The following is a 43,008-nucleotide window of genomic DNA, read 5'->3' as shown; positions in this document are numbered from 1 at the left end:
GACGATATTTCATGGTATTGCCGCCGAGGCCGAAGCAGCCTTGCGAACCGCCGTCGCCCGAGGTATTGCTGCCGGCGCCAGCGCGCAGGTAGCCGTGGAAGCCTTCGGAGTCGGATGGGTACATGGGGTCGGCCATGGCGGAAGCGCTGGCGATGGCCAGGAGCAGGGCAGGTAAAGTTTTCAATGCAGTGCGATTCATGCGGTCTCCAGAAGAATGTTGGTGGTAGCGGTGACGCCCCGTAAGGTGGTCACCGCACACGGTCTAATGCCGAAAACCAAGTCTAGCAGCGCTTTTTTAACCACCCTGATACAAAACGTGCAAGTACTGATACTTTCTTTCAGAGTGTTGTTTTTGCTACATACCGATACTCTTGCGCATGGCAGGCTTGCAAAAGAGTATCGAATTGCGGTTTTGGAGTATCAGAAAGTATCAAAGTCCGGTGCTACATTGTGGTCGTGGTGCCAAGTACCTGAGCATTGCCAACGACAAAAAACACTGGAGACACACAATGAAACGTTCCGCCATTGCCGCGCTGTGCGCCGGCGCTTTCTGCTTCGCTTCGTCCGCTTTTGCCGCCACCGACCTGGTCATCGCGACCGTCAACAACGGCCATATGATCGAAATGCAAAAGCTCAGCAAGTTCTTCGAGCAAGCCAATCCCGACATCAAGCTCAAATGGGTGACCCTGGAAGAGGGCGTCTTGCGTCAGCGCATGACCACCGATATTGCCACCAAGGGCGGCCAGTTCGACGTGATGACCATCGGCCTGTATGAAACGCCCATCTGGGGCAAGAAAAACTGGCTGATCCCCATCAAGCCGGACGCCAAATACGATATCGACGACTTGCTGCCGGCCATCCGCGAAGGCTTGTCCGGCGACGGCAAGCTGTACGCGTCGCCGTTCTATGGCGAAAGCTCGATGATCATGTACCGCAGCGACCTCGTCAAAAAAGCGGGCGTGACGATCGAGGACCGCCCGTCCTGGAACCAGCTGCGCGACGTGGCGGCCAAGCTGCACGATCCGGCCAACGGCGTGTACGGCATCTGCCTGCGCGGCAAGCCGGGCTGGGGCGACAACATGGCCCTGATCACCACCATGGCCAATTCCTACGGCGGCCAGCTGTTCGACATGAAATGGAAGCCGCAATTTACCAGCAAGCCGTGGAAGGACGCCGTCAACATGTATGTCGACCTGATGAAGAAATACGGCCCGCCGGGCGCGGCCGCCAACAGCTTCAATGAAAACCTGGCCCTGTTCAACCAGGGCAAGTGCGGCATCTGGATCGACGCGACGATTGCCGCCTCCTTCATCACGGACCCCAAGCAAAGCAAGGTGGCCGACAAGGTGGCGTTTGCCCAGTCGCCCGTCGGCGTGACGGAGCGGGGCGCCAACTGGCTGTGGATCTGGTCGCTGGCGATTCCAGCCAGCTCCAAGCACCCGAACGAAGCGCAACGCTTCATCAACTGGGCCACGTCGCCCGACTATGTAAAACTGGTGGCCAAGGAAACGAGCTGGGCCAACGTGCCGACGGGCACGCGCAAGTCGACGTATGCGAGCCCCGAGTTCCAGAAAGTGGCGAAATTTGCCGCCGCCGAAGGCAAGGCCCTGGCCACCACGCGCGCCGTGCAAAGCACCTTGCCGCCATCGCCGTACGTGGGCGTGCAATTCGCATCGATTCCCGAATTCCAGGTCATCGGCGTGGCAGCGGGCCAGCAGATGGCGGCAGCATTGCTGGGCAAGGTGACGGTGGACCAGGCGCTGGAGTTGTCGCAGCAGACGGCGGAGCGTGAAATGCGCAAAGGCGGCTATTACAAGTAGGAAGATAGCCTGACCAAACCTGCTGCGCGTCGCGCTTTGCGGCCGGCGATGCTCACCGGCTCGGCGCCCCCGTACTAAAGTACGGTTGCGCTTCTCGGCCACAAATCACTGCCGCTCGCTACGGTTTTGTCAGGCATCTTTGCTGTGCCGTTTGGTTTGTAAAACAGGTCACGTGACTGGCCTTGCTATTGCGCGAGATCAATCACTCACCTCACGCCCCAAGAGAACATTATGAAACGCATTATCCCCCGGACTTTGCTGACGCCGGCCGTGGTCGCCGTCTCCGTCATTTCCGTGATCCCGCTGCTGATCACCTTGTACTACTCGTTCGTGCGCTATTCCATGCTCGATCCGAGCGGCCATCCTTTCCATGGCCTGGCCAATTTCCACTTTTTCTTTACGGATGCCTCTTTCCTGCCGGCCTTGCAGAACACGTTTACCCTGCTGTTTTCCGTGATGCTGGTCACGGTAGTGCTGGGCACGGCGCTGGGCTTGCTGATCAACGAAGCGTTCCCGGGACGCGCCATCGTGCGCGTGCTCCTGATTTCGCCTTTCCTCATCATGCCGGCCGTCAATGCCCTGATGTGGAAGAACATGCTGCTCAACCCGATCTATGGCCTGTTCGCGCAAATCAGTCTATTCTTTGGCGCCGCGCCCGTCGACTGGCTGTCGGCCCACCCCCTGTTTTCCATCATCATGATGGTCTCGTGGCAATGGCTGCCGTTTGCCTGCCTGATCTTCATGACGGCCCTGCAGTCGATGGACCGCGAGCAACTGGAAGCGGCGCGCATGGATGGCGCCACCTATCTGCAGCAGTTGCGCTACCTCTACATTCCCCACCTGGGCCGCGCCGTCTCGGTGGTACTGATGATCGAGATGATCTTTTTGCTGTCGATCTTTGCGGAAATTTTTACCACCACGGGCGGCGGTCCTGGCTTCGACACGACCACCATCACCTTCATGATCTATCAGCAGGCACTGCTGTCGTATGACGTGGGAGCGGCCTCGGCTGGTGCCCTGTTCGCCGTGCTCATTGCCAACATCGCCGCCTTCTTCCTGATGCGCGTCATCGGCAAGAATCTGTCGAAATAAGGAGACATTGATGCATAGCAAACTCAATTTGTATAGCCGCACGGCTGCCGCCTGGCTGTTCGCGCTGCTGCTGTTCTTTCCCATCTTCTGGCTGGGCCTGATGGCCTTCAAGACGGAAGGGCAGGCCATTTCCACGCCGCCGCTGCTGTTCTTCACGCCCACGCTCGACAGTTTCCGCGAAGTGCTGGCGCGCGACAACTACTTCGGCTACGCGTGGAACTCGCTGTTTACCAGCGTGCTCTCGACGGCCATCGGCCTGTTGATCGCCATCCCGGCCGCTTATTCGATGGCTTTCTTTCCCACGGGCGGCACCATCGGCTTGCTGAAATTCATGCTCAGCTCGCGCTACATGCCCGGCGTGGGCGCCCTGATGCCGATCTATATCTGCTACCAGTACTTCGGCCTGCTCGACACCCGCATCGGCCTGACCATCATGTTCATGCTGATGAATTTGCCCATCATGATTTGGCTGCTGTACACGAGCATGAAGGAGCTGCCGCGCGAAATCCTCGAAGCGTCGCGCATGGATGGCGCCACCGTGTGGGATGAATTCCGCCACGTCGTGCTGCCCCTGTCCGTGGGCGGCATCGCGTCCACGGCGCTGGTCTGCATGGTGTGGTCGTGGAATGAATCGTTCTGGTCGCTGAACCTGGGCGCGTCCAACGCGGGCACCCTGGCCTGGCTCATCGCCTCGTATTCCAGTCCGGAAGGCCTGTTCTGGGCAAAATTGTCGGCCGCTTCGCTGATGGCGATTGCGCCCATCATGGCGCTGGGCTGGTTCTGCCAGAAGCAGTTAGTACAAGGCATGACTTTCGGCGCTGTCAAATAACTATACAAAATAGAGACTCACATCATGGCTTACCTTCAACTGAGCAATATCGAAAAATTCTTTGGCGAGCACCGCGCCATCAAGGGCATCGACCTGGAAATCCAACAGGGCGAGTTCGTCGTCTTCGTCGGGCCTTCGGGCTGCGGCAAGTCCACCCTGCTGCGCCTGATCGCGGGCCTGGAGCCGATCGACGGCGGCAAGCTGTCGCTCGATGGGCGCGACATCACGGCCCTGCCGTCGTCCAAGCGCGACCTGGCGATGGTGTTCCAGTCGTATGCGCTGTATCCGCACATGACGGTGTTCCAGAACATGTCCTTCGCGCTGAAACTGGCCGGCGTCGATCCCGCCATCATCCGCGAGAAAGTCGACAAGGCGGCCGCCATCCTCGACCTGGGAAAATACCTGGAGCGCACGCCGAAGGAACTGTCGGGCGGCCAGCGCCAACGTGTGGCCATCGGCCGCGCCATCGTGCGCGATCCGAAAGTGTTTTTGTTCGATGAACCGCTGTCGAACCTCGATGCGGCACTGCGCGTGCAGACGCGCATCGAGATCGCCAAGCTGCACCGCGAACTGGGCGCCACCACCATCTATGTAACCCACGACCAGGTCGAAGCGATGACCCTGGCCGACAGGGTCGTGGTGCTGCGCGACGGGCAGATCGAGCAGCATGGCTCGCCCCTGGAATTGTATGACCGCCCCGCCAACCGCTTTGTCGCGCAATTCATCGGTACGCCCAGCATGAACGTGGTGCCGGCCGACGCGGCGCCGCAGTTGCTGGCGCAGGCGGGCAGCGCGGCGCAGGCCGATGGCTTTGTCGGCATCCGTCCCGAACACGTGCACCTGGGCGCGGCGCAGCCGGGCAGCGTGCCCGTCACGGTCGATCTGGTGGAGTCCTTGGGTGTGGAAACCCTGACCTATGTGCGCTTGCCGAACAATGTGCAGGTGGTGTCGCGCGGCGCCGAGCGCAGCAGCCTGCAGCCGGGCCAGCAGACGCATTTGACGTTCGAGCCGGGCTTCGTCCATTATTTTGACCGCGCCGGCAAGACCTATGCCGCCGCCAAGGGAGTTTGAAATGAGCGCCATTGAACTGAAACAGGCGAACCTGGCCAAGCTGCAGGCCACCGTCACCGTGCCCGCGTACGTGCGCGAGACGCTCGTGCCCAGCATCGTGCATATCGGCGTGGGCGGTTTTTTCCGCGCCCACCAGGCCGTCTACCTCGACGATTTGCTGGCCTTGCCCGGCAATGTGGAATGGGGATACTGCGGCGTGGGCTTGCTGGCGCATGACGCGGCCATGCGCGACGCCATGCAGTCGCAGGACGGCTTGTATACGGTGGTCGAGCGCAGCGCGGCCGGCGACTCTGCCCGCATCATCGGCTGCGTGGGCGACTACCTGTATGCGCCCGATGACCCGCAAGCCGTGCTGGAAAAACTGGCCGACCCCGGCACGCGCATCGTCGCGCTGACCATCACCGAGGGCGGCTATTACGTGAACCAGGGCACGGGCGAATTCGATGCGGCTCACCCCGACATCGTGCATGAGCTGGCGCATCCGGAATCGCCGCGCTGTTCGTTCGGTTACCTGGCCGCCGCGCTGGCCTGGCGCCACCAACGTGGCCTGGCGCCGTTTACCATCATGTCTTGCGATAACCTGCAAAACAATGGCGACGTTACGCGCAAGATGCTGCTGGCCTTTGTCGCCCTGCGCGACCTCGAGCTGGCGCGCTGGCTGGCCACCGATGGCAGCTTCCCCAACAGCATGGTCGACCGCATCACGCCGGCCACCACGGATGAACACCGGGCGCTCGTGCGCGACAGCTTCGGCATCATCGACGCCTGGCCCGTCGTGTGCGAGCCGTTCCGCCAGTGGGTCATCGAAGACGAATTCCCGCAGGGCCGGCCGGCCTGGGAAAAGGTGGGCGCGCAGATGACGCACGACGTGCTGCCGTATGAAAAGATGAAGCTGCGCCTCTTGAATGCCAGCCACCAGGCCCTGTGCTACATCGGCATGCAGCTCGGTTACACGTTTGCGCACGAAGCGATGAACGATCCTGGCATCCGCGCGCTCGTGCGGCGCATGATGGATGACGAGGTCACGCCGCTGCTGGATGAAGTGGAAGGCATCGACCTGGCGCGCTATAAAAATACGCTGATCGAACGTTTCTCGAATCCGGCCGTGCGCGACCAGCTGGCGCGCATCGGCACGGAGGGATCCGCGCGCATCCCGAAATTCGTGCTGCCATCCGTGCGCGAAGCGCTGGCCCAGGGGGGAGCCATCAAGCTGCTGGCATTCACCGTGGCGTGCTGGTTCCGCTACCTGGAGGGCCACGACGAGCAGGGGCGCGAGATGCCCCTGAACGACCCGCATGCGGCGCGCCTGCGCGCGCTGGCGCTGCAGGGCGGGGCGGACGCTGCGGCGCTGCTGTCCCTGCGCGAGCTGTTCGGCGACTTGAGCGACACGCCAGCGTTTGCGCAGGCCGTGGCGCAAGCGCTGGCCAGCCTGTATGGGCTGGGCGCGCGCGGGGCGCTGGAACAGATCGTGGCCTGACGGGAAGGGCGCGCCATGCCACGCAAAGCCGATGCCTCACTGCCGCAGATGGAGCTGGAACAGCAGCGCGACGCCACGCCCGGCTTCGAGCCAAAAGGCAGTTTCGGCTTCATCCGCTACCTCGAGCACGGCTTTCCGAATGCGCTGGTGCGCTGGCATTATCACGACGAGTACGAGCTGCACCTGATCGTCGAGAGCAGCGGCAAGGTCTTCGTCGGCGACTACATCGGCCAGTTCACGCCCGGCCACCTGGTGCTGACGGGGCCGCGCGTGCCGCACAACTGGGTATCGCTCGACACGCCGCCCGAAGGCGTGGTCTTGCGCGACATGGTGGTCCAGTTTTCGCATGCGCCGCTGGCCTCGATGGCCGCCGCCATTCCTGAATTGAAGGATGTTTTTCCGCTGCTGCAGCGCGCCCTGCACGGCGTGGAATTCTTTGGCGTCAGCGAACAGTCGTTACGGCGCTTCCGGCGCATCCGCGACAGCAGCGGCCTGCCGCGCTTCATCGAATTTTTGACCTTGCTGGGCGAGTTGGCGCAGACCAGCGACTATCAGCTGCTGTCGACGGTGCCGATGCAGTCGAGCGACGACGACGTGGCGCTGGCGCGCATCAGTTCCGCCATCAACTACATCGTGCACAATTACAGCAGCCAGTTCTCGCTGAAAAAGCTGGCCGAACAGGTAGACATGCCCGAGCGGACGTTTTCGCGCTTTTTTCGCCACGCCACGGGCAACAGCTTCACGGACTTCGTCAACCGCTTGCGCATCAACAAGGCGTGCCAGCTGCTGATGGAGACGGAGCGCTACGTCAGCAACATCTGCTACGAGGCGGGATTCAATAACGTGGCCAATTTCAACCGGCGCTTCTTGGAATTGAAGGGTATGACGCCAAAGGAATTTCGCCAGCAGGCGCTGGGCCGCTTTGGCGAGTGACGCTTTTTGAGGTACATTGGATGGCACAGGCGAAGACAGCCTGGGAGAGACAAGCATGGAATACCGATGGCAGAAGGACAGCGAGCGCAAGGCGCCCGAACTGGAGCGCGAAAGCTACGACGGCATCATCAATTACCTGGAACATGGCTATCCCAGCTCGCGCGTACGCTGGCACTGCCATGAAGAGTATGAGCTGCACCTGATCGTCGCCACCAGCGGGCGATTGTTCGTGGGCGACTATATTGGCGAGTTTTCACCGGGCCACCTGGTGCTGACGGGGCCGCGATTGCCTCATAACTGGATATCCAACGTGATGCCGGAAGGGGGCGTGACGCTGCGCGACATGATCGTGCAATTCGCCCACGCGCCGCTGGCCGGCGCCGCGCGCGTGATCCCCGAACTGCGCGAACTGCTGCCGCTGCTCGAGCGCTCCAGCTACGGCGTGGAGTTTTTCGACATGGGACACGAGGCCGAGCAGCATCTGGCGCGCATCCGCGCCACGCATGGCGCCGAACGCTTCGCCGAATTCGTCCAGCTGATGAGCAAATTGGCGCGCACGGCCAATTACCGCTTGCTGTCGAGCGCCTCCCTGCGCTCGTATGACGATGACGCCACCCTGGCCAAGGTCAATGCCGTCCTCAATTACATCACGGACAATTACCGCGAGCCGATTTCGGCGGAAATGCTGGCCGAGCAGGTGGGCATGTCGCTGAGTAAATTCTCGCGCTTCTTCCGCAAGGCGACGGGCAACAGCTTCACGGATTTCATGAACCGCCTGCGCATCAACAAGGCTTGCCAGCTGCTGATGGATACGGATCAATACGTATCGAATGTCTGCTACGACGTGGGTTTCCAGAACGTGGCCAACTTCAACCGCCGCTTCCTGCAGGTGAAGGGCGTCACGCCCAAGGAATTCCGGCGCCAGGCCGATGGACGCTTTGGCGGCATCGGCGGACCTGTTGCGGATACGCCACCGCCGTGATGCCTGTCATGGGCTTGTCACTTTGAGCAGTTATCCTCCACGGCTTCAACCCCACCCTAGCCGAGGAATGCATGAAGACTGCCGTAACGTCCACCCCGAAACTGACCCTGCTGGCCATCGCCGCTGGCCTGGCCCTGGCCGCCTGTGGCGGCAGCGACAGCCACAATGAGCCGGCCAAGCCCGTGGCGCAGACAGGCGTGTTCCTCGACGGCGCGGTGGAAGGCCTCGATTACGTGGCGGGCAGCGCGGCCAAGGCCAGCACCAATGCCAAGGGCGAGTTCATTTGCAACCCGGGCGATACGGTAGCCTTCAGCGTGGGCGGCCTCGCCCTGGGCTCGGCGCCATGCAGCGCCGTCGTCACGCCGCTGGCGCTGGCCGCCAGCACCAACGTGGCGGACGACAAGGTCGTCAACCGCCTGCTGGCGCTGCAATTGCTGGACGAGGACAGCGATCCGTCGAACGGCATCAAGCTGACGGCGGAAGTAAAGGCTGCACTGGCCGGCAAGACCTTGGACTTTGCCGCCGTCCCGGCCGTCTTCAATGCTGCCCTGGCTGCGCATTTGACAGCCGTGGGCGCTAAATTCGCCGGCCGCACGGTCGATGCGGAACGCCGCGCCCTCGTGCGCGAGCATTTTGAAGATACCCTGGCCTCGAAAGCGGGCGCGCCCGTCAACGAGGCGCTGACGCAAGCCAATCCGGTCGGCGAAGTAAAAGTGACGGTGACGCGCTACCAGATCCAGGCGGACAGCAAGTTCTACGTGCCGTACGAAGGCGCCAACGCCAAGATCAAGGGCGAATTCCCGAACGGCTTTTTGCCATCGTACGGCTCGGGCCTGGCCTACAAGGGCAAGAATGCGGCCGGCGACCTGGAATTCTATGGCTTGACGGACCGCGGCCCGAACGGCGATGGCCCGCTCGTGCCCGATCCATCGGGCAAGGGCACCATCGGCAGCAAGATCTTCCCGTCGCCGAGCTTTACGCCTTCGTTCGGCGTGCTCACGGTGGGCAAGAACGGCGCCGTCCTGAGTTCGTCGACGCCGATCAAGGTATCGGCCACCGTCAACAGCTCGGGCTTGCCCGTGCCAGTGGGCGCCGTCGGCAATTCGGCCGAGATTCCCGTCATGGATGCGATGAAGTTCGATGTGGCAGGCAAGGCTGTCTTCAATGCGGGCGGCCTCGATTCGGAGGCCATCGTCGTCGATACAAAGCGCAACGCGCTGTGGGTGTCCGACGAATACGGTCCGTTCATCGTCAAGATCGACGCGGCCACGGGCATCATTCAGGCCAAGTACGAGCCGGGCAAGGGCTTGCCGGCGCTGTTCGCCAAGCGCCGCGCCAACCGCGGCATGGAAGGCATGACGCTCGATACGAGCAACGACAAGCTCTACGCCTTCCTGCAAAGCCCCCTGTCCGACGGCAGCGCGCCGTACTCGGTGACGAAGAAGAATGAACAGGTCGAGCGCTTCGCCCGCTTCACGCGCTGGATCGAATTCGATCCGGTGACAGGCAGCAGCGGCAAGATGTATGCGTATCCGCTCAATGCGGCCGACTACCAGGATGGCCGCACGGGCAACGCCAAGCTGGGCGACATGGTGGCACTGGGCGGCGGCAAATTCCTCGTCATCGAGCAGGGCGCCGCGCCGTCGGGCAAGGTGTTCAATAAACTGATGCTGGTCGAACTGAAGGGCGCCACCGATATTGCGGCCGCCGCCTTCAACGTGACGACGTCGGACCTGGAAAAAAGCAGCATGGGCGGCGTGGCCGTCAATGGCGCCGACTGGGCCACCGTCACACCGCTGAAGAAAACCCTGCTGCTGGACTTGAACGCCATCGGCTGGGCTGCGGAAAAGGCCGAGGGCCTGACCCTGATCGACGACTCCACCATCGCGCTGGCCAACGACAATGACTTCGGCCTGAAAACCAAGGTCTTTGACGCGAATGGCGTGGAAGTCGATGGCGCCGACGTGACCAAGTGCACGGTCGATGCTAACGGCACCATCGTCACCAGCAGCACCGCCGGTTGCAACGCCGCCAACACCATCCGCGTGGCGCGCGGCGACGACCGCGAGCGTCCGAGCCGCTTGTGGATCGTGAAGTTTGCCAAGGCGCTCAATACGTATTGATATAGTTTGACGGACGTAAAAAAGCCGCACAGTGCGAACTGTGCGGCTTTTTACTTTGGTACAGGCTTACTTTTTAGTGTAGGTATTGAGCCAATCGAGCACCGTGTGATGCCACAACAGCGAGTTCGCTGGCTTCAGCACCCAGTGGTTTTCGTCCGGGAAGACCAGCAGCTTGCTCGGGATGCCCTGGCGCTGCAGCGCCGTGAAGGTGCCCAGGCCTTGTGCTGTGGGGATGCGGAAATCGAGGTCGCCCTGGACCACCAGCATCGGCGTCTTCCAGTTTTTCACGAAGTTGACGGGGTTGAACTGCTCGTACTTGGCCGGCGCGTCGTAGTAGGTGCCGCCGTTTTCCCATTCCGTGAACCACAGTTCTTCCGTCGCGTAAGCCATGCCGCGGTTGTCGAACACGCCGTCGTGGTTGACCAGGCATTTGAAGCCGTCCGGCCAGTTACCGGCGATCCAGTTCATCATGTAGCCGCCGTACGACGCGCCCAGCGCGCAGCTGCGCTCGCGGTCCAGCCATGGGAATTTCTTGGTGGCCGCTTCCAGGCCCTTCTGCAAGTCGACCAGCGGCTTGCCGCCCCAGTCGCCGCTGATGGAGTCCGTGAACTTCTGGCCATAGCCGGTCGAACCGTGGAAGTCGATGAAGACGGTTGCATAGCCGGCGCCCGCATACACTTGCGGATTCCAGCGGTAGCTCCAGCTATTGCCGAAGCTGCCCTGCGGGCCGCCGTGCACGAGGAAAGCGATAGGATATTTTTCACCGGCCTTGGCATTCCACGGTTTCATGACGTGGCCGTAGACGGTCTCGCCATTCGCGCCGGCGAACGAAAACTGTTCATATTCGCCGAAGCGCACGTCGGCCAGGGCTGCCGCGTTCTGTTTCGTCAGCTGCACCATCGGCGCGTTTTCCGACTTCGCGTCAAGCTTGCGCGTGTACAGCTGCGCGCCCGAGGCCAGGTTGGCTTGCGCCAGCACGATGGTGTTGCCGCGCACGTCGAAGTCGCCCACGGCGCCCTTGCCCGTCAGCGCAGTGACTTTGCCGCTGGCCGCGTCGATGTGGAACAGACGGTGCTGGCCCACGTCATCGGCGGAAACGAGGAAGGCCTTGCCGTCCGGCGTCCAGCGGAAGTCGGCCACGGAACGGTCCCAGTCGTCGGCCACGGTGCGCTTCTTGCCGGTGGCGACATCCATCAGCACCAAATGAAAACGGTCCGCTTCGAAGCCCGGCTTGGTCATGGCGACATAGGCCAGGGTGCGGCCATCGGGTGAGTAGGTGGCTTTCGCGTCCCAGGCCGGATTGTCGGCCGTGAGGTTGCGCGGCGCCTGGCCACCGGCGGCGGGAATCGTGTAGACGTCGAAGTTGGTCGACCACGATTCCGTACGACCGGCCACGCGCACGGAGAATGCCACCGACTTGCCGTCGGGGCTGAAATGGTATTCGCCGTTGTCGCCGAACGGTTTTGAAGGCGCGTCGCCGTCGAGGGTGCCGCTCAGGCTCACGGGCGCGGCGCTGACCTTGCCGGTCGAATCGATCGGCGCCGAGTACAGCGCGTTGCGGCGGCCGTCGGCCCAGGTATCCCAGTGGCGCACGAACATCTGGTCGTAGACCATGCCGCTCGCCTTGTTCTTGGCTTTGTCATCGAGGCGCTTCTTCGTGCAGGCGATGTCAGCGCAATCGAGGAAGACGCCCATGCTGAAGGCCAGGCGGTCGCCCTGCGGCGACAAGCGGTAGGTATCCACGTCCAGCGCCAGGTCGGTGACCTTGGCCGCTTCGCCGCCGTTCAGGGGCAGTTGCCATACTTGCGAGGAGCCGGAACGGCCGGACAGGAAGTAGATGGCGTCGCCGTTCGGCGACCATTGCGGGTCGCTGGCGCTGGCGTCGCCGCGCGTGAGCTGGCGTGGTGCCGCGTTCGGCGCGCGCAGGTCGATCATCCACAGCTGCGTGTTGCCACGGTTTTTGTCCAGGTTGGTGGTGCGCACCGTATAGACGACGCGCGTGGCGTCCGGCGACAGCACGGGGCTGCCCACGCGTTCCATGGCCACCATGTCTTCCACGGTGAAACCGCGCGGTGCGGCCAATGCCGGCACGGCGGCGGTGGTGGCCATGGCGGCACTGAATGCTCCCAAGAGCAGCAGACGTAAACTCATTCAAACTCCCGATTCTTATGACGACGTTATCGATATGGTATTGACGTGGCCGGCTGTACCGCCGGCAGCCCGACATCATAGCAATAAAGACGCGCCAGCTGCGGGAGTTGACCGGCGGTTAGCCGGCCTGCAGTGCCAGTTGGTCGAGCGTCACGTGGTCCAGGAAGCCGCCCCGACTGACGGCCGGCACGCCGTCCTCGATGGCGTGGGCAAAGCGGATGCCGGGGTCTAGTTCCAGCGCGGCCAGCACGCGCGCCGTGTTCGGATAATCGGCCATGCTGGCCAGCTGCAGCGGTTCGGCCCAGCGCGCCGTGGCGGCCAGGTAGGCGTCGGCGATGGTCGGTGCGGCATCGGAGGCGAGCCACGCGCGGCCAGCGAGCAGGCGCTCCAGGTGGGCCAGGCTCTTGTTCACCTTCTCGACGGCCATTTCGCGCCAGACGCCCGCGCGCGCATCGCCATCAGCCGCGCGCGACGCCTGAAAGGCGGGCATGAAAGCGGCGTGAAACGTCGTGTGCAAAAAGGACCGTACGCTGTTCAGGCGGTCGTAGTCTGGCGTGCCTTGCGCAAAGCCCAGGCTGCTGCCTGGCGCGCGGGCGGCCAGGTGCAGCAGGATCGCCATGCTTTCCAGCAGCGGCGCGCCCGTGTGCGTGAGCAGGGCCGGCGTCTGGCCCAGCGGGTTGATGGAGAGAAAGGCCGGATGCTGCTTGCTGGCCGGATCGCGCGCTTCCACGCGGGCCAAACGATACGGCAGGCCGCTCCATTCGAGGGCGGCGATGGCGGCAAACGAGCAGCCGAACGGCACGCTGTAGATCAGGGTGGTTTCCAAGTCAAAACTCCAATGAGGTGAGGGAAGGGCAGTCTAAACGCGATGGTTACTATTTGGAAGAAGCCAGAATAATGTGGTATAGGTACATTTTTTATACCATGCGAGAAGCGAATCATGAAAGACAATGTCTCCGGCTGCGCCGTGGAAGAGGCTATGCGATTGCTGGGCGGGCGCTGGCGGGTGGTGCTGCTCAGCTATCTGATGGCGGGGCCGAAGCGCTTCAGCGAAATCCGCCGCGCCGTGCCGAATATCTCGCAGCGCATGCTGACCCTGGACTTGCGCGCGCTGGAAGAGGCGGGCTTGCTGACGCGCACGGTCTACGCGGAAGTGCCCGTCAAGGTGGAATACCGGCTGACGGACGAAGGCCTGCGCTTGCGCGAGCTGGTCGAGATGCTGCGCGCCATCGGCTTGCGCCTGCGCGGACAGGTTGACGGGGGCGGCGCCTTTCTTGTAGCCGATGTCGTGGATAATTCTCTATAGAAACAGCTGTTTTTATGCAAAGTGCTAGACTGCCGGCCTTTGATCACTACTCCCGATACCCATGCGCCTGACTTCCATCGCCCTGACCGCCGCCGCCCTGTTCGCCACCTTGCCGGCCCAGGCGGCCACCATGCCGACACTCGAGCAAATCCATGCCGCCGTGCAGGCGGGCGTAGCCAAGACACAAGCGAAGACGCAGTCGAGCATGCCGTTCGTCATCAAGGTGACCAGCCTTGCCGGTTGCCAGGAGTCGCAGGAAGTGCCGGGCGAAGTGGTATGCCTGGTGGGCATGAGCGCCGGCATGCGCGATGCCTTTAATGTACTGCCCCTGCGTAAAGAGGGCGATACCTGGGTCGGCGTCGAGCGCAAGAACGCCAAGTTCGCGGGACCCTCGCCGGCTGAGGCGCAAGCGATGATACGCGCGTGGGCCAAGGAAGAAGCGGCGCGCAATCCGGAAGCGGCCAAGGACGTGCAGATGCAGGAAGCGCAGAGCACCATGCAGGTCAAGGTCGTCAACGAGTGCGACGTCCAGCGCAAGACGGGCTACCTCGTATGCGATACGGAATTGAGCGTGCCGAGCCGCCCGGAAGCCATCAAGACGGAACTGACGTTCATGCTCGAGAGCGGCAACTGGCGCTACGTGCCCCGCTAAACGTTTTTCCGCCGGGACAGCCACGCTGTTCCGGCGCTGCTTGCGCCATCACATCAGCGGCCATGCCGCGTCCGCAATCTTTGCAGTTTCGCAAGGCAATCTCATCCGTGAAAATTGCCGATTTAAATTAATAGTTAAATATTAAAATTAATGTGTCGATGCGGACTGCCGCCGGCTTACTTCCGTGCCGCATTTGACCACTTCCCCGTGCCCGCAAGGGCTACAGCCAAGGATCCGACCATGCGACTCAATCTTCCCGTCAGCGATACCGAGATCAACTTGAGCGATAGCGAGACCATCGTCTCGACTACCGACTTGCAAGGCAATATCACCTATGCCAACCCGTATTTCATCGCCGTCAGCGGTTACAGCGCGGAAGAATTGATCGGTGCCCCGCAAAACATCCTGCGCCATCCGGATATGCCGGTCGAAGCGTTTGCCGATTTCTGGGCCACCATCCGCTCGGGTCGTTCGTGGAGCGGCATGGTGAAAAACCGCTGCAAGAATGGCGATTATTACTGGGTGCTGGCGAACGTGACGCCGGTGGTCGAGGATGGCGTGGCCGTCGGCTACATGTCCGTGCGCACCAAGCCCACGCGCCAGCAGGTGGCGCAGGCGTCCGCCCTGTACGCGCGCATCAGGGCGGGGCAGGCCGATGGCATCGTCATCAGTCAGGGCGCGGCCGTGCGCACGGGCTGGCTGGCCAGGCTGGCGAGCTTGCGCGACCTGCCGCTGGGCAAGCGCATCGGCTGGAATCTGGGCTTGCTGAGCCTGGTATTGCTGCTGCAACTGGCGTGGCATGCGGGCGTGCTGCCGGCCCGCGCGGGCGGCTGGCTGACGGGCCTGTCCGTGCTGGCCTTGGGCGCGACCCTGTATTTCTGGCACAGCTTGCACCGCGCCGTGCTGCAACCGTTGCAGCAGGCGCGCCAGGCCTGCGACGTGATGGCGGGCGGCGACCTGACGGGAGAACTCGACACGACGCGGCGCGACGAGATGGGACAGCTGCTGCGTTCCTTGCGCCAGCTGCGCGTGAACTTGCACTCCATCGTTGGCGACGTGCGCGGCAATTTCCTGCGCATCAGCATGGCCAGCCAGGAAATCGCCGCCGGCAATATGGACTTGTCGGGCCGCACGGAAGCGCAGGCGTCGGCCCTGCAGCAGACGGCGTCGAGCATGGAACAGCTGGCGGCCACGGTGCAGCAAAACAGCGGCAACGCCGTGCAGGCCAGCGACATGGCGGGCAAGGTACACGGCCTGGCCGGGCGCGGCGGCGAACTCGTCGGCCAGATGGTCAACATGATGGCGGACATTAACGCTTCATCGAAGAAGATCGGCGACATTACGGGCATCATCGAAGGCATTGCCTTCCAGACGAATATCCTCGCCTTGAACGCGGCCGTGGAAGCGGCGCGCGCGGGCGACCAGGGGCGCGGTTTTGCCGTCGTGGCGGGCGAAGTGCGCAGCCTGGCCCATCGCAGCGCGGCGGCCGCCACGGAAATCAAGCAATTGATCACGGCGTCTTTGGCGCAGGTGGAGGCGGGCGCGAAGCTGGCGCAGCAGGCGGGCGCCAGCAGCGCCGAGATGCTGGGCGCCGTGCAGGGCGTGCACGGCATCATGGAAGAGATCGCTTCCGCTTCGCGCGAACAAAGCCACGGCATCGGCCAGGTCAATATGGCCGTCACGCAAATGGATGAAGTGACGCAGCAGAACGCGGCGCTGGTGGAGGAATCGGCGGCGGCATCCGCTTCGCTGCAAGACCAGACTCTGCAGCTGGAGCAGGCGATGGCCCTGTTCAAGCTGGAACGGCGCAGGGGCGGCCAAGCTGCTCCCCTGCGCGCGCCCGAGCGCCGCCGCGCTACAGCAGGCGCTCTGACAGCGCCTTGAAGGCAACCTTGGGCACGAGAAAGGCAAACGGGGTTGACAGGGGCGGCAGCTGGACCAGCATGCCGCAGTCGGCGCGCAAGGCCGTCAGCGCCTGCACTTGATCCACCTCGACGGGCAAGTCGATTTCGCCAAAGACCAGCTTGCCGTTGCGCGGCACGTGCGCGATGGCCGCATCCTGGCAGGCGAGGAAGGCGACGGCGTCGCGCCAGTTGCCGAATAGTTGCTGCCAGTCGGCATCGAGACCATGCTCCGCCGTGATGTCCGCCTGCACGTCGAGCAGCGGGGCGCTGCCGGCACCGGGCGTGATCGTGCAACGCGCCTGCGTGGCCGTCACGTCATGCGTCATGCCGGCGGCCAGGTGGGTCGGCAGGATGTCGCTGAACAGCCGCGTGCCCAGCGCGTGCGGCAGGCTGTCCATGATGTTTTTCAGAAAATACACGCAGGGCACGGCCGGCGCGCCCGCTGGCGTCTGGTCCAGGTACAAGCGCCAGTTGCTTTGCAGGGGAGATGGCAGCAGCTTGCGTAAGGGACCGAGCAGGGACGGGCCGAAATGCCCGTGGCGGTAGGTCAGCACGGTAAATGGCGTCTTGCCGCCGTGCTGCCACAGGGTCACGCCCGCGGGCATTAGTTGCTGCGCGGCAGCGGCGTCGACCAGCCAGCTCACGTAGACGACGTCGCGCACGTCGCTGTGCAGTGTCAGGAAGGGCAGGCGCGACATGACGGCCTGGCGCACCTTGGCAAAGCGCGTGCAATTGGCGAGCGCGGCAAAGAGCCGCCCCGGCCAGCCCGCGCGCGGGTGGCGGTAAGTGTTGTCTTGCAATTGGGAACTTTCAGATGCGGTGATGCAGGCGGACGGCGCCGCCTGCCAGATGCGTTACCTGTTTACTGCATGTGCCAGCCGTGACTGACGACAATCGACTGGCCGCTCAATGCCGTCGACGGGAAGGCCGCCAGGAACACGGCCGTTTGCGCCACGTCTTGCGTGGTGGTGAATTCGCCGTCGATGGTGTCTTTCAGCATCACTTTCTTGATCACGTCTTCTTCACTGATGTTCAGCTGGGCCGCCTGTTCGGGGATTTGCTTGTCGACCAGCGGCGTGCGCACGAAGCCCGGGCAGATGACGTTGGCGCGGATGCCGTCTTTCGCGCCTTCCTTGGCCACCACCTTGGCCAGGCCCAGCAAGCCGTGCTTGGCGGCCACGTAGGCGCTCTTGAACGGCGAGCCTTCGTGCGAATGCACGGAACCCATGTAGATGATGGCGCCGCCGCGGCCCGCCTTGATCATTTCGCGCATGCAGGCGCGCGTGGTGAGGAAGGCGCCGTCCATGTGAATGGCCAGCATCTTTTTCCATTGCTCGAACGGGTAGTCGACGACGGGGCTGATGATCTGGATGCCCGCATTGCTGATCAGGATATCGATGCCGCCGAAGTGGGCCACGGCGTCGGCCACGCCCTTGTCGACTTGTTCTTCGCTCGAGACATCCATGGCGACGGCAAACGCCTGGCCGCCCGATTGCTTGATTTCCCCGGCCGTCTTGCTGGCCGCTTCCAGGACCAGATCGGCGATGACGACCTTGGCGCCCTGTTTTGCGTATTCGATGGCCATTTCCTTGCCGATGCCACTGGCGGCGCCGGTAATCAGTGCGACTTTGTCTTTGAGTTGCATATTAATCCTTTGCATTGCGGGTTGGAGTGATCGTGGAAAACCTGACTATGCCAGTATAGCGAGAAAACGGGATGCGCATGCCCCGCGCACGGCTAAACGGCTTGCTGCCTGTCAAGGATTTCCTGCAGGCGCCAGGCGCCGGGATTGGTGCCCGCCCAGGTGCGGAACGCGTGGTTGAACGCGCTTTGTTCCTGGTAGCCGAGCAGGAAGGCGATGTCGACCAGCGACAAATCCGGCTCGCGCAGATAGTCGCGCGCCAGGCCGTACCTGGCCTGGTCCAGCAGGGTCTGGAAGCTGGTGCCCGCGTCGGCCAGCTTGCGCTGCAAGGTGCGCGGCGTCACTGCGAGGGCGGCGGCAACGGTGGCCAGCCGCGCCGAGCCATTGCGCAAGCCTGCCACGATGGCCGCGTGCACTTGCGCGTCGATGGCGCCGCCAGTGTCCGTTTCAGCTTCGCGCTGCGCCAGCAACTGTTCCGCATGCTGGCACAGCACGGGGTACAGGCTGACGTCGGCGTTCGGCACGGGCCAGTCCAGCAATTGCGCGTCGAAGGTGGCCGTGTTGGCGGGGGCGTTGAAGGCGGGCAGGCTGCCCAGCACGCGCACGTATTCGTCGCGGTGGGCCGCGTGGCGCAGCAGGTCGCCGCCGCCATCGTGGCTGAACGCCAGCCGGGCCGGCGGCAGCGGCATACCCGCCAGCCAGTCGCCGCTGACACGGATGCCGGCAAAGACGCTGTCGACCAGGTGCCGGCTGGCGCCCGGGTAGTTGCTGGTCCAGCGGTAATGCGCGACGGCGCCATCGCGCTGCAGGGCCGACTGGCCCAGGTCGTGCGCCAGCCGTTCATAGCGGGCCGTCTGTTCCAGTACCTGACCCACGTTGCTGCAACTGAGTAAGATCAAGCCATACGCGCTGTACGTGCCCATGCGCACCCGCTGGCCGACATGCAGGCCGAAATGCGCGTCGCCCGCCAGCAGCGCGCCCGCATCGAGCAGGCGCACGTAGTCGCGCGCGGCAAGGTTGGGCGCGGACGCTTCCAGGCTGTGCGGCGCCACGCCGGCCGCTTGCGCCAGGGTGGCTGCTGCGATGCCATGCGCGCCGGCCGCTTCCAGCAGCGGCAGCAGGTAGGCGCCGGCGACCCGGCCTTCAGTGCTTGTCATGATGGAACAATGCGATTGTCATGAAAAACCAATACCCTTCGTCTGTGGCGGCATATGCTATTGATCTAGCAAGAAAATCAGGCAAGAACAGTATAGCAAGCCGCCGTGGCGTGCAACTGGCCGGCAACTTGACCAATGAGAGGGGATGTCGATGCAACGCTGGAATGGCTGGGGAGATGACGGCATCACGTATGCGCTGAGCGGGGACGCGCTGGCGTTTCTGCGCGAGCGCCTGGGGCCGGGCAGCGGCATCGTCGACGCCACCTTCGACGACGCCTGCGCGCAGGTGCCCGCTTCGCGCCTGGCGCCGCATCCGCTGATCGACACCCAGCCCGCCACGCGCGTGCGCCATGCGCTCGGCCAAAGCCTGCCCGACTGGTTCAAATTGCGTCATGGCCGCATCGGCGCTGTGCCCGATGGCGTGGCCTTTCCCGACAGCGCGCTGCAGGTGCGCCAGCTGCTCGCGTATGCGCGCCAGGCCTGCGTGGCCGTCATCCCGCACGGCGGCGGCACCAGCGTGGCCGGGCATTTGACGGTAGCGGCGGGACCGCGTCCCGTGCTGTCGGTCAGCCTCGCGCGCCTGTGCGCGCTGGGCCACCTGGACCGCGAGGCGCAGCTGGCCACGTTCGGCGCGGGCGTGTATGGCCCCGACCTGGAAGCGCAGCTGCGCGCGCAGGGCTATACCCTGGGCCACTATCCGCAGTCGTTCGAGTATTCGACCCTGGGCGGCTGGATCGCCACGCGCTCGTCGGGCCAGCAATCGTTGCGCTATGGCCGTATCGAGCAGCTGTTCGCGGGCGGCGAAGTGGAAACGCCGGCCGGCACCTTGAGCATCCCCACGTTTCCCGCGTCGGCGGCCGGCATCGACCTGCGCGAAATGGTGCTCGGCTCCGAAGGGCGACTGGGCATCCTGACGCAGGCGACGGTGCGCGTCTCACCGCTGCCGCCCTACGAGGCGTTCCACGCCGTGTTCTTTGCAGACTGGGGCCAGGCGCAGGCGGCCGTGCGGGCGCTGGCCCAATCGCGCCTGCCCCTGTGCATGCTGCGCCTGTCGAACGCGCTGGAAACGCAAACCATGCTGACCCTGGCCGGGCACAAGAAACTGGTGGGACTGCTGGAACGCTATTTGTCGCTGCGCGGCTGCGGCGAAGGCAAATGCATGCTGATGCTGGGCGTCAGCGGAGAAGCCGGCCCCGCGCGCGCGGCCCTGCGCGGCGCGCTGGCGCTGGCGCGGCGGCACAAGGGCGTGCACGCGGGGCGCCACATGGGCGACAAATGGAAGCAGGGGCGCTTTCGCAATGTCTACCTGCGCAACGGCGCGTGGGAGCACGGCTATGTGATCGACACGGTGGAGACGGCCGTCGACTGGCCGCGCGTGGCGCCCATGATGGCGGCGCTGGAACAGGCAGGCGCGAATGCGCTGGCCGCGCACGGCGAACAGGTGCACGCCTACACGCATTTGTCGCATGTGTACGCGCAGGGCGCCAGCGTCTACACCACGTATGTGTACCGGCTGGCGCCCACCTTTGAAGACAACATGGCGCGCTGGCGTGCCCTGAAAGACGCGGCCGGCGCCGCCATCGTCGCCAACGGCGGCACCATCAGCCACCAGCATGGCGTGGGCACGGACCACGCGCCATGGCTGGCGGCCGAAAAAGGTGAACTTGGCATCGCCGCCATGCGCGCGCTGCTGCGCCAGTTCGACCCGCAAGGCATGATGAACCCCGGCAAACTGCTGCCCGAGGCGGGAGGCGGCTTGTGAACAGGCGGGAGTTGCCTGGCATCCTGGCGCGCGAGTGGGACATCTTGATCGTCGGCGGCGGCATCACGGGCGCCGGCATCTTGCTGGAAGCAGCGCGGCGCGGTTTGACGGCCTTGCTGGTGGAGCAGCGCGATTTCGCCTGGGGCACGTCGAGCCGCTCCTCGAAGCTGGTGCACGGCGGCTTGCGCTACCTGAAGCAGGGGCAGTTCGGTCTAACGCGCGAGTCGGTGCATGAGCGGCAAGCCTTGCTGACGGATGCGGCGGGCCTGGTCGAGCCGCAGGGCTTTGCCTTTGGCGATTACACGGGCAGGAAGCCGGGGCGGCGCCAGTTCATGCTGGGCCTGGCGATTTATGACGTGATGGCGGGCCGGCGCGCGCGCCGCTATGTCGATGCGGCGGATTTTGCCATGCTGGCGCCGCATATCCGGCGCGACGATCTGCAGGGCGGCATGCTGTACCAGGATGCCAAGACGGATGACGCGCGTCTGGTGCTGCGCGTGCTGCAGGAAGCGCGCCGTCATGGCGGCGTGGCCGTCAATTATCTGGGCGTCGCATCGCTGCTGCGCGAGGAAGAGCGGGTGGTGGGCGCCGTATTGAACGATGGCGTCGGTGGCGAAAAGTGGACCGTGCGGGCGCGCTTGGTGATCAGCGCCACGGGCGCCTGGGCCGACGCCTTGCGCGGTCAGGTGGGAAAAGAGCCGAAACTGCGGCCCCTGCGCGGCAGCCATCTGCTGCTGCCCGCCTGGCGTTTGCCGCTGGCGCAAGCCGTCAGCCTGATGCACCCGCACGATGGCCGTCCCGTGTTTGCCTATCCGTGGGAGGGCGTGACCCTGGTGGGCACCACCGATGTCGACCACGGCGCCAGCCTGGAACTGGAGCCGGCCATCACGCGCGGCGAACTCGATTATCTGCTGGCCGCGTTGCGCTGGCAGTTCCCGCAACTGGCGCTGGTCGAAGGCGACGTGCTGGCCACGTTTGCCGGCGTGCGTCCCGTGATCGGCAGCGGCCAGCTTGACCCGTCGAAGGAAGCGCGCGAACATGCGTTATGGCTGGAAAACGGCTTGCTGACGGTGGCGGGGGGCAAGCTGACGACGTTTCGCGTGATCGCCCTCGACGCATTGCGCCGTGCCGCGCCCCTGCTGCCGGGCTGGCAGGCGGATTTGCGCCCCTTGCCGATTTTCGACGCCGTGCCGCCCTTGTTGGGCAAGGCCCTGGCGCTCGATGCCGAACAGCGCGAACGGCTGCTGGGCCGTCACGGCGCGGCCGCGCAAGCGCTGTGCGATGCGGCGCACGACGGCGAACTGGCGCCGATTCCCGGCACGCAGACGCTGTGGGCGCAGCTGCGCTGGGGCGCGCGCATGGAAGACGTGCAGCACCTGGACGACTTGCTGCTGCGGCGCACGCGCCTCGGTTTGCAGCTGGCCGGCGGTGGGCTTGCTATCATGCCGCGCCTGCGCGCCATTTGCCAGCGCGAACTGGGATGGGACGATGCGCGCTGGGAAGAAGAGCAGCAGCGCTACCTGGCCCTGTGGCGCCGCCATTACAGCGTGCCGCAAGGCGAATGAAGCAACGATAAAAAAAGGAGAGCATCATCGAGACCACCCTGTTTGGCCAGCCCCTGGACCTGGGCGACGCGCGCATCACCTACGACAGCCTGTCGCCGCTGGACTTGCGCCAGAGCGTGGACATCCTTGTCGACGACCTGGGCGAAGACCTGCTGCAAATCACGTGTGCGAATGGCGACATCGTCGACGTGGGCTGGTATCCGGCGTGGAACGAACAGGGGCGCTTGCGCGTGGTGGCAGTGCGGGGGCAGGACTGGGAGGCGCCTGTCTTCAGCGCCCGGCCGGACAAGGATCCGCAAGCGCTGCTGCAGGCGCTGCGCGCCGCGCTGGCCAGCCTGGGCTGAGGCCATGGCCAGCGCAGCCGGCCCGGGGTCGTACATTCTCGCCATCGACAATGGCACGCAAAGCGTGCGCGCGCTGCTGTTCGACCGGGACGGCAATCTGGCGGCCAAGGCGCAAGTGTTCCTGGAAGCGTATTACTCTGACCACCCAGGCTGGGCCGAGCACGACGCGGACGGCTACTGGCAAGCCGTGTGCGCAGCGTGCCAGCAGCTGTGGCGCAGCACGGACATCAGTAAATCCTTGGTGGCCGGCGTGGCCGTGACGACGCAGCGCGGCACGGTCGTCAACGTGGATGAAGAGGGGCAGCCCTTGCGGCCTGCTATCACCTGGCTGGACCAGCGCAGCACGCGCGACATCCCGCCACTGGCGCCGTGGTGGCGCGCGCTTTTTCGCGCCACGCGCCTCGATGGCACGATTAGGTACTTCCGCCGCGAGGCCGAGATCAACTGGATCAGCGCGCACCAGCCCGACATCTGGCGCCGTACGCACAAATTCCTGCTGCTGTCGGGCTTTTTGAACCACCGCCTCTGCGGAAAATATATCGATTCGACGGGCTCGCAAGTGGCGTACATCCCGTTCGACTACAAACGCCATGCGTGGGCCGGGCGTTTCGACTGGAAGTGGCAGGCGCTGGCGATTCAACGCTCCATGCTGCCGGAACTGGTGACGCCAGGCACGCGCATGGGCGCCATCACGGCGTCGGCTGCCGCGGCGACGGGCATCCTGGAAGGCACGCCGCTGCTGGCGGCCGCCGCCGACAAGGCGTGCGAAGTGCTGGGCGCCGGCTGCGTCGAACCGCACGTGGCGTGCCTGAGCTATGGCACCACGGCCACCATCAACACCACCAACCGCAAATACGTGGAAGTGACGCGCTTCATTCCGCCGTATCCGGCCGCCATGCCGGGCGCCTACAGTACGGAAGTACAGATATTTCGCGGCTACTGGATGGTCAACTGGTTCAAGGAGCAGTTCGGCGACCGCGAACGGGCGGCGGCGGCCGAAGATGGCACGGGCTTGTCCGCCGAAGCGCTGTTCGACCGCCTGGTCGATGCCGTGCCGCCCGGTTCCATGGGCCTGATGCTGCAGCCGTACTGGAGTCCCGGCATCAAGGTGCCGGGGCCGGAAGCGAAGGGCGCCATGATCGGTTTTGGCGACGTGCATACGCGCGCCCACATCTACCGCGCCATCCTCGAAGGGCTCGCGTATGCGCTGCGCGAAGGCAAGGAGCGCATCGAGCGGCGCAGCGGCATTGCCATCACGGAGCTGCGCGTTGCCGGAGGTGGTTCGCAAAGCGATGCGGCCATGCAGCTGACAGCCGACATCTTCGGCTTGCCGGCCGCGCGCGCCCACGTGTATGAAAGCTCGGGCCTGGGCGCGGCCATCGCCGCCAGCGTGGGCCTGGGCTGGCATGCGGATTTCCCCGCCGCCGTGCAGGCGATGACGCGCCAGGGCACGGTCTTCCAGCCGCATCCCGAGCACCGCAAGATCTACGAGCAGCTGTACCGGCGCGTGTACCGGAAGATGTATGCGCGGCTGCAGCCCCTGTACCGCGAGATCGCCGACATCACCGGCTATCCGGAATAGCTAGTCATTAAATCGTATTGCGAATCATTCGCATCCGTTATATGATGTGTTCCGCATTTCACTAAGGCAACTTATCCCGGTGACTGCAGTGCGCCGCCGGCCATGCGCCGGCGGCGTGTCCGCGCGGGCAGAGTTCCGCCGCAACGCTTCCTTCAACGCCGCCGCTTGATCGTGCACCGCTGTCCTCTGCCCCTGCATTTTTCATTCCACAAGCATCGAGCAGCAAGCAAACCCAGGCAAGGATAGCGATGAAGAGCAGCAGCAAACAACGATTGACCCCGCTGGCCGCCGCGCTGGCGCTGGCATTGGGCGGCGCGCACGGCCACGCGTGGGCGGCGGCGATGGCCGACAAGGCCGGCGCCGTGCAGATGCCCGCCATCAGCGTGTTCGGCGACGCCATCAGCGCAGGCACGGCCGGGCGCTCGTACATCAACAGCGCCGACATCGAACGGCAGCAGGCCGACAATGTCGCGTCCTTGCTCGACACCTTGCCCGGCGTGGACCTGGCAGGCACGGCCCGTCCCAGCGGCCAGAGCCTCAATATCTGGGGCTTCAATAAAGTGCAGGACGTGAAAGTCATCCTCGACGGCGTGCCCAAGGGCTTCGAGAAATACCGCCAGGGTTCCATCTTCATCGAGCCGGAATTGATCAAGCAGATCGAAGTGAACAAGGGCGCGCATACGAGCTTGTACGGCAATGGCGGCTTCGGCGGCGTCATCACGGTCGAGACCAAGGATGCGCAAGACTTGCTGGAAGGCGGCGAGAAAGCGGGCGCCATGCTCAAATACTCGCGCCACTCGAACAATGCCGAAAACGACGCCACCGTGGCCGTTTACGGCCGTACGGAAGACGGCCGCTTCGATGCGATGGCCTTTACGACGCAGCGCAAGTCCGACGATTTGCGCAAGCCCGATGGCAAGCCATTCCGTTTTTCCGCCATCGACGCGCCATCGAGCCTGGCCAAGCTGAATATCCGGCTGACGCCGGAGCAGCTCTTGACCCTGACGGCCATGAAGAGCGGCAGCTCGGGCTGGGGGCCGTTCGCCGCCATGGGCGAGGATGTGCCCACGCCGACCGAGGCGGAAATCAAAAAATACGGACTGGAAGAGGCGTGGCAGCGCAAGGCCGTGTACCGCGACCAGGACGACGATACGTATTCCGTGAAGTGGCAGTACGCGCCGCAGAACAATCCGTGGATCAAGCTGACGGCCAGCGCCGGCTATTCGCACACGGACCAGCATGACAAGCGCCTGCCCTCCGCTTCGCTGGGTTCCTACCTGGGCTCTCTGGGCAACGAGAGCTGGGCCTCGTACGTGGACCGCATCGCCGAAGTGCGCAACGAAAGCGTGTTTACGACGGGCGCCGTGTCGCACGTGCTGCTGACGGGACTGCAATGGCACAAGAACGTGCGCGACACCTTGATGTACTACCCGTCGTCGACGGCGCTGAAGGACCCCAGCTACAACTATGGCTACTTCCAGCCCTACTACATGCCGGCCGGGCGGCAGGAAACCACGGGCCTGTATCTGCAGGATGCGATGACGTATGGCGACGTGACGGTGACGGCGGCCCTGCGCCACGACAGAGTCGTTTCCGAGGGCGTGCCGAACAAGGCGTCGCGTTACAACAGCGCGCTGGCGGCGGCTGGCCACGACTTCAGCGAAAAGGCGCACGAAGGCTGGTCGCCGCGCCTGGGCCTGTTTTGGAAGGCATCCAGCAGCGTGGCGCTGTTCGGCGACTTGAGCCGCACCTGGCGTGCGCCGACCATCGACGAGATGTATTCGAATGAATATTATGTGTCGTCCAGGCTCGGTTCATCGACGCCGGGCACCAGCCGCGACCTGGCCGTCGAGCGCGTGACGGCCGTGCGCACGGGCGTCATGCTGCACCGGCAGAACGTGTTCATGGAGCGCGACGACGTGCAGCTGCGCCTGACGGCCTACCAGAACCGTGTCAGCGACAATATCGGCCCGCGCCTGGGCATCCTGATCGAAGGCTATGTGTCGGGATCGGGCAAGGTGCCGCCGGCCCTGTCGTCCTACCGCAACCTGGCCGGTTTCCGCACGCAGGGCGTGGAAGTCGAGTCCTATTACAACTCGCCGCGCCTGTTTGCCAGCGCCTCGCTGTCGAAGCAGCGCGGCACGCGCACGGGTTCCCAGCGCGACCCGTGGGGCCAGGACGAACCTGTGTCGACCATCGCACCCGATAAATTGATGGCGGGCCTGGGCTGGCGCATGCCCGATCTCGGGGCCAGCATCGGCTGGCAGGGCCGCTTCGTGGCGAAGCAGGACCGCGTGCTACCGGTAGGGAATGTGTACCGCCTGCCGCCATCGAAAGGCTATGCGCTGCACACTTTGTTCGCGTCGTGGAATGGCAAACAGGGTGCGTGGCGCGGCACGGAAGTGCGGCTGACGGTGGATAATGTCTTCAATCGCAATTACATGCCCTACCTGAGCGAAGCGGTGACGGGCGTGGGACGCAATGCGAAGTTGAGTGTGTCGCGTAAGTTTTGATTAGTTTTAAGAATGGCGGGCCGGAGACGCGGCCCGGAGTGCCTTTGCGTCGGGCGTGGGCCTACTCTTGGTTCGCGACATGTTTCGTTGAACTTCCCTGTTAACGCAGTACCAATGCCTTGACCGTTTCCCAGGCCGTGCTGCCCGAGTGCGTGGCGCGGACCTGGTTGCGGCCCGCTTCCTTGGCCACGTACAGGGCGCGGTCGGCGGCGACGAACAGCGCTTCGCGGTCGTCCAGCTGGTGCGGGCGGATGGTGGCCACGCCGATGCTGACGGTGATCCATGGCGAGGTGCTCGACCGCGGGTGCGGCAGCTGCAGCGCTTCGATGCTGGCGCGGATGGCCTCGGCCAGGTGCAGGGCGTTGCCGGCATCCGTGTCGGCAAACAGCAGGACGAATTCCTCTCCGCCGTAGCGGGCCGCCAGGTCGCCGGAGCGGCTGGCGTGCGCATCGATGGCTTGCGCCACCTGCTGCAGGCAGATGTCGCCGGCCGGGTGGCCCAGGCTGTCGTTGTACAGCTTGAAGTGGTCGACGTCGAGTACCACCAGCGACAGGGCACCGCCGCCGCGCACGGCGCGCTGCCATTCCTTTTCAAGGAAGCTGTCGAAATGCCGGCGGTTGGCGATCTGCGTCAGCGGGTCGAGATAGGCGGCGCGCTGCAGCGCGTCTTCCGACTGCTTGTGGTGCGTGATGTCGTGCAGCAGGCCGATATACAGGGGCTGGCGCAGATACATGGGCGTCAGGGTCAGGTCCATGCTCAACGCTGCGCCATTGCGGTGGCGGATCGCCACTTCGCGCGTGCCGTGGTTGTGCGCTTTTTCCGGATTGGCCGCGTGCATGGCGAAGTAATCGAGGTATTCCTGCGTCACGAGGGGGCTGAGCAGCTCGCCGATGAAGCGTCCGGCCAGTTCGTTTTCGCGGTAGCCCAGGTACTGGTCGCAGGCCGGATTGGTGTACTGGATGCGGCCATCGGCCTCGATGATCAGCAAGCCCTCGGCCATATTGTTGACGATGGTGCGCAGGCGCTCGGCCTGTTCCTGCTGGGTTTCATTGTTGCTGCGGATTTGCAGCTGGGCGCGCACGCGCGCGCACACTTCTGCCATGCGCAGCGGCTTGCTGATGTAATCGACGGCGCCGCAGTCGAAGCCGGCCACTACGTCTTCCGTTTCCGTCTTGGCGCTCATGAAAATGACGGGGATGCGTTGCGTCAGCGGATGCTGCTTGAGGCGGCGGCATGTTTCGATGCCGTCCATGTCCGGCATCAGCACGTCGAGCAGGATCAGGTCGGGATGGGCGCGCTGGGCGATCGCCAGCGCCCGTTCGCCGGACGTGGCCACATAGGTTTGATAACCCTGTTCGCTCATCAGCTTGCGCAGCAGCTCAAGGTTGGCCGGCGCATCGTCGACAATCAAAATAGCGGCCTCACGCCGCTGGGAATGCTCCACACTGCCTGGACTCATTGCTTCCGGCCTTCTCGATGTACTTAGCGCTGCCTGCGTTTGCTGCATATTCGGTGATGCTGACCGGGGTCAAATCTGATACAGCGGTCAAATCATACCGCCTCGCCATTTTTTTGGGTGAAAAAATCGATGTTGCGCGAGCAATGAAAGTATTATTTTTATGATATTTTTAAAAATAAATACACGCAATTGTTATCATGAAAGCGGTTTTTAGGCGGAAAAGACGCGTGCCCGTTGTTGCAGGGGCAGCAGGGGACACGCCCCGCGGCGGCGGGGCGTGGAGAGTGCGATTACATTTTTGCAGCGATCAGCTTGCCGAGGATGGCGATGCCTTCACGGATGCGTTCCGGCGGCACCGTCACGAACGACAGGCGCAGGGTATGCGTGTCCGGCGTGTTGGCGTAGAACGGCGCGCCCGGCACGAAAGCGACCTTGTTGGCGATGGCTTCGTCGAGCAGTTTCATCGCGTCGATGTGTTTCGGCAGGGTGACCCAGATGAACATGCCGCCTTCCGGCTTCGTCCACGTGACGCCGGCCGGGAAGTGCTCTTCCAGCGCCGACAGCATGGCCTGGCACTGGTTGCCGTACAGGCTGCGGATGCTGGGGATGTGCCGGTCCAGGAAGCCATCCTTGATCACTTCATGCACGACCATCTGCGTCAGTTGCGAGGTGTGCAGGTCGGCCGCCTGCTTGGCCAGTTCCAGACGGCGCACGAGCGGCATCGGCGCCACCACGTAGCCGAGGCGGATGCCGGGCGTGAGCACTTTCGAGAACGAACCCATGTAGATGACGCCGTCCGGATTCATGTTGATCATCTTCGGATACGGCTCGCCGCTGTAGCTGAGGGCGCCGTACGGATCATCCTCGATCAGCGGCAGGCCGTGGCGGGCGCAGGTTTCCACCAGTTCCACGCGGCGCGCCACGGACAGGCTGCGGCCCGTCGGGTTCTGGAAGTTCGGCAGCGCGTACAGCAGGCGCGCGCCATCGGCGACGGGGTTGATCGACGATGGCACCAGGCCTTCGTCATCGGTATCGACGGAAACGAATTCGGGACGGTAGACGGAGAATGCCTGCAGGGCGCCCAGGTAGCTGGGGGTTTCTACCAGCACCTTGCTGCCTTCGTCGATCAGGACTTTGCCCAGCAAGTCCAGCGCCTGCTGCGAGCCGGACGTCATCAGCACCTGTTCCGGCAGGATGGTGCTGCCATTGCTCGACAGCGAGTCGGCGATCCACTGGCGCAGCGGCAGGTAGCCGTCGGTCGGGCCGTATTGCAGGGCCACCTTGCCATTGTTCGACAAGACCTTGTCAAACGCGGTCTTCATTTCTTCCACGGGGAAGGTGGCGGGCGAGGGCAGGCCGCCGGCAAACGAGATGATCTCGGGACGCTGCGTGATCTTCAGGATTTCGCGGATGAACGAGCTTTGCAGCTGTTCCGCGCGTTCGGCAAAGCGCCATTGGATCGGATTCGGATTTTCAATTTTCATACGAGTCTCACAGAAGATGCCGAGCTGCGCCGGCTGGATTTGTTGGCCCGCTTGTGGCGGTGCGTGCGCAAGCGGCGCCGGATAGGCGCCGCCATGATGCTGCCGTATTGTACGGCTTGCACGCCGCCGTGCCCATGCGCACGCGCAACGGCGTTGCAAATGGGCGTCAGGGAACCTTACTTCAGCTTGCGCCCGATGGCCACCACGGCGATCACGGCGCCGGCAAACAGTAGGCTTTCGCCCGTCAATGGCTCATTCAGCAGCACAGCCGCGCCCAGCAAGGTGAGGAAGGGCTGCAGCAGCTGCGTCTGTCCCACGCGCGCCACGCCGCCCAGCGCCATGCCCCGGTACCAGAAAAAGAAGCCGATAAACATGGAAAACACGGAGATGTAGGCAAAGCCCAGCCAGGCCGCGCCGCTGGCCTGCGCCATCAGCGCGCGCTGCGGCCAGGCATTCCACAGCACCACGGGCAAGACAAAAGGCACGGCCAGCAGTAGCGCCCAGGAAATCACGTGCTGGCCCGGCATGGCTTGCGCCAGGCGTCCGCCTTCCGCATAGCCGAGTGCGGCCAGCAGCACGGCGGCAAAGATCAGCCAGTCGGCCACGTGGAAGCTGCCGCCGCCCTGGCGCAGCGCGAACGCCACCACCAGAGCCGTGCCGAGCAGCGCCATCAGCCAGAATCCCGGGGAAGGGCGTTCCTTGCCGCGCAGTACGGCAAACACGGCGGTGGCCAGCGGCAAGATGCCCACCAGCACGGCGCCGTGCGAGGCGGGCAGGCTGCGCATGGCGACCGACGTCAGCCAGGGAAAACCCAGCACGCAGCCCAGCGACACGAGCGCCAGCGGCAGCCATTGTTCGCGGCGCGGCAGGGGGGCGCGCTGCTGCCACAGCCACAGGCCGGCCAGGCAAGCGGCGACCAAGGCGCGGCCCAGGGCGACAAAGGTGGGATCGAGTTCGGCCACGGCCAGCCGTGTGAAGGGCAGGGTCAGGCTGAAGAGGGCGACGGCGATCAAGCCCAGCAGCAGGCCTTTGCGGTCGGCGCCGAGGCGGGGAGGGTGGCCGGTAGGGGCGGTACTGGTGGTCGATGGCATGGGTTTCCTGGTACTGGCGGTAATGGAGGTGCGGGATGTGCGGCAGGCGTGGATTAATTCCCGCCGTACTGCTATCCTAGGGCTCAATAGCAATACAGTACAAATACACTTTCACGCATAATTTCACATACTGTCATGGTAATATGAGCAATACACTCCCTTTGCTGTCGCGCGCCTCTGGCGAAACCCTGATCGACCAGATCGCGCGTTCGCTGGCGGCGCGCATCGACGACAAGCTGCTGCGCGGCGGCGCGCGCATGCCGTCGATCCGCCAGTGCGCGGCCAGCCTGGACGTGTCGTGCGCCACGGTGGTGGCCAGCTACGACAAGCTGGTGGCGCGCGGCTACCTGGAATCGCGGCGCGGCGCCGGCTTTTTCGTGCGCGAGCGCTCGCCCCTGAACACGCCGGCGCCGCCCGCCGGCGCGCAGGATGCGGCGGCGCAGCCGATGGACGTGGTGTGGCTGATCCGTAACATGTTCCGCCAGACGCCGGCCATCCCCGCGCCCGGCATCGGCATGCTGCCCGCCGAGTGGCTCGATGGCGACCTGGTGGCGCGCGCCTTGCGCGACGTCAGCCGCCAGCCCGGCAGTCTGCTGTTGGGCTACGGCACGCCGCAGGGCTTCCTGCCGCTGCGCCAGCAGTTGCAGCTGAAGCTGGCGGGGCTGGAAATCGCCTGTCCGCCCGAGCAGATCGTCACCACGGTAGGCGTGATGCAGGCGCTGGACCTGGTGGCGCGCGAGTTTGCCCGCCCCGGCGAGACCATTTTCGTCGACGATCCCGCGTACTGGCTGATGTTCGGCGCCTTTGCCGCCATGGGCATGAATGTCATCGGCATCCCGCGTCTCGGCGACGGCCCCGATATCGCCGTGCTGGCCGAGCTGGCGGCCCTGCACCGTCCGAAGCTGTACGTGATCAACTCGGTGCTGCACAACCCCAGCTCGACGTCGCTGTCGGCGGCCAAGGCGTTCCAGGTGCTGCGGCTGGCAGAACAGCACGATTTCCTCATCGTCGAGGATGACATCTATTGCGACATGCACCCGGGTGGCGCTGTGCAGCCAGCCACGCGCCTGGCCGCGCTGGACCAGCTGCGCCGCGTGATTTACCTGGGCGGCTTTTCCAAGAGTCTGGCGGCGAACCTGCGCGTGGGCTTCATCGCCACCTCGCCTGAGCGGGCGCAGCGCCTGGCCGACCGCAAGATGCTGGCCACCCTGACCACCAGCGACATCGGCGAGCGCGTCGTGTATAAGATCCTGTCGCAGGGGCTGTACCGCAAACATGCGGAGCGCCTGCGCGCGCGGCTCGACAAGGTGCGCGACGGTACGTACCGCAAGGTCGAACGGGCGGGCTTGCGCTTCGATCCCGCGCCGGCCGGCATGTTCGTGTGGGCCGATGCGGGCTGCGACACGAATATATTGGCCGAGAAGGCGCTGGCCGAGGGGCTGGTGCTGGCGCCGGGCAGCCTGTTTTCGCCGCGCCAGCTGCCGTCGACCCGCATGCGCCTGAACCTGGCCACGGTGCAGGACGAGCGCATCTGGGCGTTTTTCGCCCGCGCGCTGGGTTAGCGGCGACTTTCGGCAGTCGCTCTTGAAATCGCTTGTACCATCCCCAACTCCGTAGAATCCGTCCCATCCACAAGACTATGAGGTAAAAATGGCTGTCTCCGAAAAGCAAACCCTGGGTTTTCAGACCGAAGTGAAGCAAATGCTGCACCTGATGATCCATTCCCTGTACTCGAACAAGGAAATCTTCCTGCGTGAATTGATCTCGAACGCGTCCGACGCGGCCGACAAATTGCGCTTTGAAGCGATCGATAACGACGCCCTGTACGGCAACGATCACGAATTGAAGATCAAGGTCGGCTTCGACAAGGATGCGCGCACCATCACCATTTCCGACAACGGCATCGGCATGACCCGCGACGAGGCGATCTCGCACCTGGGCACCATCGCCAAGTCGGGCACCAAGGAATTCTTCGGTAAACTCTCCGGCGACCAGCAGCAGGACGCGGCCCTGATCGGCCAGTTCGGCGTGGGCTTCTATTCGGGCTTCATCGTCGCCGACAAGATCACCGTCGAAACGCGCCGTGCCGGCGCGGACGCCTCCGAAGGCGTGCGCTGGGAGTCTGCCGGTGAAGGCGATTACAGCATCGAGACCATCGAAAAAACGGGCCGCGGCACGGACATCATCCTGCACCTGCGCGAAGGCGAGGACGAATTGCTGTCGAGCTGGAAGATCAAGTCCATCATCCGCAAGTACTCGGACCATATCTCGCTGCCGATCGTGATGCGGAAGGAAGAGTGGGACGACGAGAAAAAAGAAACCGTCCTGAAGGACGAATTCGAAACCGTCAACCAGGCCAGCGCCCTGTGGGCCCGCAACAAGGCCGACATCACGCCGGAACAGTACGACGAATTCTACAAGCACGTGTCGCACGACTTCCAGTCGCCGCTCACGCACACGCATAACCGCGTGGAAGGCCGCAGCGAATACACGCAGCTGCTGTACATCCCGGCCAAGGCGCCGTTCGACATGTGGGACCGCAACAAGCGCGGCGGCATCAAGCTGTACGTCAAGCGCGTCTTCATCATGGACGATGCCGAGCAGCTGATGCCGACGTATCTGCGCTTCGTGCGCGGGGTGATCGACTCGGCCGACCTGCCGCTGAACGTGTCGCGTGAAATCCTGCAGGAGTCGCGCGACGTCAAGGTGATCCGCGAAGGCTCGACCAAGCGCGTGCTGGGCATGCTGGAAGAACTGGCGAATGCGGACGAGCAGGACAAGAAGGACAAGTACGCCGTCTTCTGGAAGGAATTCGGCCAGGTGCTGAAAGAAGGCATCGGCGAAGACGCTGCCAACAAGGAACGCCTGGCCAAGCTGCTGCGCTTTGCATCGACGGCCAACGACAGCGACGAGCAAATCACGTCGTTCGCCGACTACGTGGCGCGCATGAAGGAAGGCCAGGACAAGATCTATTACGTCACGGCCGACAATTACGCCGCCGCGAAAAACAGCCCGCACCTGGAAATCTTCCGCAAGAAGGGCGTCGAAGTGCTGCTGCTGACGGACCGTGTCGATGAATGGATGCTGTCGTTTATCCAGGACTTCGAAGGCAAGGAACTGGTTTCCGTCGCCAAGGGCGGCCTGGACCTGGGCGCGCTGGAAGACGAAGCGGAAAAGAAAGAGCACGAAGAAACGGAAACCTCGTACGCCGACCTGGTGGGCAAGATGAAGACCGTGCTGGCCGACAAGGCCAAGGACGTGCGCGTCACGTTCCGCCTGACCGATTCGCCAGCCTGCCTGGTGGCCGATGAAAACGAATTGTCGGGCAACCTGCTGCGCATGCTCAAAGCGGCAGGCCAGAGCGCGCCGGAATCGAAGCCGATTTTGGAAATCAACCCGAACCATCCGCTGGTGACGCGCCTGAAATACGAAGACGCGGAAGGCGGCAAGTTCGGCGACTGGGCCAACATCCTGTTCGACCAGGCCATGCTGGCCGAAGGCGGCTCGCTGGCCGACCCGGCCAGTTTCGTCAAGCGCCTGAACGAGTTGCTGCTCAATACGGCGAAGTAATTCAGATGCAGGTCGGATGAGCGGGGCCGCCGAGCCCAAGCGTCGTCCGACAGCCGCAGCGGCGGCTGATGCAACGAAGCCGGCCCTTTCGTCATGGAAGGGCCGGCTTTTTTCATGGATGCGGGCCCGCTCGTTCAGGCAAACAAGGCCGGTTTGCCCACCATCAGCGCGCAGATGGCCAGAAACACGGTCACCTTGACAATCAGCCAGGCCTTCAGCCTGGTGTTTGACAATGCCGTGCCGTTTTCTATCTTTTGTTCCTGCCGGTCGGCCCAGAAATGATCGATGGCCTGCGTGCCGATGAACAGCGCCAGCGACAGGCGCATCCAGCCGGTTTGCAGCCAGGCCCACTGCTGCTGGTACAGCAGGACCAGCCCTCCAATCAACAAAGCCCACCCCGCGATGCCGATCTGCTGATGCAGCATATGGAGCGTGGCGCGGCCGGCATCGTTGCGCAGCAGGTGCAGCAGGCGCGGCGCCAGCATCAAGGGGCCGAGAAAGGCGATGGCGGCGACTACGTGCAGTATCAACAGCAATTGGTAGGTATTCATGGTGCTCTCATGGTGGCGGGAACGCATGTCCCGGAAGCGTTTAGAATACGGGCACGCCCCTCACATTGACTACTCGCATTCATGACCAACACCGCAGCTCAGGCAGAACCGCGCAAGCGCCCGACGCAAGCCAGGTCAAGGGCGACCGTCGCGGCCATGCTGGAGGCGGCGGCTCGCATTATCGAGACCCATGGCCGGGCCGCGCTGACCACCAACCACGTGGCCGAGCGCTCCGGTTTCAGCATTGGCTCCCTGTATCAGTACTTCCCGTCAAAAGAGGCGCTGCTGGCCGAACTGCTGCGACGGGAGCGCGCCATGCTGATGCACGATGTCCGGCAAGCAAGCGAGTCAAAGGCCGGTCTGGCGCAGGCGCTCGAACAGTGCGTCGTCGCAGCTCTGCGACACCAGTTCGGCCGTCCCGCGCTGGCGCTGGCGCTGGAATCCATACCGGCATCGCGGGCCATGCAGGAGGAAGATGACGTGCTGCGGCAGGCCCTGTGCGGCCAGATGGCGGCCTTGCTGGCGCGGCATGGCGTGCATGCTCCCGAGACTGCCGCCGCGGACATGATCGCGCTGTGCCGCGGCATGATTGACGCCTCGGCACAACGCGGCGAAACCGATGCAGCGGCCCTGTTGCCGCGCTTGCGCCGTGCCGTGCATGGTTATCTCCACGTGTCATGGCCGGACGCCGTCGATGCCGGTGGCTCCGGCTGGGACCCGCGCCAGGCAAGTCAACCGCTCACCTCGCCAACAAAATCGCTATGATGCGGTGTTGCACGGGACGATACGGATGATTGCCATGAAAAACCGCCTGATGGCGGGCCTGGGCGCGCACGCGCTGGGCTGCCTGCTGTTTATTGTGTTGAGCTGGCTGGGGTTTTACCTGTACACGCAGCTGTTCGGCAGCCTCGGCTCGCGCGGCGTGGCGGGCGGCCTGGCCCTGCTGCTCGTGTTTTACGTGTACGCGGGCACGAATCTGCTGCTGGCGCTGCTGCCGCCCGGCTGGTGGAAGCCTGTGCTGTGCGCCTTGCTGGGCGCGGCCGTGCTCGCGTATCTGCTGCCCCAGCATCCGCTGCGGGCGATTTACTTCAGCGTGCTGGCGGGCGGCTTGAGCTGGCTGGCCGTGCTGGCCAGCGCGCGTTTAAGCCGATATTTGCGCGGCTGACAGGCCGTCGATAAAAGCGGCGACGGCGATGGCGGCCGCTTCCGGCGCCGCCTGCAGCAGCATGTGCGGCGCGGCGATGTCAACTAGTTGCGCGCCCGGCGCCTGCCGCAGTATCTGCACGGCGTTCGCGGGCGGCACCAGGCGGTCGTGGCGGGCGCGCAGGTACAGCACGGGCAGGCTGCCGCGCGCGAAGCTGCGCGTGGCGTCGTTTTCCAGTATGGCGCGCAGGCGCTGGCGCAGCACGCTGGGCGGCACCTGCGCCAGCGCCGCTGCCAGTTCCGCCTGCAGTTGCGGCGTGGAGTGGGGCGCCAGCAGCGCCTGGCGCAGGGCGAAGCCGGGCATGGCGCCAAAGGGTACAAGGCCCAGCAGGTGGCGCAGCGGCGCCAGCATCGGGCGCGGATTGCGCACGAATGAACAGCACAGGACCAGGGCGCGCATGCCGGGCGGCGGATCGGCGCGCAGGGCGGCCCCCAGCGGCCCTGAAAACGATTCGGCCAGCACGACGAACGTGCGGTCCTGCGGCAGGCGCTCGCGCACGTATGCTTCCAGCGCCGCATAGTCGAGTGGCGCGGCAGGATAGGCGATGGCCAAGGTGGCGATGGCGGTCTGCGTGCGCAAGGCGGCGTCGAAATGGTGGAACAGACTGGCCGTGCCATCCATGCCGGGCAGGAGGACAAGCAGGGGCGAGGCGTGGGTTGGTGTCGTCATTGCGGCCATCATAACAGCCGCGCCGGTACACACGCCGTCCGCCAGCCGCAGGGCATGGGGGCTGGCGCCATGCTAGAATCGCCGGCGCGCCATGCGTGGCCGCAAGAGCGGTCAAATCCCCGACAGACAGAATCATGCATATCATTTTTTCGAATTACCGCACCCTGGGCGGCGCCTTGCTGGCAGCGGCCTGCATCCTTTCCCAGCCCGCCCGCGCCACGGCGGCGCCCTCGGCGCCGGCCGGGAAAAGCCTGTCGTCCTTGCTGGCCGGTGGTCCCTTGCCGCGCCTGAGCGAAGACCCGCAAGTGCGCGCGGCCCTGTTCGATTTCTTCGGTTACGCGCGCGGCAGTTACACGGAAGACGATGAGCTGCTGCTGGCGCAGGCGCTCGAAGCGATCAGCGAAAAGCGCGATGCCACGCGCACCGTGCTGGCCGACGGCCGCCAGTTGCTGGCGTCGATGAATGACCGCAAGCAGGGCCGCGAACGCGGTGCCATGCTGCTCGACAAGCGCGGCGCCATCCTCGCCTTTGGCCTCGTCAACGGGCATTGCCGCCTGGAGGGCCAGCCGCTGGCGAAGGTCTGCAATCCCGATCCGAATGCCGTGCTGACCGTGTTCCACCGCAAGGGCATGCTGGTCGGCGATGCGGCGCCCCTGCTGGCCTGGGCCCGGCAATTGCCGCCCATGCTGGCGCTGATCGCGGGCGACAAGGAAGCGGGCGCCGATGGGCAGAAGATCGCCACGGTCGAATATGTGCTGGCGCAGCCGGCCCTGCCGGGCTGGAACCGCGCCCAGCTGCCGCCCGCGTATCCGCCGGCGCTGTTGCCGCTGCTGCTCGATAAGTCCACGGTGCTGACGTCGGCCGGCGCCGGCGTGTTTGCCTATCCGCTCACCTTGAAGGGCAAGAAACAGAACAATGTGCTCGACCATGCGGAAGGCCGCCCGCCGCGCGACCTGGAAGTGGCGCTGCGCAGCTATGCCAGCTTCGACACGGTGGTCGAGCGCTACCGCCAGCTGGCCAAGGGCGCCCGGCTGCAGCGCAACGAGCGCACGGCCTACCTCGATGGCGACATGGGGCAGGGCAGCTACCGCGTCTACATCCGCAACACGGGCGCCGATGGCGTGATGATCGACGTGGCGCTGTGGCAGCGCAAGCTGGCCGCCAGCCGCTGAACTTAGTTAGGGCGCGCCTGCTCGTAGCCCAGATGCGCCAGCTGCGCGGCGATGGCGTCGTCGCGGGTTTTTTTGCCCGTGCGCAGGCGCGCATGCGTGAGGGACGGGGGCAAGCCATGCGCCAGCAAGGCGTCGATGTCGAGCATGGTCTCGGATGCCGACAGCTGGCGCAGGGCGGGCAAGGCGGCGAGGCCGGGCAGGCTGTCGAGCGTCTTGCAAGTGTGCAGATGCAGGCGTTCGAGCACGGGGTTGGGACCCAGCGCGATCTGCCGCAGCTTGATCTGGTCTTCCACCCATAGCGCCTGCAGCAGCGGGAAACGGCCGATGTCGCCCAGTGTTTCCAGGCCGCGCATGCGTATCACTTCCAGTTTCCGCAACAGCGGCGCCTCGATGTGCGCGAGCGATTCGCGCCCGCCCAGCTGCAACAGCAGCCGGTCAAGGCGGGCCATCTCCGAGATGAAATCGAGCGGCACCTTGTTCTTGATGCGGTACAGCGACAGCTCGTGCAGCGCCGGCAGGCTGGCCACGGTGTCGATATGCTGGTCGTGGCCTTCGATGGCCAGGCTGGCCAGCTGCGCGTAGTGGCGCAGGGGCGCCAGGTCGATATTGTTTTTGGCCGATTCGCCCAGGTTCAGGTATTCGAGGCCGCGTAAATTGTCGAGCTGCAGGATGTCGGCCTGCGTCAGCTTGTACACGCCCAGGCTCAGGCGCTTCAGGTGGCGCAGCTCGCCCAGGGTTTCCAGATGGATGGCTTGCCAGTGGCAGTCGATGGACAGGCTGGCCACATGCGGCAGCGCGCGCAGGATGCGGGCATCGAACACCCTCGGGTCGTAACCGTAGATGCGGATGGTCAGCGCCGTGCCGCAGGTGGCGGCCAGGGCGTCGAGATCGGCCAGCAGCGGCTCCGGCTCGCCCAGGGTATCGAACTGCACCAGCACCTGCTGGCCGCCCGCGATGGCGGCGCGGATCGCCCCGGCGTCGATGCGCCCGGGGTTCTGGATGCGTAGCGGCTGTCTTGCCTGCGTCATGGTCACAGTCCTATCGGGTAGTCGACTTTCCTGGGAGGAGGGCAGCCTTCCGGCCCCGGAAACGTCTGCTTGCCCGTGTCGTCGTAGCGCTTGCCGCACTCCACGAGCACGCGCTTGCGGAAGGTGTAGATGCTGGCCACCTTGCCATTCGGGTGGTAGCAGATATTGTCGCCGTCGCGGTCGGCCGAAGCATAGCTGATCATGGTCTCGCCGTTGACCGTGCGCGTGCTGTGGCCGCTGCGCGGCTCCGTGCATTTGAGCTGGCCGCTTTCGTAATAGACGTTCAAGACGGAGGTGTCGGCGGCGCGGTCGACCAGCAGTTCATCCTTGCGCTTGCCGTTCGGGTAGTTCGAATAGCCTTCCTGGCGCTGGCCGTACTGGAAGGCGTAGTAATACTGCGGCTTGCCGTCCGGGTAGTACATGTGGTGGTACTCGCACACGTCGTCGCGCGTGCTGCCGTACTCCTTGAAGGTGCAGCGGTGGATGTCGTTGAACAGCTGGCCGTCTTCATAGTATTCGCGCAGGTGCGTGAGCAGGCGGCCCTGGTCGATGACGGCCAGGCGCTCCGGCTTGCCGCTCGGGTAGTAGCGCGCGTCCAGGCCCTGCTTCTTGCCCATCTCCCACAAGGTATCGAGGCGCAGGATCTTGCCGCTGTCGTCGAACGCCTGTTCGCGCCCATCGAGCTGGCCGTTGCGGTAGTTGGCCGTGTAGACCACGTATTCCTTGCCGGCCGGGCCCAGATAGCGCGTGCGGCTGCCTTCGAGCACGCCGGCCTGGTAATGGTCGCGCTGGCGCAGCGCGCCTTGCGCATCCATATCGAGGCCCTCGCCCTGTTTTTTGCCTTTGACGAAAGTGACGCTTTGCGTGGCCTTGTCCTTGAGCTTGAGCTTCCACGGCCCGTCGCGCAAGCCTTCGATGAAGCTGCCGTCGCCGTCTTCCGTGATCCACGCGCCATGGCGCGAGCCGTTCACGTAGTTGCCGCGCGTTTGCAGCTTGCCGCCCATGCTGCGTTCGTGCGGGCCGTTCAGCTGGCCGCCCGCGTAGGTGTCGAAGCCCGTCACTTCCTCTGCATCGGCATAGTTGACGACCGTCCAGCGGCCTTCGCGCTTGCCGGCCCGGTACATGCCGCTCTCGCTCTGTCTGGGGTAATTGAAGTACCACATGCCTTCTTGCAGACCGTCGACGAAATGGCCCTTTTCGCTGCCTTCGTGCATGCCGTCGCGCACCCACAAACCCTGGCGCTTGCCTTTCGCGTACTGGCCCCGCTCGACCACCGAGCCGTCGTCCCAGGCCAGGCTGTAGATAACGGAAGGGCCTTCCTGGCTGCCCGTGAACTGCTTCGGCGCCGTTTCCCACGTCACTTGCCACAGGCGGTAATTACGCAGGATGCCGGCGCCCGCATCGCTGTACAGAGTGTAGCTGGCGGTCAGAAAACGGTCGCCTTTCTTCTCGAAGGTTTTCTTGTAGATGATGGCGTCCTGGCTGCCAGCCTCCACGGGCTTGCCCTCGTCGCTGTAGTAGCCGACGACGGTGCCCTGCGTATGATCAATGGCGTCGAAGTCCGCATTGCCGCTCTTGCCGCGCGCGACGCTGTAGTCCATCGGCGCCAGCTTGGCCAGCGCCGCCTTGACCTGGCCCGCGTTGCGGGCGGCGCTTTGCGCCACGATGCGGTTCAACGCCGGCTGCAAGCCGTCCAGGCGCCGGTACTTGCCGGAACTGCGGTGGTAGCGGTAGGCGCGCAAGCCGTTCTTGCCGTCCTGGCGGAACAGCACCAGCATGGTTTGCACGCTTTCGTCCGACTCCTTGTCCAGCGAGGCGTAGAAGACGGAACGGATGACGGCGTTGCCGAACTGGTCGAGCAAAATGGGTTTCGAGGTGCCGTCCTTGCACTCGCAGTAATAGCCGTTGACCCCCTCTTTTTCCTTGAGAAAGGCGACGTCGAAGCCGCTGTCCTGCGATGCAGTGATGGCGGGATGGGCGAGGGTCTTGCCTTCGTAGAAGGGCGCGCCGTGGGCAAGGGCGGAGCAAAGCAGCAAGGGCAGAAGCAGACGTTTCATCGTGAGGCTGGCGCCGGGGCGCCGCAATGGAAAGGCCACGATTCTGCCTGCGTTCTTACTTGTGGGCAAATGGGCGCGCGTCTATCGTGTGCGCGCCCTGGTTCACGGCTGGTGCGCGGCGCAGAAGTCCAGCAGCAGCTGTTCGCCGTCCGGCCACGGGCCGTAGCCGGCGTCGCCGTTGATATGGCCGGCGTCGCCGATCATGGTGAAATCGCTGCCCCAGGCGGCGGCAAACGCGCGTGCCCGCGCGAAGCTGACGTAGGGATCGTCGCCGCTGGCGACCACCAGGCTGGGAAACGGCAAGGCTTGCAGCGGCATCGGTGCAAAGCCCGTCGTGCCTGCGGGATAGGAGGGCGCTTCCACATCGCTGGGGGCGACGAGGAAGGCGCCGGCGATCTTGTGCGGCGAACCGCTGGCCGCCCAATGGGCCACCAGCGTGCAGGCCAGGCTGTGCGCCGCCAGCACGGGCGGGCGCTCGCAGGCGGCGATGGCGCGGTCGAGTTCCGCCACCCATTCGTCCTTGTCCGGCGTCTGCCATTCCCGGTGCGGCACGCGCGACCATTGCGGATGCCGCGCTTCCCAATGGGTTTGCCAATGCTGCGGCCCGGAATTCCACAGGCCGGCCAGGGTCAGGACCAGAGGCGACATCATTTCTCCTTTTGAAATTGAAATCAGAGCTCCGTGCGTAAGGCAAAGAGCTCGGGGAACAATACCACGTCGAGCATCTTGCGCAAATAGCTGACGCCCGCCGTGCCGCCCGTGCCCGTCTTGAAGCCGATGATGCGCTCGACCGTCGTCACGTGGCGGAAGCGCCAGAAGCGGAAGGCCGTTTCCAGGTCGACCAGCTTTTCGGCCAGCTCGTACAAGGCCCAGTGTTTCGACGGGTCGCGGTAGACTTCCAGCCACGCCGCCTTGACGGAGGCGTCGGCGCTGGTCGGCAGGGTCCAGTCTGCGTTCAGGCGCTCGGGGGCGATAGGCAAGCCGCTGCGCGCCAGCAGCTTGATCGACTCGTCGTAGACGGATGGCGTGCGCAGGGCGGCGTCGAGCACCTTGTAGGTTTCCGGAGCCGTCGTGTGCACGTTGAGCAGGGCCGCGTTCTTGTTCCCCAAAATGAATTCGATTTCGCGGTACTGGAAGGACTGGAAGCCGGAAGAGGCGCCCAGGTAGGGACGGATGGCCGTGTATTCGGGCGGCGTCATGGTGGCAAGCACGTCCCAGGCGTGAACGAGCTGGTCCATGATGCGCGCCACGCGGGCCAGCATTTTAAAGGCGGGCGCCAGGTCGCCGCTTTGCAGGTTGGCGCGCACGGCGTGCATTTCGTGCAGCATCAGCTTCATCCACAATTCGCTCGTCTGGTGCTGCACGATGAACAGCATCTCGTTGTGGTTCGGCGACAGCGGATGCTGGGCCGTGAGGATGCGGTCCAGCGCCAGGTAATTGCCGTAGCTCATGGATTCACTGAAATCCATCTGCGCTCCATGCCACTCGGTGCCTTGCTGGGCGCCGGCATGCATGGGGCAGCCGCTCGTGTTTTCCTTGTTCATATTCTTGTCGTCGCTCATGGGGTGATTCAGGTGACGGCATCGCGCTTGGCGGCGATGTCGTAGGCTTGGGTGTCGAGGATGTCGCGCAGGATTTCCACGGCATCCCACACGTCGGCAAAGCTCGTGTACAGCGGCGTGAAGCCGAAGCGCATGATGGCCGGTTCGCGGTAGTCGCCGATCACGCCGCGCGCGATCAGCGCTTGCATGACGGCATAGCCGTGCGGGTGCGTGAAGCTGACCTGGCTGCCGCGCCGCGCATGCTCGCGCGGCGTGA

Annotated in this window: 36 protein-coding genes and 1 pseudogene (1 of these 37 running past the window's edge); 21 read left to right on the top strand and 16 right to left on the bottom strand. The window is 64.4% G+C overall.

Annotated features, from left to right (window positions below; genetic code table 11):
- A pseudogene (locus GYK42_RS22610) lies at positions 1–199 on the bottom strand (carbohydrate porin); the annotation flags it as partial.
- 310 nt (positions 200–509) lie between these two features.
- Between GYK42_RS22610 and GYK42_RS22605 the strand changes: the two are divergent.
- The 8 genes from GYK42_RS22605 (at position 510) to GYK42_RS22570 (ending at position 10,327) form a co-directional block, all read left to right on the top strand.
- Positions 510–1,820 carry an ABC transporter substrate-binding protein gene (locus GYK42_RS22605; RefSeq protein ID WP_046684817.1) on the top strand — a complete coding sequence of 437 codons (1,311 nt, stop codon included), beginning with the start codon at positions 510–512 and terminating at the stop codon, positions 1,818–1,820.
- A gap of 231 nt (positions 1,821–2,051) precedes the next feature.
- Complete coding sequence (locus tag GYK42_RS22600) at positions 2,052–2,912, top strand: carbohydrate ABC transporter permease (protein WP_166449294.1); 861 nt, start codon at positions 2,052–2,054, stop codon at positions 2,910–2,912.
- Positions 2,913–2,922: 10 nt separating this feature from the next.
- Positions 2,923–3,741, top strand: a complete 819-nt coding sequence (locus GYK42_RS22595) for a carbohydrate ABC transporter permease (protein ID WP_046684815.1) — start codon at positions 2,923–2,925, stop codon at positions 3,739–3,741.
- A 24-nt stretch (positions 3,742–3,765) separates the two neighbouring features.
- Positions 3,766–4,812: an ABC transporter ATP-binding protein gene (locus GYK42_RS22590; RefSeq protein ID WP_070306091.1), complete on the top strand. Its 1,047-nt coding sequence runs from the start codon at positions 3,766–3,768 to the stop codon at positions 4,810–4,812.
- 1 nt (position 4,813) lies between these two features.
- Positions 4,814–6,289 carry a mannitol dehydrogenase family protein gene (locus tag GYK42_RS22585; RefSeq protein WP_205711509.1) on the top strand — a complete coding sequence of 492 codons (1,476 nt, stop codon included), beginning with the start codon at positions 4,814–4,816 and terminating at the stop codon, positions 6,287–6,289.
- A 15-nt stretch (positions 6,290–6,304) separates the two neighbouring features.
- On the top strand, positions 6,305–7,222 hold the full coding sequence (locus GYK42_RS22580; RefSeq protein ID WP_166449292.1) for a helix-turn-helix domain-containing protein: 918 nt from the start codon (positions 6,305–6,307) through the stop codon (positions 7,220–7,222).
- 55 nt (positions 7,223–7,277) lie between these two features.
- Positions 7,278–8,204 (top strand): helix-turn-helix domain-containing protein, encoded by a 927-nt coding sequence (locus GYK42_RS22575; RefSeq protein ID WP_166449291.1) that lies wholly within the window; start codon positions 7,278–7,280, stop codon positions 8,202–8,204.
- Between the two features lie 71 nt (positions 8,205–8,275).
- Entirely contained in the window at positions 8,276–10,327 is a 2,052-nt protein-coding gene (locus tag GYK42_RS22570; RefSeq protein WP_166449290.1) for an esterase-like activity of phytase family protein, read from the top strand.
- A gap of 66 nt (positions 10,328–10,393) precedes the next feature.
- Here GYK42_RS22570 and GYK42_RS22565 read toward each other — a convergent pair whose 3' ends face one another.
- On the bottom strand, positions 10,394–12,478 hold the full coding sequence (locus tag GYK42_RS22565) for an alpha/beta hydrolase family protein (protein WP_166449289.1): 2,085 nt from the start codon (positions 12,476–12,478) through the stop codon (positions 10,394–10,396).
- Positions 12,479–12,596: 118 nt separating this feature from the next.
- Complete coding sequence (locus GYK42_RS22560; RefSeq protein ID WP_166449288.1) at positions 12,597–13,304, bottom strand: glutathione S-transferase family protein; 708 nt, start codon at positions 13,302–13,304, stop codon at positions 12,597–12,599.
- 114 nt (positions 13,305–13,418) lie between these two features.
- On the opposite strand from GYK42_RS22560, the gene GYK42_RS22555 reads away from it, so the two are divergent.
- The 3 genes from GYK42_RS22555 (at position 13,419) to GYK42_RS22545 (ending at position 16,320) form a co-directional block, all read left to right on the top strand.
- The gene (locus tag GYK42_RS22555; RefSeq protein WP_166449287.1) at positions 13,419–13,784 is read left to right on the top strand and encodes a winged helix-turn-helix transcriptional regulator; all 366 of its coding nucleotides are present in this window, start codon (positions 13,419–13,421) and stop codon (positions 13,782–13,784) included.
- A 61-nt stretch (positions 13,785–13,845) separates the two neighbouring features.
- The gene (locus GYK42_RS22550; RefSeq protein WP_166449286.1) at positions 13,846–14,436 is read left to right on the top strand and encodes a hypothetical protein; all 591 of its coding nucleotides are present in this window, start codon (positions 13,846–13,848) and stop codon (positions 14,434–14,436) included.
- A gap of 240 nt (positions 14,437–14,676) precedes the next feature.
- A complete protein-coding gene (locus GYK42_RS22545; protein ID WP_166449285.1) occupies positions 14,677–16,320 on the top strand; it encodes a methyl-accepting chemotaxis protein in 1,644 nt (547 codons plus the stop codon).
- Here the strand turns inward: GYK42_RS22545 and GYK42_RS22540 are convergent.
- The 3 genes from GYK42_RS22540 to GYK42_RS22530 all read right to left on the bottom strand — a co-directional run bounded on the left by GYK42_RS22540 (position 16,292) and on the right by GYK42_RS22530 (position 19,139).
- A complete protein-coding gene (locus tag GYK42_RS22540) occupies positions 16,292–17,140 on the bottom strand; it encodes a DUF2071 domain-containing protein (protein WP_166449284.1) in 849 nt (282 codons plus the stop codon). The two genes, GYK42_RS22545 and GYK42_RS22540, sit on opposite strands and share 29 nt — an antisense overlap.
- 62 nt (positions 17,141–17,202) lie before the next feature.
- The gene (locus GYK42_RS22535) at positions 17,203–17,985 is read right to left on the bottom strand and encodes a 3-hydroxybutyrate dehydrogenase (protein WP_166449283.1); all 783 of its coding nucleotides are present in this window, start codon (positions 17,983–17,985) and stop codon (positions 17,203–17,205) included.
- A gap of 92 nt (positions 17,986–18,077) precedes the next feature.
- Positions 18,078–19,139: an AraC family transcriptional regulator gene (locus tag GYK42_RS22530; RefSeq protein WP_166449282.1), complete on the bottom strand. Its 1,062-nt coding sequence runs from the start codon at positions 19,137–19,139 to the stop codon at positions 18,078–18,080.
- Between the two features lie 151 nt (positions 19,140–19,290).
- Between GYK42_RS22530 and GYK42_RS22525 the strand changes: the two genes are divergently transcribed.
- The 5 genes from GYK42_RS22525 to GYK42_RS22505 all read left to right on the top strand — a co-directional run bounded on the left by GYK42_RS22525 (position 19,291) and on the right by GYK42_RS22505 (position 26,905).
- A complete protein-coding gene (locus GYK42_RS22525) occupies positions 19,291–20,901 on the top strand; it encodes an FAD-binding oxidoreductase (protein ID WP_166449281.1) in 1,611 nt (536 codons plus the stop codon).
- A gap of 11 nt (positions 20,902–20,912) precedes the next feature.
- Positions 20,913–22,466: a glycerol-3-phosphate dehydrogenase/oxidase gene (locus GYK42_RS22520; protein WP_205711508.1), complete on the top strand. Its 1,554-nt coding sequence runs from the start codon at positions 20,913–20,915 to the stop codon at positions 22,464–22,466.
- A gap of 116 nt (positions 22,467–22,582) precedes the next feature.
- On the top strand, positions 22,583–22,810 hold the full coding sequence (locus tag GYK42_RS22515; RefSeq protein WP_166449279.1) for a hypothetical protein: 228 nt from the start codon (positions 22,583–22,585) through the stop codon (positions 22,808–22,810).
- A 4-nt stretch (positions 22,811–22,814) separates the two neighbouring features.
- A complete protein-coding gene (locus tag GYK42_RS22510) occupies positions 22,815–24,392 on the top strand; it encodes an FGGY-family carbohydrate kinase (RefSeq protein WP_166449278.1) in 1,578 nt (525 codons plus the stop codon).
- 248 nt (positions 24,393–24,640) lie between these two features.
- Positions 24,641–26,905 (top strand): TonB-dependent hemoglobin/transferrin/lactoferrin family receptor, encoded by a 2,265-nt coding sequence (locus tag GYK42_RS22505; RefSeq protein WP_166449277.1) that lies wholly within the window; start codon positions 24,641–24,643, stop codon positions 26,903–26,905.
- Positions 26,906–27,005: 100 nt separating this feature from the next.
- On the opposite strand, the gene GYK42_RS22500 is transcribed toward GYK42_RS22505, so the two are convergent.
- The 3 genes from GYK42_RS22500 to GYK42_RS22490 form a co-directional block, all read right to left on the bottom strand.
- The gene (locus GYK42_RS22500) at positions 27,006–28,364 is read right to left on the bottom strand and encodes a diguanylate cyclase (protein WP_166449276.1); all 1,359 of its coding nucleotides are present in this window, start codon (positions 28,362–28,364) and stop codon (positions 27,006–27,008) included.
- 290 nt (positions 28,365–28,654) lie between these two features.
- Complete coding sequence (locus tag GYK42_RS22495; protein WP_046684799.1) at positions 28,655–29,848, bottom strand: PLP-dependent aminotransferase family protein; 1,194 nt, start codon at positions 29,846–29,848, stop codon at positions 28,655–28,657.
- Positions 29,849–30,024: 176 nt separating this feature from the next.
- On the bottom strand, positions 30,025–30,939 hold the full coding sequence (locus GYK42_RS22490) for a DMT family transporter (protein WP_166449275.1): 915 nt from the start codon (positions 30,937–30,939) through the stop codon (positions 30,025–30,027).
- A gap of 143 nt (positions 30,940–31,082) precedes the next feature.
- On the opposite strand from GYK42_RS22490, the gene GYK42_RS22485 reads away from it, so the two are divergent.
- Positions 31,083–32,501, top strand: coding sequence for a PLP-dependent aminotransferase family protein (locus tag GYK42_RS22485; RefSeq protein WP_240943709.1), 1,419 nt, complete (start codon positions 31,083–31,085; stop codon positions 32,499–32,501).
- Positions 32,502–32,589: 88 nt separating this feature from the next.
- Complete coding sequence (gene htpG, locus GYK42_RS22480) at positions 32,590–34,509, top strand: molecular chaperone HtpG (RefSeq protein WP_166449274.1); 1,920 nt, start codon at positions 32,590–32,592, stop codon at positions 34,507–34,509.
- Positions 34,510–34,643: 134 nt separating this feature from the next.
- Here the strand turns inward: htpG and GYK42_RS22475 are convergent, their stop codons facing one another.
- Positions 34,644–35,060, bottom strand: a complete 417-nt coding sequence (locus GYK42_RS22475; protein ID WP_166449273.1) for a hypothetical protein — start codon at positions 35,058–35,060, stop codon at positions 34,644–34,646.
- A gap of 81 nt (positions 35,061–35,141) precedes the next feature.
- On the opposite strand from GYK42_RS22475, the gene GYK42_RS22470 reads away from it, so the two are divergent.
- Both GYK42_RS22470 and GYK42_RS22465 read left to right on the top strand, forming a co-directional pair.
- Positions 35,142–35,825 carry a TetR/AcrR family transcriptional regulator gene (locus GYK42_RS22470; protein ID WP_166449272.1) on the top strand — a complete coding sequence of 228 codons (684 nt, stop codon included), beginning with the start codon at positions 35,142–35,144 and terminating at the stop codon, positions 35,823–35,825.
- A 34-nt stretch (positions 35,826–35,859) separates the two neighbouring features.
- Entirely contained in the window at positions 35,860–36,225 is a 366-nt protein-coding gene (locus GYK42_RS22465; protein ID WP_166449271.1) for a hypothetical protein, read from the top strand.
- Here GYK42_RS22465 and GYK42_RS22460 read toward each other — a convergent pair.
- A complete protein-coding gene (locus GYK42_RS22460; RefSeq protein WP_166449270.1) occupies positions 36,202–36,933 on the bottom strand; it encodes an alpha/beta fold hydrolase in 732 nt (243 codons plus the stop codon). The genes GYK42_RS22465 and GYK42_RS22460 overlap by 24 nt on opposite strands.
- Before the next feature lie 134 nt (positions 36,934–37,067).
- On the opposite strand from GYK42_RS22460, the gene GYK42_RS22455 reads away from it, so the two are divergent.
- Entirely contained in the window at positions 37,068–38,105 is a 1,038-nt protein-coding gene (locus GYK42_RS22455; RefSeq protein WP_166449269.1) for a hypothetical protein, read from the top strand.
- A gap of 2 nt (positions 38,106–38,107) precedes the next feature.
- Here GYK42_RS22455 and GYK42_RS22450 read toward each other — a convergent pair whose 3' ends face one another.
- From GYK42_RS22450 to kynU, 5 genes are all read right to left on the bottom strand, one after another.
- Complete coding sequence (locus tag GYK42_RS22450; protein WP_166449268.1) at positions 38,108–39,133, bottom strand: hypothetical protein; 1,026 nt, start codon at positions 39,131–39,133, stop codon at positions 38,108–38,110.
- Between the two features lie 2 nt (positions 39,134–39,135).
- On the bottom strand, positions 39,136–41,190 hold the full coding sequence (locus GYK42_RS22445) for a toxin-antitoxin system YwqK family antitoxin (protein ID WP_166449267.1): 2,055 nt from the start codon (positions 41,188–41,190) through the stop codon (positions 39,136–39,138).
- Between the two features lie 102 nt (positions 41,191–41,292).
- Entirely contained in the window at positions 41,293–41,838 is a 546-nt protein-coding gene (locus GYK42_RS22440) for an RBBP9/YdeN family alpha/beta hydrolase (protein ID WP_166449266.1), read from the bottom strand.
- A gap of 23 nt (positions 41,839–41,861) precedes the next feature.
- Complete coding sequence (kynA, locus tag GYK42_RS22435) at positions 41,862–42,752, bottom strand: tryptophan 2,3-dioxygenase (protein ID WP_166449265.1); 891 nt, start codon at positions 42,750–42,752, stop codon at positions 41,862–41,864.
- An 8-nt stretch (positions 42,753–42,760) separates the two neighbouring features.
- Positions 42,761–43,008, bottom strand: the final stretch of a protein-coding gene (kynU, locus tag GYK42_RS22430; RefSeq protein ID WP_166449264.1) for a kynureninase. The gene runs 1,003 nt beyond the window's last position; 248 of the gene's 1,251 nt are visible here — the last part of the coding sequence; its start codon lies beyond the right edge, outside the window; its stop codon occupies positions 42,761–42,763.

Source organism: Janthinobacterium lividum, from assembly GCF_011601275.1.
Lineage (GTDB): Bacteria > Pseudomonadota > Gammaproteobacteria > Burkholderiales > Burkholderiaceae_D > Janthinobacterium > Janthinobacterium lividum_E.
Note: the sequence above shows the minus strand (reverse complement) of the source record. Positions and strands in the feature narration are given on the sequence as shown.

What these genes read in the sequence shown, in the direction of transcription:
- GYK42_RS22475 (WP_166449273.1), bottom strand. Translation starts at nt 35,060, where the DNA reads ATGAATACCTACCAATTGCTGTTGATACTGCACGTAGTCGCCGCCATC.
- GYK42_RS22595 (WP_046684815.1), top strand. Translation starts at nt 2,923, where the DNA reads ATGCATAGCAAACTCAATTTGTATAGCCGCACGGCTGCCGCCTGGCTG.
- GYK42_RS22565 (WP_166449289.1), bottom strand. Translation starts at nt 12,478, where the DNA reads ATGAGTTTACGTCTGCTGCTCTTGGGAGCATTCAGTGCCGCCATGGCC.
- GYK42_RS22555 (WP_166449287.1), top strand. Translation starts at nt 13,419, where the DNA reads ATGAAAGACAATGTCTCCGGCTGCGCCGTGGAAGAGGCTATGCGATTG.
- GYK42_RS22460 (WP_166449270.1), bottom strand. Translation starts at nt 36,933, where the DNA reads ATGACGACACCAACCCACGCCTCGCCCCTGCTTGTCCTCCTGCCCGGC.
- GYK42_RS22585 (WP_205711509.1), top strand. Translation starts at nt 4,814, where the DNA reads ATGAGCGCCATTGAACTGAAACAGGCGAACCTGGCCAAGCTGCAGGCC.
- GYK42_RS22495 (WP_046684799.1), bottom strand. Translation starts at nt 29,848, where the DNA reads ATGAAAATTGAAAATCCGAATCCGATCCAATGGCGCTTTGCCGAACGC.
- GYK42_RS22575 (WP_166449291.1), top strand. Translation starts at nt 7,278, where the DNA reads ATGGAATACCGATGGCAGAAGGACAGCGAGCGCAAGGCGCCCGAACTG.
- GYK42_RS22455 (WP_166449269.1), top strand. Translation starts at nt 37,068, where the DNA reads ATGCATATCATTTTTTCGAATTACCGCACCCTGGGCGGCGCCTTGCTG.
- GYK42_RS22530 (WP_166449282.1), bottom strand. Translation starts at nt 19,139, where the DNA reads ATGACAAGCACTGAAGGCCGGGTCGCCGGCGCCTACCTGCTGCCGCTG.
- GYK42_RS22440 (WP_166449266.1), bottom strand. Translation starts at nt 41,838, where the DNA reads ATGTCGCCTCTGGTCCTGACCCTGGCCGGCCTGTGGAATTCCGGGCCG.
- GYK42_RS22485 (WP_240943709.1), top strand. Translation starts at nt 31,083, where the DNA reads ATGAGCAATACACTCCCTTTGCTGTCGCGCGCCTCTGGCGAAACCCTG.
- GYK42_RS22445 (WP_166449267.1), bottom strand. Translation starts at nt 41,190, where the DNA reads ATGAAACGTCTGCTTCTGCCCTTGCTGCTTTGCTCCGCCCTTGCCCAC.
- GYK42_RS22510 (WP_166449278.1), top strand. Translation starts at nt 22,815, where the DNA reads ATGGCCAGCGCAGCCGGCCCGGGGTCGTACATTCTCGCCATCGACAAT.
- GYK42_RS22605 (WP_046684817.1), top strand. Translation starts at nt 510, where the DNA reads ATGAAACGTTCCGCCATTGCCGCGCTGTGCGCCGGCGCTTTCTGCTTC.
- GYK42_RS22500 (WP_166449276.1), bottom strand. Translation starts at nt 28,364, where the DNA reads ATGAGTCCAGGCAGTGTGGAGCATTCCCAGCGGCGTGAGGCCGCTATT.
- GYK42_RS22470 (WP_166449272.1), top strand. Translation starts at nt 35,142, where the DNA reads ATGACCAACACCGCAGCTCAGGCAGAACCGCGCAAGCGCCCGACGCAA.
- GYK42_RS22545 (WP_166449285.1), top strand. Translation starts at nt 14,677, where the DNA reads ATGCGACTCAATCTTCCCGTCAGCGATACCGAGATCAACTTGAGCGAT.
- GYK42_RS22465 (WP_166449271.1), top strand. Translation starts at nt 35,860, where the DNA reads ATGAAAAACCGCCTGATGGCGGGCCTGGGCGCGCACGCGCTGGGCTGC.
- GYK42_RS22570 (WP_166449290.1), top strand. Translation starts at nt 8,276, where the DNA reads ATGAAGACTGCCGTAACGTCCACCCCGAAACTGACCCTGCTGGCCATC.
- GYK42_RS22580 (WP_166449292.1), top strand. Translation starts at nt 6,305, where the DNA reads ATGCCACGCAAAGCCGATGCCTCACTGCCGCAGATGGAGCTGGAACAG.
- GYK42_RS22525 (WP_166449281.1), top strand. Translation starts at nt 19,291, where the DNA reads ATGCAACGCTGGAATGGCTGGGGAGATGACGGCATCACGTATGCGCTG.
- GYK42_RS22550 (WP_166449286.1), top strand. Translation starts at nt 13,846, where the DNA reads ATGCGCCTGACTTCCATCGCCCTGACCGCCGCCGCCCTGTTCGCCACC.
- GYK42_RS22505 (WP_166449277.1), top strand. Translation starts at nt 24,641, where the DNA reads ATGAAGAGCAGCAGCAAACAACGATTGACCCCGCTGGCCGCCGCGCTG.
- GYK42_RS22590 (WP_070306091.1), top strand. Translation starts at nt 3,766, where the DNA reads ATGGCTTACCTTCAACTGAGCAATATCGAAAAATTCTTTGGCGAGCAC.
- GYK42_RS22450 (WP_166449268.1), bottom strand. Translation starts at nt 39,133, where the DNA reads ATGACGCAGGCAAGACAGCCGCTACGCATCCAGAACCCCGGGCGCATC.
- GYK42_RS22600 (WP_166449294.1), top strand. Translation starts at nt 2,052, where the DNA reads ATGAAACGCATTATCCCCCGGACTTTGCTGACGCCGGCCGTGGTCGCC.
- GYK42_RS22490 (WP_166449275.1), bottom strand. Translation starts at nt 30,939, where the DNA reads ATGCCATCGACCACCAGTACCGCCCCTACCGGCCACCCTCCCCGCCTC.
- GYK42_RS22535 (WP_166449283.1), bottom strand. Translation starts at nt 17,985, where the DNA reads ATGCAACTCAAAGACAAAGTCGCACTGATTACCGGCGCCGCCAGTGGC.
- kynA (WP_166449265.1), bottom strand. Translation starts at nt 42,752, where the DNA reads ATGAGCGACGACAAGAATATGAACAAGGAAAACACGAGCGGCTGCCCC.
- htpG (WP_166449274.1), top strand. Translation starts at nt 32,590, where the DNA reads ATGGCTGTCTCCGAAAAGCAAACCCTGGGTTTTCAGACCGAAGTGAAG.